General features: G+C 73.5%; 51 protein-coding genes and 1 tRNA gene (1 of these 52 running past the window's edge). 32 read left to right on the forward strand and 20 right to left on the reverse strand.

What is annotated here, in order from left to right:
- Nucleotides 1-853, reverse strand: an 853-nt coding sequence (locus Sru01_RS09835) for an SDR family NAD(P)-dependent oxidoreductase (RefSeq protein WP_203983665.1), incomplete at its 3' end; no start/stop codon positions are given.
- A gap of 116 nt (nucleotides 854-969) precedes the next feature.
- On the opposite strand from Sru01_RS09835, the gene Sru01_RS09840 reads away from it, so the two are divergent.
- The 4 genes from Sru01_RS09840 (at nucleotide 970) to Sru01_RS09855 (ending at nucleotide 5,940) form a co-directional block, all read left to right on the forward strand.
- Nucleotides 970-1,863, forward strand: coding sequence for a siderophore-interacting protein (locus tag Sru01_RS09840; protein ID WP_203983668.1), 894 nt, complete (start codon nucleotides 970-972; stop codon nucleotides 1,861-1,863).
- Nucleotides 1,864-2,000: 137 nt separating this feature from the next.
- A complete protein-coding gene (locus Sru01_RS09845) occupies nucleotides 2,001-2,837 on the forward strand; it encodes an ABC transporter ATP-binding protein (protein ID WP_203983670.1) in 837 nt (278 codons plus the stop codon).
- A gap of 23 nt (nucleotides 2,838-2,860) precedes the next feature.
- Nucleotides 2,861-3,865, forward strand: coding sequence for an ABC transporter substrate-binding protein (locus Sru01_RS09850; RefSeq protein ID WP_203983672.1), 1,005 nt, complete (start codon nucleotides 2,861-2,863; stop codon nucleotides 3,863-3,865).
- Nucleotides 3,862-5,940: an iron ABC transporter permease gene (locus Sru01_RS09855; protein ID WP_203983674.1), complete on the forward strand. Its 2,079-nt coding sequence runs from the start codon at nucleotides 3,862-3,864 to the stop codon at nucleotides 5,938-5,940. Before Sru01_RS09850 ends, Sru01_RS09855 begins: the two co-directional genes overlap by 4 nt.
- Before the next feature lie 3 nt (nucleotides 5,941-5,943).
- Here the strand turns inward: Sru01_RS09855 and Sru01_RS09860 are convergent, their stop codons facing one another.
- Together Sru01_RS09860 and Sru01_RS09865 are read right to left on the reverse strand one after the other, a co-directional pair.
- A complete protein-coding gene (locus Sru01_RS09860) occupies nucleotides 5,944-6,606 on the reverse strand; it encodes a response regulator (protein ID WP_203983675.1) in 663 nt (220 codons plus the stop codon).
- Nucleotides 6,603-7,736, reverse strand: a complete 1,134-nt coding sequence (locus Sru01_RS09865) for a sensor histidine kinase (protein ID WP_239137209.1) — start codon at nucleotides 7,734-7,736, stop codon at nucleotides 6,603-6,605. The genes Sru01_RS09860 and Sru01_RS09865 overlap by 4 nt, the downstream gene beginning before the upstream one ends.
- A 178-nt stretch (nucleotides 7,737-7,914) precedes the next feature.
- On the opposite strand from Sru01_RS09865, the gene Sru01_RS09870 reads away from it, so the two are divergent.
- A complete protein-coding gene (locus Sru01_RS09870) occupies nucleotides 7,915-8,358 on the forward strand; it encodes a hypothetical protein (RefSeq protein ID WP_203983677.1) in 444 nt (147 codons plus the stop codon).
- Nucleotides 8,355-9,875, forward strand: coding sequence for a multicopper oxidase family protein (locus tag Sru01_RS09875; RefSeq protein ID WP_239137211.1), 1,521 nt, complete (start codon nucleotides 8,355-8,357; stop codon nucleotides 9,873-9,875). Before Sru01_RS09870 ends, Sru01_RS09875 begins: the two co-directional genes overlap by 4 nt.
- A gap of 72 nt (nucleotides 9,876-9,947) precedes the next feature.
- On the opposite strand, the gene Sru01_RS09880 is transcribed toward Sru01_RS09875, so the two are convergent.
- Complete coding sequence (locus Sru01_RS09880) at nucleotides 9,948-10,616, reverse strand: lytic polysaccharide monooxygenase auxiliary activity family 9 protein (RefSeq protein WP_203983678.1); 669 nt, start codon at nucleotides 10,614-10,616, stop codon at nucleotides 9,948-9,950.
- A 112-nt stretch (nucleotides 10,617-10,728) separates the two neighbouring features.
- On the opposite strand from Sru01_RS09880, the gene Sru01_RS09885 reads away from it, so the two are divergent.
- On the forward strand, nucleotides 10,729-10,980 hold the full coding sequence (locus Sru01_RS09885) for a type II toxin-antitoxin system VapC family toxin (RefSeq protein ID WP_203983679.1): 252 nt from the start codon (nucleotides 10,729-10,731) through the stop codon (nucleotides 10,978-10,980).
- Between the two features lie 56 nt (nucleotides 10,981-11,036).
- Here the strand turns inward: Sru01_RS09885 and Sru01_RS09890 are convergent, their stop codons facing one another.
- Nucleotides 11,037-11,717, reverse strand: a complete 681-nt coding sequence (locus Sru01_RS09890; protein WP_203983680.1) for a lytic polysaccharide monooxygenase auxiliary activity family 9 protein — start codon at nucleotides 11,715-11,717, stop codon at nucleotides 11,037-11,039.
- A gap of 221 nt (nucleotides 11,718-11,938) precedes the next feature.
- On the opposite strand from Sru01_RS09890, the gene Sru01_RS09895 reads away from it, so the two are divergent.
- Nucleotides 11,939-12,673 carry a DUF899 domain-containing protein gene (locus Sru01_RS09895; RefSeq protein ID WP_203983682.1) on the forward strand — a complete coding sequence of 245 codons (735 nt, stop codon included), beginning with the start codon at nucleotides 11,939-11,941 and terminating at the stop codon, nucleotides 12,671-12,673.
- A gap of 235 nt (nucleotides 12,674-12,908) precedes the next feature.
- The gene (locus tag Sru01_RS36165) at nucleotides 12,909-13,766 is read left to right on the forward strand and encodes a hypothetical protein (RefSeq protein WP_203983684.1); all 858 of its coding nucleotides are present in this window, start codon (nucleotides 12,909-12,911) and stop codon (nucleotides 13,764-13,766) included.
- Between the two features lie 42 nt (nucleotides 13,767-13,808).
- Here the strand turns inward: Sru01_RS36165 and Sru01_RS09905 are convergent, their stop codons facing one another.
- Both Sru01_RS09905 and Sru01_RS09910 read right to left on the reverse strand, forming a co-directional pair.
- Complete coding sequence (locus Sru01_RS09905) at nucleotides 13,809-15,296, reverse strand: MFS transporter (RefSeq protein ID WP_203983686.1); 1,488 nt, start codon at nucleotides 15,294-15,296, stop codon at nucleotides 13,809-13,811.
- 65 nt (nucleotides 15,297-15,361) lie between these two features.
- The gene (locus Sru01_RS09910) at nucleotides 15,362-15,850 is read right to left on the reverse strand and encodes a MarR family winged helix-turn-helix transcriptional regulator (RefSeq protein WP_203983688.1); all 489 of its coding nucleotides are present in this window, start codon (nucleotides 15,848-15,850) and stop codon (nucleotides 15,362-15,364) included.
- A 160-nt stretch (nucleotides 15,851-16,010) separates the two neighbouring features.
- Here Sru01_RS09910 and Sru01_RS09915 point away from each other — a divergent pair, with 160 nt between their 5' ends.
- Both Sru01_RS09915 and Sru01_RS09920 read left to right on the forward strand, forming a co-directional pair.
- A complete protein-coding gene (locus tag Sru01_RS09915) occupies nucleotides 16,011-20,150 on the forward strand; it encodes a SpoIIE family protein phosphatase (RefSeq protein WP_203983690.1) in 4,140 nt (1,379 codons plus the stop codon).
- Complete coding sequence (locus Sru01_RS09920; RefSeq protein WP_203983691.1) at nucleotides 20,147-20,488, forward strand: STAS domain-containing protein; 342 nt, start codon at nucleotides 20,147-20,149, stop codon at nucleotides 20,486-20,488. Before Sru01_RS09915 ends, Sru01_RS09920 begins: the two co-directional genes overlap by 4 nt.
- Here the strand turns inward: Sru01_RS09920 and rnhB are convergent.
- Together rnhB and Sru01_RS09930 are read right to left on the reverse strand one after the other, a co-directional pair.
- Entirely contained in the window at nucleotides 20,475-21,206 is a 732-nt protein-coding gene (rnhB, locus tag Sru01_RS09925) for a ribonuclease HII (protein ID WP_203983692.1), read from the reverse strand. The genes Sru01_RS09920 and rnhB overlap by 14 nt on opposite strands.
- A 157-nt stretch (nucleotides 21,207-21,363) precedes the next feature.
- Nucleotides 21,364-23,940, reverse strand: coding sequence for a family 78 glycoside hydrolase catalytic domain (locus Sru01_RS09930; protein ID WP_203983693.1), 2,577 nt, complete (start codon nucleotides 23,938-23,940; stop codon nucleotides 21,364-21,366).
- A gap of 310 nt (nucleotides 23,941-24,250) precedes the next feature.
- Between Sru01_RS09930 and Sru01_RS09935 the strand changes: the two genes are divergently transcribed.
- The 4 genes from Sru01_RS09935 to Sru01_RS09950 are packed head-to-tail and all read left to right on the forward strand — an operon-like array spanning nucleotide 24,251 to nucleotide 28,435.
- Complete coding sequence (locus Sru01_RS09935; protein ID WP_203983694.1) at nucleotides 24,251-25,195, forward strand: nucleoside hydrolase; 945 nt, start codon at nucleotides 24,251-24,253, stop codon at nucleotides 25,193-25,195.
- Nucleotides 25,196-25,233: 38 nt separating this feature from the next.
- A complete protein-coding gene (locus tag Sru01_RS09940) occupies nucleotides 25,234-26,565 on the forward strand; it encodes an ABC transporter substrate-binding protein (protein WP_203983695.1) in 1,332 nt (443 codons plus the stop codon).
- Between the two features lie 40 nt (nucleotides 26,566-26,605).
- Nucleotides 26,606-27,550 (forward strand): carbohydrate ABC transporter permease, encoded by a 945-nt coding sequence (locus tag Sru01_RS09945; RefSeq protein ID WP_239137213.1) that lies wholly within the window; start codon nucleotides 26,606-26,608, stop codon nucleotides 27,548-27,550.
- Nucleotides 27,551-27,559: 9 nt separating this feature from the next.
- Entirely contained in the window at nucleotides 27,560-28,435 is an 876-nt protein-coding gene (locus Sru01_RS09950) for a carbohydrate ABC transporter permease (protein ID WP_203983696.1), read from the forward strand.
- Between the two features lie 46 nt (nucleotides 28,436-28,481).
- Here Sru01_RS09950 and pruA read toward each other — a convergent pair whose 3' ends face one another.
- Entirely contained in the window at nucleotides 28,482-30,107 is a 1,626-nt protein-coding gene (gene pruA, locus Sru01_RS09955; protein ID WP_203983698.1) for an L-glutamate gamma-semialdehyde dehydrogenase, read from the reverse strand.
- Between the two features lie 8 nt (nucleotides 30,108-30,115).
- Nucleotides 30,116-31,033: a proline dehydrogenase family protein gene (locus Sru01_RS09960; protein ID WP_203983700.1), complete on the reverse strand. Its 918-nt coding sequence runs from the start codon at nucleotides 31,031-31,033 to the stop codon at nucleotides 30,116-30,118.
- A gap of 76 nt (nucleotides 31,034-31,109) precedes the next feature.
- Here Sru01_RS09960 and Sru01_RS09965 point away from each other — a divergent pair, with 76 nt between their 5' ends.
- A complete protein-coding gene (locus tag Sru01_RS09965; RefSeq protein WP_203983702.1) occupies nucleotides 31,110-32,198 on the forward strand; it encodes a PucR family transcriptional regulator in 1,089 nt (362 codons plus the stop codon).
- Nucleotides 32,199-32,239: 41 nt separating this feature from the next.
- Here the strand turns inward: Sru01_RS09965 and Sru01_RS09970 are convergent, their stop codons facing one another.
- The 3 genes from Sru01_RS09970 to Sru01_RS09980 all read right to left on the reverse strand — a co-directional run bounded on the left by Sru01_RS09970 (nucleotide 32,240) and on the right by Sru01_RS09980 (nucleotide 36,710).
- Nucleotides 32,240-33,331, reverse strand: coding sequence for a glycoside hydrolase family 16 protein (locus Sru01_RS09970; RefSeq protein ID WP_203983704.1), 1,092 nt, complete (start codon nucleotides 33,329-33,331; stop codon nucleotides 32,240-32,242).
- Nucleotides 33,332-33,479: 148 nt separating this feature from the next.
- Entirely contained in the window at nucleotides 33,480-34,658 is a 1,179-nt protein-coding gene (locus tag Sru01_RS09975) for a glycosyltransferase (RefSeq protein ID WP_203983706.1), read from the reverse strand.
- Nucleotides 34,659-34,814: 156 nt separating this feature from the next.
- On the reverse strand, nucleotides 34,815-36,710 hold the full coding sequence (locus tag Sru01_RS09980; protein ID WP_203983708.1) for a SpoIIE family protein phosphatase: 1,896 nt from the start codon (nucleotides 36,708-36,710) through the stop codon (nucleotides 34,815-34,817).
- Between the two features lie 140 nt (nucleotides 36,711-36,850).
- On the opposite strand from Sru01_RS09980, the gene Sru01_RS09985 reads away from it, so the two are divergent.
- Complete coding sequence (locus Sru01_RS09985) at nucleotides 36,851-37,564, forward strand: ANTAR domain-containing response regulator (RefSeq protein ID WP_239137215.1); 714 nt, start codon at nucleotides 36,851-36,853, stop codon at nucleotides 37,562-37,564.
- Nucleotides 37,565-37,770: 206 nt separating this feature from the next.
- On the opposite strand, the gene Sru01_RS09990 is transcribed toward Sru01_RS09985, so the two are convergent.
- A complete protein-coding gene (locus tag Sru01_RS09990; protein ID WP_239137217.1) occupies nucleotides 37,771-38,139 on the reverse strand; it encodes an STAS domain-containing protein in 369 nt (122 codons plus the stop codon).
- Between the two features lie 224 nt (nucleotides 38,140-38,363).
- On the opposite strand from Sru01_RS09990, the gene Sru01_RS09995 reads away from it, so the two are divergent.
- Together Sru01_RS09995 and Sru01_RS10000 are read left to right on the forward strand one after the other, a co-directional pair.
- Entirely contained in the window at nucleotides 38,364-39,143 is a 780-nt protein-coding gene (locus tag Sru01_RS09995) for a SigB/SigF/SigG family RNA polymerase sigma factor (protein ID WP_203983712.1), read from the forward strand.
- A gap of 158 nt (nucleotides 39,144-39,301) precedes the next feature.
- The gene (locus Sru01_RS10000; protein ID WP_239137219.1) at nucleotides 39,302-39,751 is read left to right on the forward strand and encodes an ATP-binding protein; all 450 of its coding nucleotides are present in this window, start codon (nucleotides 39,302-39,304) and stop codon (nucleotides 39,749-39,751) included.
- A gap of 197 nt (nucleotides 39,752-39,948) precedes the next feature.
- Here Sru01_RS10000 and Sru01_RS10005 read toward each other — a convergent pair whose 3' ends face one another.
- The 4 genes from Sru01_RS10005 to Sru01_RS10020 all read right to left on the reverse strand — a co-directional run bounded on the left by Sru01_RS10005 (nucleotide 39,949) and on the right by Sru01_RS10020 (nucleotide 42,530).
- Nucleotides 39,949-40,134 (reverse strand): hypothetical protein, encoded by a 186-nt coding sequence (locus Sru01_RS10005; protein WP_203983714.1) that lies wholly within the window; start codon nucleotides 40,132-40,134, stop codon nucleotides 39,949-39,951.
- Between the two features lie 3 nt (nucleotides 40,135-40,137).
- Nucleotides 40,138-41,199: a chromosomal replication initiator protein DnaA gene (locus Sru01_RS10010; protein ID WP_203983716.1), complete on the reverse strand. Its 1,062-nt coding sequence runs from the start codon at nucleotides 41,197-41,199 to the stop codon at nucleotides 40,138-40,140.
- Nucleotides 41,200-41,205: 6 nt separating this feature from the next.
- Nucleotides 41,206-41,955 carry a hypothetical protein gene (locus tag Sru01_RS10015; protein ID WP_239137221.1) on the reverse strand — a complete coding sequence of 250 codons (750 nt, stop codon included), beginning with the start codon at nucleotides 41,953-41,955 and terminating at the stop codon, nucleotides 41,206-41,208.
- A 137-nt stretch (nucleotides 41,956-42,092) separates the two neighbouring features.
- Nucleotides 42,093-42,530 (reverse strand): hypothetical protein, encoded by a 438-nt coding sequence (locus tag Sru01_RS10020; protein ID WP_203983718.1) that lies wholly within the window; start codon nucleotides 42,528-42,530, stop codon nucleotides 42,093-42,095.
- 157 nt (nucleotides 42,531-42,687) lie between these two features.
- Here Sru01_RS10020 and Sru01_RS10025 point away from each other — a divergent pair.
- From Sru01_RS10025 to Sru01_RS10070, 10 genes are all read left to right on the forward strand, one after another.
- A tRNA-Pro gene (locus Sru01_RS10025) sits at nucleotides 42,688-42,764 on the forward strand.
- 1,015 nt (nucleotides 42,765-43,779) lie between these two features.
- Nucleotides 43,780-44,592 (forward strand): Lrp/AsnC family transcriptional regulator, encoded by an 813-nt coding sequence (locus Sru01_RS10030; protein WP_445009379.1) that lies wholly within the window; start codon nucleotides 43,780-43,782, stop codon nucleotides 44,590-44,592.
- A gap of 305 nt (nucleotides 44,593-44,897) precedes the next feature.
- The gene (locus Sru01_RS10035; RefSeq protein WP_203983722.1) at nucleotides 44,898-45,302 is read left to right on the forward strand and encodes a DUF6917 domain-containing protein; all 405 of its coding nucleotides are present in this window, start codon (nucleotides 44,898-44,900) and stop codon (nucleotides 45,300-45,302) included.
- A 93-nt stretch (nucleotides 45,303-45,395) separates the two neighbouring features.
- A complete protein-coding gene (locus Sru01_RS10040; protein WP_203983724.1) occupies nucleotides 45,396-46,637 on the forward strand; it encodes a threonine synthase in 1,242 nt (413 codons plus the stop codon).
- A complete protein-coding gene (locus tag Sru01_RS10045) occupies nucleotides 46,634-48,313 on the forward strand; it encodes a thiamine pyrophosphate-binding protein (RefSeq protein WP_203983725.1) in 1,680 nt (559 codons plus the stop codon). Before Sru01_RS10040 ends, Sru01_RS10045 begins: the two co-directional genes overlap by 4 nt.
- The gene (locus Sru01_RS10050) at nucleotides 48,310-49,572 is read left to right on the forward strand and encodes an ATP-grasp domain-containing protein (protein WP_203983726.1); all 1,263 of its coding nucleotides are present in this window, start codon (nucleotides 48,310-48,312) and stop codon (nucleotides 49,570-49,572) included. Before Sru01_RS10045 ends, Sru01_RS10050 begins: the two co-directional genes overlap by 4 nt.
- A gap of 60 nt (nucleotides 49,573-49,632) precedes the next feature.
- Nucleotides 49,633-50,838: an MFS transporter gene (locus Sru01_RS10055; RefSeq protein WP_203983727.1), complete on the forward strand. Its 1,206-nt coding sequence runs from the start codon at nucleotides 49,633-49,635 to the stop codon at nucleotides 50,836-50,838.
- 45 nt (nucleotides 50,839-50,883) lie between these two features.
- Nucleotides 50,884-51,639 carry a fumarylacetoacetate hydrolase family protein gene (locus tag Sru01_RS10060; RefSeq protein ID WP_203983728.1) on the forward strand — a complete coding sequence of 252 codons (756 nt, stop codon included), beginning with the start codon at nucleotides 50,884-50,886 and terminating at the stop codon, nucleotides 51,637-51,639.
- 23 nt (nucleotides 51,640-51,662) lie between these two features.
- Nucleotides 51,663-52,334 (forward strand): HAD family hydrolase, encoded by a 672-nt coding sequence (locus tag Sru01_RS10065; RefSeq protein ID WP_203983729.1) that lies wholly within the window; start codon nucleotides 51,663-51,665, stop codon nucleotides 52,332-52,334.
- Between the two features lies 1 nt (nucleotide 52,335).
- Nucleotides 52,336-53,532, forward strand: a complete 1,197-nt coding sequence (locus Sru01_RS10070) for an ATP-grasp domain-containing protein (RefSeq protein ID WP_203983730.1) — start codon at nucleotides 52,336-52,338, stop codon at nucleotides 53,530-53,532.
- 205 nt (nucleotides 53,533-53,737) lie between these two features.
- On the opposite strand, the gene Sru01_RS10075 is transcribed toward Sru01_RS10070, so the two are convergent.
- Nucleotides 53,738-54,976, reverse strand: a complete 1,239-nt coding sequence (locus Sru01_RS10075) for an MFS transporter (RefSeq protein ID WP_203983732.1) — start codon at nucleotides 54,974-54,976, stop codon at nucleotides 53,738-53,740.
- A 228-nt stretch (nucleotides 54,977-55,204) separates the two neighbouring features.
- Here Sru01_RS10075 and Sru01_RS10080 point away from each other — a divergent pair, with 228 nt between their 5' ends.
- From Sru01_RS10080 to Sru01_RS10090, 3 genes are all read left to right on the forward strand, one after another.
- The gene (locus tag Sru01_RS10080; RefSeq protein ID WP_203983734.1) at nucleotides 55,205-55,879 is read left to right on the forward strand and encodes a FadR/GntR family transcriptional regulator; all 675 of its coding nucleotides are present in this window, start codon (nucleotides 55,205-55,207) and stop codon (nucleotides 55,877-55,879) included.
- A gap of 70 nt (nucleotides 55,880-55,949) precedes the next feature.
- Nucleotides 55,950-56,333 (forward strand): FCD domain-containing protein, encoded by a 384-nt coding sequence (locus Sru01_RS10085; RefSeq protein ID WP_203983735.1) that lies wholly within the window; start codon nucleotides 55,950-55,952, stop codon nucleotides 56,331-56,333.
- Nucleotides 56,334-56,408: 75 nt separating this feature from the next.
- Nucleotides 56,409-56,447: the 5' end (the start) of a hypothetical protein gene (locus Sru01_RS10090; RefSeq protein WP_203983736.1), read on the forward strand. The gene runs 201 nt beyond the window's last position; the window shows 39 of its 240 coding nt (coding positions 1-39); its start codon is at nucleotides 56,409-56,411; its stop codon lies off the right edge, out of view.

Raw genomic sequence — 56,447 nt, forward strand, 5'->3', positions numbered from 1 at the left:
CGTACTCGGCGGGCCCGGCGATCTCGCAGTCCTCGCAGTAGACGCCGCCCAGGCCGGTGAGGGCGGGCGAGGTGGCCGCCCAGACCTGCGTCGCCGCCCCCTGCTCGGGCGTCTTGAACGTGGGGTTCAGCGGGTTGCCGTCCTCGTCGATCCACCCGAAGGCGACCATCTCCTCCTTGGCGAGGTGGCGCTGCAGCGGGGTGAGGATGCCGCCGGGGTGCAGCGCGAACGCCCGCACGCCCCGCTCGCGGGCCAGCGCGTCCAGCTGGACCGCGAACAGCACGTTGGCGGTCTTGGACTGGCTGTAGGCCGCGAACTTGTCGTACCCGCGGGTGAACTGCACGTCGTCCCAGCGGATGCCGGACCCGTGGTGGCCGCCGGAGGAGACCGACACCACCCGGGCACCGCCGGGCTCCAGCGCGGGCCACAGCAGGTTGGTGAGCGCGTAGTGGCCCAGGTGGTTGGTGGCGAACTGCGCCTCCCAGCCCGGCCCGACGCGCGTCTCGGGGCAGGCCATGATCCCGGCGTTGCCGATGAGGATGTCGAGCCGGCGGCCGGAGGCCAGGAAGCGCTCGGCGAACGCCCGGACGCTGTCCAGGTCGCCGAGGTCCAGTTCGTCCACCTCCACGCCGTCCAGGCCGCCGACCGCCTCCTTGGCGGCGGCGGGCCGCCGGGCCGGGACCACGACACGGGCACCCGCGCCGGCCAGCGCGCGGGTCGTCTCGAGGCCGAGACCCGAGTAACCGCCGGTGACCAGGGCCAGCCGGCCGGACAGGTCGATGCCGTGCAGGACCTCGGCGGCGGTGCTGCGCGGGCCGAACCCGGAACCGATCGCTCGTTGCGGAGTCGTCATGCCGCCGACGCTACGCGCTGGAGCGCGCTCCAGGTCAACCGGCCGGTCCGGGGTGGGGGTAGGGGGGTAAGGTCATCCTAATATAGGTTAGGCTTCCCTAAATCAAAGGAGGCAACGTGACCGAACCCTTCCGGGCCTTCCAGGTCCGGGTGCGGCGCCTGGCGCGGCTCGCGCCCTCCTTCGTCCGGGTGACCTTCACCGGGGACGACCTGGACCGCTTCGCCGACAACGGGCTCGACCAGCGCATCAAGGTCGTGCTGCCCGCGCCGCGCGGCGGCGTCGCGGCGTTCCCGTCCGGGCCCGGATGGCATGCCCGCTGGCGGGCGCAGCCGGACGCCGAGCGCAACCCGATGCGCACCTACACCGTTCGCGCCGTGCGCCCCGCCGCGCGCGAGGTGGACGTCGACTTCGTGGTGCACGGCGACGGCGGGCCGGCCGCCCGCTGGGTGGCCACGGTGGCGCCGGGCGGCGCCGCCGTGCTGCTCGGCCCGGACGCGGCGCATCCCGGCCCGCACGGCGGGGTGGAGTTCCGGCCGCCGGCCGGCTGCGGCACCGTGCTGCTCGCCGGGGACGAGACCGCGGTGCCGGCGATCGTCTCGATCCTGGACCGGCTGCCCGCCGGCCTGTCCGGGGAGGCGCTGATGGAGGTGCCGTGCCGCGAGGACGTGCTGCCGGTCACCGTGCCGGACGCCATGAACGTCTGCTGGCTGCCCCGGGACGGCGCGGCGCGAGGGAGCCTGCTGGTGCCGCAGGTGCGGGCCGCCGCGGGCCGGCTGCTGCCCCGGCGGGCGCCGGCGCCGGTCCCGGACGAGGACGACCGCGCGGCCGGCGAGCTGTGGGAGGTGCCCGAGGAGGCGGCCCCCGCCGGGCAGGCGTACGCGTGGCTGGCCGGCGAGGCGTCACTGATCAGGACGCTGCGCCGGTACCTGGTCGCCGAACGGGGTATGGACCGGCGCGCCGTCGCCTTCATGGGGTACTGGCGGCAGGGTCGCGCGGAGGGCGCGGCCTGACCGAGGGCCGCGATCCGATCGTCCGCCCGCGCCGGTGAGGCGGGCGTGCGGGGGTCTGACCTGGGGCCGGGGTTGGCACTTTGTTTAGGTTAGGCTAACCTAACTTTTATCGAGTCGGCCGAGCCCCGGAGCAGCACATGCCCGCAACCCCCGAGACGCCCGCCGGCCAGGCCGCCGACGCCCTCACCGGCACCGGCCTGCGCCTGGCCTATGGCGGCGCCACCGTGGTGCGCGACGCCGGCATCGCCGTGGCCCCCGCCCAGGTCACCGCCCTGGTCGGCCCGAACGGCAGCGGGAAGTCCACGCTGCTGCGGGCGCTGGCCCGGCTGCACCGGCCGGAGGCGGGCGCCGTCCGGCTCGGCGACGGCACGCTCGCCGCCGACCTGTCGGCCCGCGACTTCGCCCGCCGGGTGACGCTGCTCGCGCAGAGCCTCCCCACCCCCGGCGGGGTGCGGGTCCGCGACATCGTCGGCTACGGCCGGCACCCGCACCGGGGCAGGCTGCGCACCGGCGACCCCGGTGGCGAGCGGGCCGTCGAGCGGGCCATGGAGCTCACCGGGGTCACCGCGATGGCCGGCCGGGCGGTGGACGAGCTGTCCGGCGGCGAACGGCAGCGGGTGTGGCTGGCCACCTGCCTGGCCCAGGACACCGGCGTCCTGCTGCTGGACGAGCCCACCACCTTCCTCGACCTGCGCTACCAGGTCGAGCTGCTGGAACTGGTGCGCGATCTGGCCGACCTGCACGGCGTCGCCGTCGGCGTCGTGCTGCACGACCTGGACCAGGCGGCCGAGATCGCCGATCGGGTCGTCCTGCTGCACGAGGGCCGGGTGCGCGCCGCCGGCCCGCCCGCCGAGGTCCTCACCGAGGCACTGCTGACCGAGGCGTACGGCATCCGCGTCGAGGTCACCACCGACCCCCTCACCGGGACGGTGCGCACCCGGCCGGTCGGCCGCCATCTACTCGCCCGGATGTGAACGAGCAAGTGAAAGGAACACCCATGCGTCCCCTGACGGCGGCCCTCGCCGCCGCCCTCGCCGCGCTCACCGCCCTCACCGGCTGCGGCACCACCGAACCGGCCGCCCCCGCCGCCGCCACCTCGGCCGCCACCCCGACCGACACGGCCACCGCGGCCGGGCCGGTCACCCTCACCGACGGCCTCGGGCGCCAGGTGAAGCTGGACCGGCCGGCCACCCGGGTGGTCGGCCTGGAATGGGGCGAGGCCGAGATGCTGGTGACCCTCGGCGTGATGCCGGTGGGCGTGGCCGACGTCAAGGGCTACGGCACCTGGGTGACCGCCGCCAGGCTCGACGGCTCGGTCAAGGACGTCGGCACCCGCGCCGAGCCCAGCGTCGACTCCATCGCCGCGCTCCAGCCGGACCTGGTCGTCATGGAAGGCGAGCGGGACGCCGCCCTGATCAAGCAGCTGGAGAAGGTCGCCCCGGTGCTGGTGACCAAGGGCAGCGACGCCGCCGGCAACCTCGACCGGATGCGCGGCGACTTCAACATGATCGCCACCGCCGTGGGCCGGACCGCCGTCGCCGGCAAGGTGCTCGCCGACTTCGACGCCGCGCTGGCCGCCGGCCGGCAGAAGATCGACGCGGCCGGCGCCGGCGGCCGCACGTTCGCGATGGCCGACGGATGGAAGCAGGGCAGCACGATCTCGATCCGCCTGTTCGGCAAGGGCGCGCTGGTGTCCGACGTCGCCGAGCGGCTCGGCCTGTCCAACGCCTGGAAGGGCAAGGTCGACGGCGACTGGGGCCTGGGCAACACCGACGTCGAGGGCCTCACCGCGCTCAAGGACAAGGACGTGCGCTTCTTCTACAACGCCTCCGACGGCGAGGACGTCTTCGCCGGCGGGCTCGCCGGCAACGCCATCTGGAAGTCGCTGCCCTTCGTCAAGGCCGGCCAGGTGACCAGGCTGCCCGACGGCATCTGGACCTTCGGCGGGCCGCTGTCGTGCCTGCAGTACGCCGACGCCATGGTGAAGGCCTACGCCGGTTGAGCACGCCGGTCCTGGCCCCTGCGGCACCGGCCGCCCCCGCGCGGCGGCTCGGCACCGCGGGGGCCTTCGCCCTGGCCGTGGCCGCCGTCGCGGTGCTGGCCGCCGTCCATCTGACCCAGGGCACCTCCGGCGTCGGCGCGACGGACATCATCGGGGTGCTCGCCGGCGGGGACGACCAGCAGGCCGCGCGGGTGCTGCTGGCCTCCCGGCTGCCCCGGCTGCTGGCCGCGGTCGCCGTCGGCGTCGCGCTCGGCGCGGCCGGCGCGCTCCTGCAGTCGGTCGCCCGCAACCCGCTCGCCTCGCCGGACACTCTCGGGGTCACCTGGGGCGCCTACTTCGCCGTCGTGGCCGCCACCGCGTTCGGGATCACCGTCCCGCTGCTGCCCGCCGGCGGGCTCGCCTTCCTCGGCGGGCTCGGCGCCGCCGCGCTGGCGCTCGGACTGTCGGCCGGTGGCCGGGCCGGCACCACCCGGCTCATCCTGGCCGGGTCGGCCATCTCGCTGGCCCTGCACTCGCTGGCCATGCTGCTGATGATCCTGTTCGAGCAGCGGACCGCCGGGCTGTACGGCTGGGGCAGCGGCTCGCTGGTGCAGGGCGACCTGGCGGCGGTCACCCGCCTCGGCCCGGTCATCGCGCTGTGCCTGGCCGGCGGCCTGCTGCTCGGCCCCCGGCTGGACATCGCCGCCCTCGGCGACGACACCGCGCACGTCCTCGGCGTCCGGGTGCGGCGGTTGCGCCTGGCCGCGACCGTGCTCGCCGTGCTGCTGTCGGCCGCCGCGGTCACCATCGCCGGGCCGATCGGCTTCGTCGGCCTGTGCGCCCCGGTGATCGTCCGCCTGCTCGGCCGGTGGCTGCCCGGCCTCACCCGGCATCGCGCCCTGCTGCCGATGTCCGCGCTGGCCGGTGCCGTGGTGCTGCTGGCCGCAGACATCGCGCTGCGCGCCGTCCTCGGCGGGCAGGCCGGAGTGGACGTCCCGCCCGGCGTGGTCACCATGATGGCCGGCGCCGCCGTGCTGGTCTGGCTGGCCCGCCGGCACCGCGACGCCGGCCCGGCCCGGCCGCCCGCGGTCCGGGTGACCGGCGGGTCACGTGCCCGGTACCTGACCCTGGCCGCCGGCTGCGCCGCGCTGCTGGCCGGCGCCCTGGTGCTCGGCATGCTCGGCGGCGACACCTGGCTGCTCACCGGCGACCTGGCCAACTGGGTACGCGGCCGCACCGGGCGGGCGCTCACCTACGTCCTGGACCAGCGCTACCCGCGGGTGGCGGCCGCGGCGCTCGGCGGCGCCGCGCTGGCGGTGGCCGGCACCGTCACCCAGGCGGTGTGCCGCAACCCGCTGGCCGAGCCCGGCATCCTCGGGGTGACCGCCGGGGCCGGCGCCGGCGCCGTCGGCATGCTGACCCTGGTGCCCGCCGCCGGCGTCGGCGCCATGTCCGGTGCCGCCGCAGCGGGCGCCGTGCTCGCCTCCGCCGCCGTCTACCTGCTGTCCTGGCGCGGCGGGCTGAGCTCCGACCGGCTGGTGCTGGTCGGCGTGGGCGTGCAGGCGTTCTTCGCCGCCGTCACCGTCCTGGTCATCGTCTCCTCCGACCCGTGGAACACCGCCAAGGCGCTGACCTGGCTGTCCGGCTCCACCTACGGCCGGGTCCCGGCCCAGCTGCTCCCGCTCGCCGTGCTGCTGCCGGCCGCGCTCGCGCTGGCCGCGCTGCTGCGCCGCGACCTGGACCTGCTGGCCCTGGACGAGGACACGCCGCGGGTGCTCGGCGTGCCGCTGGAACCGGTCCGGCTGGCCGCGCTCGGCACGGCGGTGCTGCTCGCCGCGGCCGCGGTGTCCGCCGTCGGGGTGGTGGGGTTCGTCGGCCTGGTGGCCCCGCACGCCGCCCGCGCGCTGACCGGCGGGAGCCACGCCCGGCTGCTGCCGGTGGCGGCGCTGCTCGGCGCGTTGCTGGTCAGCCTGGCCGACACCCTCGGCCGCACGGTCATCGCCCCGGCCCAGGTGCCCGCGGGCCTGGTCACCGCGCTGCTCGGCACCCCCTACTTCGTCTGGCTGCTGTGGCGCTCGTCCGCCGCCCGCCGGTAGGGATCACCGGCCGCCCGGGATCACCAGCCCCGACTCGTAGGCGCGCACCACGAGCTGGGCCCGATCCCGGGCGCCGAGCTTGCCCATCACCCGGCTGACGTGGGTCTTGGCGGTGGCCCGGCTGATCACCAGCTGCCCGGCGATCTCGTCGTTGGACAGGCCGGCCGCCACCAGCCGCAGCACCTCGACCTCGCGCGCGGTGAGCCGCTCCAGGCCGGCCCCGCCCGGCGGCCGGGGCGGGGTGGCGACGTACTCCTCGATCAGCCGCCGGGTCACCGCCGGCGACAGCAGCGCGTCCCCGGCGGCCGCGACCCGCACCGACCGCAGCAGCTCGACCGGCTCGATGTCCTTGAGCAGGAAGCCCGCCGCGCCGGCGCGCAGCGCGGCGAAGACGTACTCGTCCAGGGCGTAGTTGGTGAGGATCACCACCCGGACGCCGCCGAGCGCCGGGTCGGCGCCGATCCGCCGGGTGGCGTCGATCCCGTCGACCAGCGGCATCCGCACGTCCAGCAGCGCCACCCGCGGCCGCAGCCGGCCGCACAGCTCCACCGCCTCGCCGCCGTTGCCCGCCTCGCCGACGACCTCGATGTCGTCCTCGCAGTCCAGCAGGGCCCGGAAGCCGGCCCGGATCAGCGGCTGGTCGTCGGCCAGCACCACCCGGATCATGACTCCGCCCGGGGCAGCTCGGCCCGCACCTCGAACCCGCCCGCCGGGCCGGGCCCGGCCAGCAGCGTCCCGCCCGCGGACACCGCGCGCTCGCGCATCCCGATCAGGCCCATGCCGCGCTCGCTGCCGGGCGCCGCGCCACGCCCGTCGTCGGCCACCCGCAGCACCAGCGTCCGCGGGCGGTACTCGGTCGTCACGGTGACCGCGCCCGCTCCCGCGTGCCGCATCACGTTGGTGAGGGCCTCCTGAGCGATCCGGTAGGCCGCCCGATCCGCTGCCGGCGGCAACGGCCCCGGCTCGCCGACCACGGCCATCCGCACCGGCAGCCCGGCCGCCTCGGCCCGGGCCACCAGCCGGGGCAGCCGGGCCAGCCCGGCCTCGGCCTCACCGGCGTCCGCCTGCCGCAGCACGCCGAGGGTGGCGCGCAGCTCGCGCATCGCCTCGTGCCCGGAGTCCTTGATCGCGGCCAGCGCCGCGCGGGCCTGCTCGGGCCGCCGGTCCAGCAGGTGCGTCGCGACCGCCGCCTGCACGTTGATCACCGAGATGGCGTGGGTCAGGGTGTCGTGCAGCTCCTGGGCGATCCACAGCCGCTCCTCGCCCGCCCGGCGCAGCGCCGCCTCCTCCCGGGTGCGCTCGGCCTCGGCCGCCCGGCGCTCCACCTCCCGCAGGTAGGCGCGGCGGCCGCGGACACTCTCGCCGGCCACCACCATCGCCACCAGCCAGCCGCTGAGCAGGCTCAGCCCGCCCGGCTCGGGGTCGGCGGGCGACAGCGCGACCACCACGCTAAGGCCGCCGGCCAGCGCGACGGCGAGCGTGACCGCCAGCCGGCGCCGGCCGAGCGCGGCCGCCGTGTAGATCGTCACCATGACGGGACCGAGGGCGAAGATGCCCGGGTAGCCGGCGGCGTAGTACAGGACGGCGCTGCCCGCGGTCACCGGCCCGGCCACCGCCGGAGCGGCGCGCCGGGCGGCGAGGAAGAGCGCCGAGACCACCAGCAGCACGACACCGGACCCGTCCAGCGGGCGTTCCGGCATGCCGGAGGCCGACAGCCGGCCGTAGGTGGCGCCCACCGCGAACACGGCCGTTCCCACCGCGAGCAGGACGTCCGCCCGCCGGTCACTCACCTTCACCCGCAAACCGTAGGCCATCGGGCGCGGCCGTCCCCAGCCCTCCGGGTCGTGGATCCGGCCTGCGCCCCCGGTCGTACATCGCGGCGCCGCGCGCCCGCGGGTACTCCACCGGATGTACGCGGCGGAGCCGACCGGGGGGCGACGATCTCCGGCCGCCCGGCACGGGAGCCTGCCGGGCATGAACGTTCCCTCTCCCGGCGCGCCGTTCCCGGCGCCCGGCTGGATCGCCTGGCCGCTGCGCGCCACGGCCACCCTGCACCTGGCCGGCGTGCTCGGGCAGGCGGCGCTGGCCGGGCTGTTCGTCACCGGCGACGCCGACCTGCTGGACTGGCACCGCGGCAACGGCGGCTTCACCCACGCCCTGCTGTACCTGCAGCTCGCCGCCGCGGTCCTGCTGTGGCGGCCCGTTCGCGGGCCGGGCCTGGCCGCCGCGGCGAGCGTCCTGCTGGTCGCCGCCGAGACGCTGCAGATCTTCTTCGGGCAGGAGCGGATCCTGGCCGGGCACTTCCCGCTCGGCATGGCCGACTTCGGCGCCTCGGCGCTGCTGGCCGCCTACACCTGGCTGCGGGTCCGCCCGACGGCGCGGACCGGGGGTGCGCGGTGGACCCGGCGCGGCGCGTGACGGTGTCGCGGCGCGGCCTGCTGCGGCTGGCCGGCGCCGCCGGACTGGCCGCCGCGGCCGGGTGCGGGGAGACCGCGGGGGAGACCCTGAGCAGCGAGCTACGGCCGCCGGCCCCGTTCACCGTGCCGCTGCCGGTGCCGCCCGTCGCGGTCCCGGTGCGGCCCGGCCGCTACGAGCTGGCGCAGCGCGCCGCCCGGGTGGAGATCATCCCGGGCACGACGACCGAGATCTGGGGCTTCGGCGGCACCTTCCCCGGACCCACCCTGCGGCTGCGGCGCGGCGAGCGCGCCGTCGTGCGGGTGCGCAACGAACTGCCGGTGCCCACCTCGACCCACCTGCACGGCGGGGTGGTGCCGCCGGAGTCCGACGGGTACCCCACCGACCTGGTGGCACCGGCCGGCCACCGCCCGCCGGCCGCGCCGGGGGGACACCACGGGGCGGATGGCACCGCGGTGACCTGGCACGACGGGGCCAAGGACTACGTCTACCCGGTGCGGCAGCGGGCGGCCACCCTGTGGTACCACGACCACCGGATGGACTTCACCGGCCCGCAGGTCTGGCGCGGCCTGGCCGGCTTCGCCCTGATCGGGGACGTCGAGGAGGACGAGCTGCCGCTGCCCGCGGGCGAGCGGGACGTGCCGCTGATGATCTGCGACCGCGCCTTCGCCGCCGACGGCTCCTTCCGATACCCCGCGCTGGACCCCGCCCTGCGGGAGACCCCCGGGGTGCGCGGGGACTTCATGGAGGGCGTCCAGGGCGACGTGATCCTGGTCAACGGGGCACCGTGGCCGGTGCTGGAGGTGGCGGCGGCCCGCTACCGGCTGCGGCTGCTCAACGCCTCCAACGCCCGGCGCTACCGGCTGGCGCTCACCGGCGGTGCCCGGTTTGTCCAGATCGGTAGTGATCTGGGGCTGCTCGGCGCGCCCGCCGTACGGGACACCATCACCTTGGCCCCGGCCGAGCGGGCCGACGTGGTCGTGGACTTCTCCGGCCACCGGCCCGGCGCGGTGGTGACGATGGTCAACCGGTTCGGCGCCGGCCCGACCCGGGACGTGATGCGCTTCCAGGTCACCCGCCGGGTGCGGGACGACAGCGCGGTGCCCGCCCGGCTGCCCGCCCTGGAACCCGCGGTCCCGGGCGACGCGGCGGCGCGCCGCAGGTTCGACTTCCGCCGCACCGGCCAGGGCGGCGCGGCCGCCTGGACGATCAACGGGCGCCGGTTCCGGCCGGGGGAGCCGCTGGCCCGGCCCCGGCTGGGCACCGCCGAGGTGTGGCGGCTGGTCAGCGACTTCCACCATCCGGTCCACGTGCACCTGGCCCGCCTGCGGGTGCTGGCCCGCGGCGGCCGGGCGCCGGGCCCGGCGGACGCGGGCTGGAAGGACACCGTGGACGTGCGGCCGTACGAGGTGGTCGACGTTCTCGCCCGCTTCGAGGGGTACCGGGGGCGGTACATGATGCACTGCCACAACCTCGAACACGAGGACATGGCGATGATGGCGGATTTCGAAGTGGTCTGACCGGGTCGCGCGGAGCGGGCCCCGCCGGGAATGCACCCGGCAGGGCCCGAGCCGATTCAACGGTTCAGCAGATCAGGTGAAATTGACGTCGCTGCAGAAGAAGAACGTCTGGTCAAAGTGCGAGGCCTGCCAGATCGTGTAGAACACCGCACGGCCGCTGCGCCCGGAGAGGTTCACCGGGATGTTGTAGTACTCGGCCGGCGCGTACCTGGCGGTCTTGGTCACCAGCTGCAGGTCGCCCCAGGTGAGCTTCTGGGTCAGCGGATTGAAGCCCTGCTTGGTGACGTACACCAGGATGTAGTCCGCGCCGTGCCGCGCCTGGTCCTGCAGTTTGATGGTGAGGCCGGCGCGGACGTTGGTCGCCTTCCAGTCTCCGGGGTTGTCCATGGCGCGGTACCGGCCGGCCTCGGTGCGTCCGGCGCTGCACAGCTGACCATCGGGAATGACGGCCTGGAAGTTGCCCGCCGCGCCCTCCCGGTACAGGCCGTTCCAGTTCCACATGGCGTTGACGTCGGTCTGCCAGGCCTGCCAGCACATCGGGTCCTGCTGGGCCATGGCCGGGTTCTGGAAGTCGCTGCCCCAGCGCAGCCAGCACCCGTAGTTGCGGGAGGCGGGGTCGACCACCGAGCCGTGCGCGGACGCGGCGGTGGCCAGCGGGACGATCGCGAGCAACGCGAGGGCGAGCGCCGCCAGGGCCCGGGGTATGAGCCTGCGGCGAGTGCGGGAAAAGGGTCGCTTCATCGGGGGTCTCCTGATTCTCGGTGGTGGTGTACCGATTCCGGGAGCGCATCCGAAGTTTATCCCTGACCGGTGGCCGTCCGAAAGATTTACCGCTTAAGGTGAAACTTTCATAATGCCACAACTCGTTTCCGCCCGCCCCTGTCGCAGCCCTTTCGTGCGCTACGCCCAACTCAAGATCGTTCGGCATTCGATGGCACCGCTGCAGCGCCGGGTCCTGGAACTCCGGGACGATCTCACGGCTTATGACGGCATGTATGTGGCGCTCGCCGAGGCGCTGCGGCTTCCGCTGCTGACCGATGACGCCAAGTTCGCCGGTTCGGTGGGTCACCGGGCGGAGATCCACCGTTATCCACCACCCCGGTGAGGCCGGGATGAGGGAGGGCTCCGCCGGGGGCAGGCCGGCGGAGCCCTCCGGGTGCGTCAGACGAAGTTGACGTCACTGCAGATGAAGTAGGTCTGGTCCATGTGCGAGGCCTGCCAGATCGTGTAGATCAGGGCGCGGCCGCTGCGGCCCGGGATGTTGACCGGGATGCTGTAGTTCTGGCTCTGGCCGTACCGGCCGGTGCGGGTCACCAGCTGCAGGTCGTTCCAGCCGAGCGCCCGGGTGCTGGGGTCGACGCCGGGCTTGGAGACGTAGACCAGGAAGTAGTCGGCGCCGTGGCTGGCCTGGTCGTACAACTTGATGGTGATGTTGGCGCCGACGTTGGTGGTCTTCCAGGCGCCCACGGTGTCCATCGCGTTATAGCGGCCGCCCTCGGTGTGGCCGCCGCTGCACAGCTGTCCGTTGGGCACGACGGCCTGGAAGTTGCCGGCCGAGCCGTTGCGGTAGAGCCCGTTCCAGTTCCACATGGCCTGGGGTTCGGCCTGCCAGGCCTGCGCGCACATCGGGTCGGTCTGCGCCATGTTGGGGTTGAGGTGGTCGCTACCCCAGCGCTGCCAGCAGCCGTAGTTGCGGGAGGCCGGGTCGATCACCGAACCGTGCGCGGACGCGGTGGTGGCCAGCGAGAGGACCGAGAGCAGCGCGAGGACGAGCACGGCCAGCGGCCGCGACACCGGACCGATGCGGCGGGCGCGACCGGCACGGTGGGGGGAGTGTGACATCTGGCGATCTCCTGTGTTTCGGCGGAGGGGAACCGAGCTTTGGGAGCGCCCCCCAAAGCTAACCCTGACTGAGTGCTGTTGGAAAGTCTGACGAGTGAAGTTGAAAGTTTCAGCATTCGCCTTCCGGTCGCCGTGCACAGCGCAACCGGCCGGTGGCGGACGGTGCGGCTTTCCGGGACACTCGCACTGATCACCGGAAACCCGCGGCGGAAGGACGGCACATGACTCACCCGGTCGTGTCCCGCGAGGAATGGCTGGCCGCGCGCCGGCTGCTGCTCGAACAGGAGAAGGAGGCGACGCGCTTACTCGACGAGGTGCGCGCGCGGCGCCGGGCGCTGCCCATGGTGGCGGTCGAGAAGGACTACCGCTTCACCGGGCCGGACGGCCCGGCCGGGCTGGCCGACCTGTTCGAGGGACGGCGCCAGCTCATCGTGTACCACTTCATGTTCGCCCCCGACTGGGAGGAGGGCTGCACCAGCTGCTCGCTGCTGGTCGACAACATCGGCCACCTGGCGCACCTGCACGGCGCGGACACCACGCTGGCGCTGGTGTCCCGGGCACCGGCCGAGAAGATCGCGGCGTTCCGGGCCCGGATGGGCTGGCAGGTTCCCTGGTACTCCTCGCACGGCGATGACTTCAACTACGACTTCCACGCCAGCAACGACGAGCAGGTCGCGCCGGTCGAGTACAACTACTACGACAAGGCCGCCCTGGAACGGCGCGGGCTGCACTTCTTCACCAAGGGCGAGGGGCACGCGGCCAGCGTCTTCGTCCGCGACGGGGACGGCCCGGACGCGCGGGTGCTGCACAGCTACTCCTGCTACGGCCGCGGCCCGGAGCTGCTGGTCGGCACGTTCAACTACCTGGACCTGACCCCGTCCGGCCGGCAACGGCACATCAGCGAGTTCCCGCACCACGACCGGTACGGTGCGGCCTCCGGCGGTACCTGTCACTGAGCCGTCCGGGCGGTCGTTCCACGTCCTCGAATCGGAAATCTCAGCGTTTTTTAAGACGGCGCGCGTTGGCGGGCTGACCTGGCCGAAAGCGGAGGTGCCCAAGGTCGCGGCCGTTCGGCGGGGTGGCATGGCCCGGGGTCGAAGGGGCAGGCTGTCTCGCCGGGGGCCTGCGCGGTAAGGCTTCCCGTCAAGGAGACGCGACGACACGCTGGACCCGCTGAGGACATGGGAGGACATGGTGACATCGACCAACCGTGACACGCCGGACGCACCCCGGAGCGAGGGGAGGGTGCCGCGCCGGGGCATCCCGCGGCCGCTGTTCGTCGCCGCCACCGCGGTGCTGCTCACCTCCGGCGGCATCGGGGTGGCGGCGGCCTCGGCGGGCTCGCCGGTGACCCCGCCGCCGGTGGAGACGCCGACGCCCACCGCGTCCGGCGAGCCGACGCCCCCGCCCACCGGCGTTCCCACCCCGCCCGCCACCGACATCCCCACTCCGACTCCGCCGACCACGCCGAGCCCGACGCCGCCGCCGGTCAGCACGGCGCGGCCCACCGCGCATCCGCTGCAGTTCTCCGGGGCGCTGCACGGCGAGGCGACCGCGGGGACCAAGGACCCATGCGTCTTCGTCACGGTGCTCGCCCAGACCGGCGAGGCGACCGTGGTGTCGGAGGACTCGCTCACCGTGCGCAGCGCCGACGGCTTCGAGCAGACCTACGCGCTGTCCGACGCCACCCGGGTCGTCGCCGGCAAGCGCGGCAACGGCGACGTGCGGCAGGGCGACCAGGTCTCGCTCACCGCCACCTACCAGCCGGCCGGGCTGACCGCCGCCTACGTCTACGACCTGTCCCGCCAGCCGAAGTCCCGCGGCCACGTCCGGTGGTACCTGGGGCACGCCGTGCCGCCCGGCCCCGCCGCGTGGCGGACCCCGCAGCCCTGCCCGACCCCGTCACCGACCCCGACCGAGAGCCCCACCGAGCAGCCGACGGAGACGCCGCCGGTGCCCACCCCGACCGGTACCGAGGTCCCGACGCCCGAGCCCACCGACTCGGCCACCCCCGTCCCGACCGAGACCGCGCCGGCTCCCGGCTCGTAGCCGGGCGTTCGGGCCGGCCCGCCTCGCACTCCGCCCGCCGTCTCAGCCGACCGGTGCGTCCGGCCGCGGGACGGCCGCGGATGCGGGGGCCGGCGCCGCGGCGCGGTGCGGCAGCGTGCCGGCCACCAGGAGCGCGGCGGTGAGCAGGCCGGCGCCGACGAGGAAGGCCAGCCGGTAGCCGGCGGTGAGGGCCGCGTCCGGGGCGGCGCCGGCGTCGAGCAGGCCACCGGTGCGCGCGGCGGCCAGCGTGGACAGCACCGCGACGCCCAGGGCCATGCCGATCTGCTGGGTGGTGTTGAACAGCCCTGACACCAGACCGGCGTCATGCTCGCCGGCACCGGACATGCCGAGCGTGGTCAGCGCGGGCAGCGCGAGCCCGAAGCCGGCGGCCAGCAGCATCACCGGCAGCAGGTCGGTCGGGTAGCGGGCGCCGACGGGCAGCCGGGCGAGCAGCAGGAGCATGGCGATCAGCAGGATGAGGCCGGTGACCAGCACGGCGCGCTCGCCGAACCGCGCGTTCAGCCGGGCCGACAGGCCGAGCGACACCACCCCTATGCCGGCCGCCGCCGGGAGCATGGCCAGCCCGGTGCCCGCCGCGCCGTACCCCAGCACCTTCTGCAGGTACAGCGCGAGGAGGACCTGGAAGGCGAACAGCGCGGCGACCATCAGCGCCTGGACGACGTTGGCCCCGGTGACGGCTCGGGACCGCAGGACGCGCGGCGGCATCAGCGGGTGGCGCGCGGTGGCCTGGCGGACCGCGAACCCGGCCAGCAGGGCGACGGCCAGCACGCCGCGGGCGATGGTGGCCGCGGACGGGTGTTCCTGCTCGCCGGCCGTGATGACGGTGGAGATGCCCAGCATCAGGCCGGCGGTGACCAGTAGCGCGCCGGCCACGTCGGCGCCGGCCCGCAGGCCGAGGCCGCGGTCGGCGGGCAGCGCGCGGACCGCGACGGCGAGCGAGACGGCGCCGATGGGCAGGTTGATAAGGAAGATCCAGTGCCAGTTCAGCGCCTCGGTGAGCACGCCGCCGAGCACCTGGCCGATCGAGGCGCCGGCCGCGCCGGTGAAGGCGAAGACGGCCAGGGCGCGGGACCGTTCCCGGGGTTCGGTGAACATGGTCACCAGGATGCCGAGGCCGACCGCGGAGGCCATCGCGCTGCCGGCCCCCTGCAGGAACCGCGCGGCGACCAGCAGCGCGGGAGTGGTGGCCGCGCCGGCCAGCACCGAGGCCGCGGTGAACACGGCGGTGCCGGCCAGGAACATCCGTTTGCGGCCGATCAGGTCGCCGAGCCGCCCGGCGAGCAGCAGCAGGCTGCCGTAGGCGACCAGGTAGGCGTTGACGACCCAGCTGAGGCCGGCCGGGGAGAAGCGGAGGTCGTCCTGGATGGCGGGCATGGCCACCGTGACGATGCTGCCGTCCAGAATGATCATCAGGGTGCCGGCGGCGATGACGCCGAGGGCGAGCCGCCGGGAACGCGCGCCCGGCGGGGCGGCGGCGGACGGGGTGGAGGTCTGGGGCCGTGCGGACATGGTGTCTCCTCATCAAGCGATGAAGAGACCGTAGCAGATGGTTTTGTTGTAGACGATATGCGGGATCACTTCTCCGGCCGCCGGGCACGGCGCACCGGGCGCCCGCTCTCCACCGGCGTGGCCAGGTGCCCGGTGACCAGGCGGTCCATCACGCGCAGGAACACCTCCCGCTCCTGCTCGGTCAGCGCGGCCAGCACCTGCTCGTGCACCCGGTCCACGATCCGCCGGCTGCGCTCGGCGACCCGCGCCCCCTCCGGGGTGACCGCGATGATCCGGGCCCGCCGGTCGGTGGCCGAGGGGCGGCGCTCGGCCAGCCCCGCCTTCTCCAGCGCGTCCACGGTGACCACCATCGTGGTCTTGTCCATGTCGCCGATCTCGGCCAGCTGGATCTGGGTGCGCTCCTCCTCCAGCGCGTGCACCAGAACGCAGTGCATCCGCGTCGTCAGCCCCACCTCGGCCAGCGCCGCCGCCATCCGGGTGCGCAGGACGTGACCGGTGTGGTCCAGCAGGTAGGACAGATCTGGCGTGGTGCCCGCCGATGCCATCGCCGTCATGCCACCAGCCTATGGGCCGTGTACTAGCGTGTGCCACCTGCGGTGGGTGACCGCGCGGTGTGCTTCGACCGCGATGGGGCAGTGGTGCCGATCGAACCGGTGCGCGCCCAGGTGCGCCCTGGTGGGAGTGGGGTCGCGGGGGCGAGGGGAGAGTCGAGCGATGAGCCAGGCGGACGGTCCGGGGTCGATGGAACTGCTGTTCCCGGGGCCGAGCGAGATGGCGCGCCGGATGCGCGCCCATCCATGGGCCGACACCCCGATGGGCGATCCGCGGACCTGGCCGACCAGCCTGCGCACCGCGTGCCGCATCTGCCTGACCTCCCGGTTCCCGATGATCGTCTGGTGGGGGCCCGAGCTTCGCTTCATGTACAACGACGCCTACCTGCCGCTGCTCGGCTCCAAGCATCCCGCCCTGGCCAAGCCCGGCCCGGAGATCTGGCCGGAGATCTGGCCCACCGTCGGGCCGATGCTGGACTCGGTGATGGCCTCCGGGGAGGCCACCTGGTCCGAAGACCTCCTGCTGCCGATGAACCGGCACGGCTACCTGGAGGAGACCTACTGGACCTATTCCTACAGCCCGCTGCACGACGACGACGGCACGGTGCGCGGGGTTTTCACCGCGGTCAGCGACACGACGCAGCGGGTGATCGGCGAACGCCGGCTGGCCGTGCTGCAGGATCTCGGCGCCCAGGCGGGCCGGGCGCGCAGCGCGGCCGAGGCGTGCCGGCTGGCCTGCCGGGTGCTGGAGCGGGCCGGGGCCGACGTGCCGTACGCCGCCATCTACCTGCGCCGCCCCGAGGACGACGAGCCGGTGCTCGCCGCGGTCGCCCCCGAAGGGGCAGAGCCGGCCCCGCTGCCGGACGCCCCCGGCGGCTGGCCGGTGGCCGAGGTGCTGCGCGCCGAGCGGCCGGTGACGCTGACCGACGTGGCCGGCCGGTTCGCCGGGCTGCCCACCGGCGGCTGGCGGAACGGGCCGACCCAGGCGATGGTCCTCCCGCTGGCCGGGGAGATCGGGTCGCGGGCCATCGGGACGATCGTGCTGGCCGCGGCCGCCGGGCGGGCGCTGGACGAGCCGTACGAGTCGTTCCTCGCCCTTGTCGCCCGGCAGACCGCCGCCCTGGTCAACGCGGCCATGGCCTACCAATTGCAGCAGCGCCGGGTGGAGGAGCTGGCCGAGCTCGACCGGGCCAAGACCGCGTTCTTCTCCAACATCAGCCACGAGTTCCGCACCCCGCTCACCCTGATCATGGGCCCGGTGGGCGAGCTGCGGACCGCCCTGGCCGACGCCGACCCCCAGGTGCGCGAGGATCTGGAGGTGGTGCACCGCAACGGCCTGCGGCTGGGCAAGCTGGTCAACACCCTGCTGGACTTCTCCCGGATCGAGGCCGGGCGGATGCAGGCCCGGTACGAGCCGGTGGACCTGGCCGCCGTCACCGCCGAGCTGGCCAGCGTCTTCCGCTCGGCGATCGACCGGGCCGGGCTGGAGTTCGAGGTGGACTGCCCGCCGCTGCCCGAGCCGGTGCACATCGACCGCGGCATGTGGGAGAAGGTGGTGCTGAACCTGCTCAGCAACGCGCTGAAGTTCACCTTCGACGGTTCGGTGCGCGTCACGCTGCGCGCCGACGGCGGGCAGGCGGTGCTCACCATCGCCGACACCGGCATCGGCATCGCCGCCGCGGAGCTGCCGCGGCTGTTCGAGCGCTTCCACCGCATCGAGAGCGCGCGCTCGCGCTCCAACGAGGGCAGCGGCATCGGGCTGGCGCTGGTGCGCGAGCTGATCACGCTGCACGGCGGCACCATCGACGCCGTGAGCGAGCCCGATCGCGGCACCGTCTTCACCGTCCGGCTGCCCTTCGGCACCGGTCACCTGCCGGCCGAGGCCGTGGTGCGATCCGGCTCGGGCGAGACGTCGCCGGCCGGCACCGAGCCGTTCGTGGAGGAGGCGCTGCGGTGGCTGCCCGCCGACCCGGCGGTCGAGGGGGCCGATGTCCCCGGCCCGGGCCCGGGGTTCGCCGGCCCGTGGCCGGTGGACGGAGGCACGCCGGCCCGGGTGCTGGTCGCCGACGACAACGCCGACATGCGTGACTACCTGGCCCGGCTGCTGCGCCCCGCCTACCAGGTGTCGGTGGTCGGCGACGGCCGGACGGCGCTGGAGGCCGCCCGGGCCGAGCCGCCGGACCTGGTGGTCAGCGACGTGATGATGCCACGCCTGGACGGCCTGCAGCTGGTCGCCGCGCTGCGCGCCGAGCCGCGCACCGCCGGCGTGCCGGTGCTGCTGCTGTCGGCCCGCGCCGGCCAGGAGGCGTCCATCGAGGGCCTGGAGGCCGGCGCGGACGACTACCTGGTCAAGCCGTTCTCCGCCGCCGAGCTGCTGGCCCGGGTGCGGGCGAACGTGGAGCTGGCCCGGATGCGCGGCCACCACGCCCGGTGGCGGGACGCGCTGATCGACTCGCTGCAGGAGGCGTTCTTCGTCTGCGAGGAGGACGGCACCGTCATCGAGGTCAACGCGGCCTTCGCCGAGATCCTCGGCTACGGCGCCGACGGCCTGCCGTACACGCCGGTGTACCCCTGGTGGCCGGCCGAGACCGACGACCCCGAGGCCCACCGGATGGTCGGCGACACCTTCACCCGGCTGGTCGAGGTGGGCCGGGGCACCGCCACGGTGCCGCTGACCCACCGCGCGGGGCACCGCGTCTGGGTCGCCGTCAGCTTCAACGACGTCACCGACCCCGAGAACGGCCGGCGCCTGGTCGTCGGCACCCTCCGCGACGTCACCGCCGAGCACTACGCCGTGCAGCGGGAGAGCGCGCTGGCCGCGCTCAGCGTCCGGCTCTCCCAGGCGGGCAGCCGGACCGAGGCGCTGCACGAGGCGCTGGCCGCGCTGCGCGAGGTCTGGCGTGCCCGGCAGGTGCTGGCGGCCCGGTGGTCCGGGGACGGCCGGCCGGCGCTCGCCACCACCGGCCCGGACACCGGCTGGGAGGACCTGCCGGCCGGCCTGCGCGACTCGGTCGCCGGGCTGCGCGACAAGCCTCCGCTGCGGCCGGTGGTGACCGGGCCGGGCGGTGCCGGCATCACTCTGGAGCACCCGGACGGCCTGCTGGGCGTCTGGATCGACCTCGGGCAGAACCGGCCGTTCACCGCCGAGGACCAGACGTTGCTCGCGCTGCTGGCCGGCCACCTCGGCCAGGGCCTGCACCGGGCCCACCAGATCGACCGCCAGCGCGAGACCGCCGTCGCCCTGCAGCGCGCCATCCTGGGGCCGGTCGACCTGCCGGACGGGTTCGCGGCGCGCTACGAGCCCGCCAGCCGGCCACTGGAGGTGGGCGGCGACTGGTACGACATCGTGCCGCTGCCCGGCGACCGGATCGGGATCGTGGTCGGCGACTGCGTGGGCCGGGGCCTGCCGGCCGCCGCCGCCATGGGCCAGCTGCGCAGCGCCTGCCGGGCGCTGCTGCTCCAGGAGGCCGGGCCGGCCCAGGTGCTGACCGCGCTGGACCGGTTCGCCGCGCTGGTGCCGGGCGCCCGGTACACCACGGTCTTCTGCGGGGTGCTGGACACCGCCACCGGCCGGCTCGCCTACGCGAGCGCCGGCCATCCACCCGGGATCGTCGCGGAGGCCGACGGCGGGTTGCGGCTGCTGACCGAGGGCCGCTCGACCCCGCTGGCCGTCCAGCCCGGCCGGCCCCGGCCCGAGTCGTCCTACGACATGCCGGCCCGCGCCACCCTGCTGCTCTACACCGACGGCCTGGTCGAGCGGCGCCGCCGCTCGCTGATGGCCGGCATCGGCGAGGCGGGCGCCGCCGTCCAGCACGGCCGCGGCACCCCGCTGGAGGACCTGGCGGGCGAGCTGATGAGCCGGCTGGCGCCGCCCGGCGGGTACGACGACGACGTGGCCCTGCTCCTGTACCGCCAGCCGCCGCCGCTGGAGGTCGCCTTCCCGGCCGAGTCCGGGCAGCTCGCCGGGGTCCGCTCGGCGCTGCGCGACTGGCTGGCCCGGTGCGGGGCCACCCCGTGGACGATCCAGAACGTCCTGGTCGCCGCCGGGGAGGCGTGCGCGAACGCCATCGAGCACGGCCACCGCGACGACCGCGGCGGGCCGGTCCGGCTGCGCGCGGTCGTCACCGGTGGCGGGCTACGACTGACCGTGACCGACACCGGCCGCTGGAAGACCCCGCGGCCGGAGGCCAACCCCCATCGAGGCCGGGGCGTCATGCTCATGCGCGCCCTGGCCGGCGAGGTGACCATCGAACCCGGCGCCGCCGGCACCATCGTCGACATGCGCATAAGGATCCCGCGATGACCACCCCCCTCACCCTTGCCCACACGCGGCGCACCGACGGCACCCCGGCCCTGATCGTCGGCGGCGAGATCGACATGAGCAACGCGGGCGAGTTCGCGGCGGCGCTGTCCGGGACGGGGGACGGCACCGTCCTGGTCGTCGACCTGACCGACGTGGGCTACATCGACAGCGCCGGGCTGACCGTCCTGTTCGACAACACCGGGCACATCGAGGTGGTCGCCAACCCGCTGATCGCCCCGGTGCTGGCCATCTCCGGCCTCGGCGACCTGATCACCGTGCACGGACTGGACGCCGGGCCGGACGGCGGCCCGGCGGCCGGCGGGCTCACAACAGGGTGAGCTGGCCGGTGCCGGCGAGCGGATCGCGGTGGCGGCGCAGGTGCCGCCAGCGAGGCAGGTCGTCCAGGTAGGACCAGGACAGCCGGTGGTGCGGGGTGGGCCCGGTGGCGGCCAGCGCCGCCTGGTGCGCCGGCGAGGGGTATCCGGCGTTGTCGGCGAACCCGTAGGCCGGGCGGTCCGCCCCGAGGGCGGTCATCAGCGCGTCGCGGTGCACCTTGGCCAGCACCGACGCGGCGGCCACGCTGACCGAGCGCTGGTCGGCCTTGACCTCGCAGCGCACCCGCCAGGGCCGGCCCAGGTAGTCGTGCGCGCCGTCCAGCAGCACGACGTCCGGCCGCACCGGCAGCGCGGCCAGCGCCCGCCGGGTGGCCCGGCGCAGCGCCTCGGTCATCCCGACCTCGTCGATCTCCTCCGGCGCGGACGCGCCGATCGCGTGGCCGGCCAGCCAGCCGGGCAGCAGCCCGGCGAACGCCGCCCGGTAGGCGGGGGAGAGCAGCTTGGAATCGGTCAGCGCCACCGGCCGGCCGCCCCGCCCGGCCACTACGGGCGGGGGAGTCAGATGCGTCACCGCGGCGCACACCACGACCGGCCCGGCCCACGCGCCGCGGCCCACCTCGTCCACCCCGGCGATGGTCACCGCCCCGCCGGCCCGCAGCTCTTCCTCGATCGCGTATCCGGCGGTCCTGGGCGCGGCGGCGGTCTCCCGCGGCTTCGGCATGCCGCCATCATGGCACCGCCCACCACCCGGCGCACTCCGATCCCGTAACGGGCGCCGCCCCATGACGGCTCCGTGTCCATTTCGTCGGCGGCCCCAACAAGACGTTCAGTGTGAACGCCCGGCCGGCCGGGCCTCCGGCTGACGGCGCCGCCGGGGCTCACCGGTGCGGCAGCCTCCAGCGGTGGTGTCCGGAGCCGACGCTGACGCGCGGCGACTCCGGCAACTCGACGGTGGCGGTGGTGCCCGGTGGCACCTCCACCTCGACCGTCATGGTGACGCCGTCGCGGCGCCAGGAGACCGCGGCGCGGCCGTAGGGGGTCTCGTGCGACGTGGCGGCGTGCGTGAGGCCGCCGCCGGGGCGGGGACGCACCAGCAGGCGCCGGTACCCCGGCTCGGCGGGCGCCAGGCCGGCGACCGTCCGGTGCAGCCAGTCGGCGACCGCGCCGAGGGCGTAGTGGTTGAACGAGGTCGTCTTGCTGGTGTTGACCCTCCCGCCGGGCAGCACCCCGTCCCAGCGTTCCCAAATGGTGGTGGCGCCGGCGGTGACCGGGTACAGCCACGACGGGCAGCGCCGCTGGGTCAGCAGCGCGTAAGCGGTGTCCAGGTGGCCGGTATCGGTGAGCGCGTCACAGATCACCGGGGTGCCGACGAACCCGGTGGCGATGCGATGGCCGTTCTCGCCGACCAACTCGGCGAGCCTGCGCCCGGCCCGGTCGCGCCGCTCGTCACCGGAGATCAGGCCGAAGCGCAGCGCCAGCGCGTAGGAGGTCTGGGCGTCGTCGGACAGCAGGCCGGACGGCCGCATCCAGCGTCGCCGGAACGCCGCGGCGACGGCGCGGGCCAGGGCGTCGTAGCGCGCGTGGTCCTCGTGCCGCCCGAGCACGGCGGCGATCCGCGCCAGGACCGCCGCCGAGCGCGCGTGGTAGGCGGTGGCGACCAGGTGCGGGTCGGCCTTGGCGGCGGCCGGATCGTCCGGCGGCGCCGACGGGTCCAGCCAGTCGCCGAGCTGGCCGTCGCTCGTCCACAGGTGGTCCTCGCCGGCCAGTGCGGCGACCCGGTCGACCCACGCCCTGGCACCGGCGTACTGATCGCGCAGCACGCCCGCGTCGCCGAACCGCCGGTACAGCTCCCACGGCACCAGCACGGCGGCGTCCCCCCACGCCGCGGCCGGCCGGGGCGTGCTCCACCCGCGCACCGGCACCAGCGGGGTGAACAACGGCACCGTCCCGTCCGGGAACTGCTCGGCCGAAAGGTCGCGCAGCCAGGAGCGCAGCATGCCGGCGCAGTCGTACAGGTAGGCGGCGGCCGGCAGGAAGATCTGCAGGTCACCGGTCCATCCCAGCCGCTCGTCCCGTTGCGGGCAGTCGGTCGGCACGTCGACGAAATTGCCGCGCATGCTCCACACCACGTTCTCGTGCAGGCGCTCGACGAGCGGGTCGGAGCAGTGGAACGCGCCGATGCGCCGCATGTCGGTGTGGTACACCCGCGCGGCCATCCCGGTGACGTCCGCGTCTCCGTCGATCTCGGCGTACCGGAAGCCGTGGTAGGTGAACCGGGGCTCCCACACCTGCTCGCCGCCGTCCCCCAGCACGTACTCGTCGGTGGCCTTGGCGGTGCGCAGCGGGTGGACGCACAACTCGCCGTCCTGCAGGACCTCGGCATGCCGCAGCCGGACGCGCGAACCGGCGGGGCCGGTGACGGTGACGCGCAGCCGGCCGGCGAGGTTCTGCCCGAAGTCGACGATGGTCCGGCCGGAGGGTGCGAGGAGGTCGGCGACCGGGGACAGCTCCTGGGTGCAGCGCACGGGCGGGCCGGTCGGGGCCACCAGCGTGGCCAGGTCGCGGGGGACCGTGCGCACCGGCCGCCAGGCCGCGTCGTCGAAGCCGGGCTCCGACCAGCCGGCCGGTTCCAGCCGCGCGTCGTGGTGCTCCCCGTCGTAGATCTCCGCCGACCGGACCGGTCCGGGGGCGGCCCGCCAGCCGGTGCCGGTGACCACCCGGGTGGTGCCGCCGCCGTCGTGGACGATCTCCAGCTGCGCGAGCAGCGCGATGGTGTCGCCGTAGATGTTCCGGGTGCCGCCGCCGAACCCGAGCCGGCCGCGGTACCAGCCGTCGGCCAGCCATCCGCCGAGCGCGTTGCGTCCCCGCCGCAGCGTGCGGGTGACGTCGAAGGTCTGGTAGCGCAGCCGGTGGGGGTAGCTGGTCCAGCCGGGCGTGAACGTGTGATCGGCCACCCGCCTGCCGTTGAGCTCCAGCTCGTACAGGCCGAGCGCGCTGGCGTACAGCCTCGCCGAGACGACCCGGCGATCGATCGCGAACTCGTGCCGCAGCAGCGGCGCGGAGTCCGCCGGCCGCTCCGGCGTGATGAACGCGGCCGACCAGTCACCGGCGGCGAGCAGGCCCGCCTCCAGCTGCAGCGGGGCACTCCAGGGGGTGGGCACGCCGTCGTCCGCGCCCCAGACGCGGACGCGTACCAACCGGCGCGCGCGGGACGCCAGCGGCTCGGCCGGCCATGGCACCAGCACGCTCTCGGCGGAGCGGACCCGGCCGGTCGTCATGGTCACCGCGGTGGCCGGATCGGCGACCTCGATCTGGTAGGAGTCCTGCCGCCAGTGCGGCAGGTCGGTGGCGATCCGCCAGGACAGGCGGGGGCGTGCCTCGCCGATCCCGAGGGCGTGGTCGTGGTGCTCGGCGCGGACCCGGTCCACCACGATGGCCTGTCGGCTGTGCCGCACGTGTGGTCCCTCCTTCGGGCGGGCGGCTCGAAGGGGGCCGGCCGACGGTAAGGGCGCATAACTAGTCACAAATGACGGTACATAGCCAGCTTTGGGCCATCGGCGTGCGCTGTCAAGCAGTCCGCCGGCCGCGGGGGGCCGGCATTAAATCGTTCTTGACAGTGTCCCGCCCGCTGATTACCTTCCGTGAATACCCATAAGTCAGCGCATATTCATTCACAGGAGGTTCGATGCGCCGCCTCGCGCAGCTCCCGGAACATCCGGGCCGGCCGCCCGTCCGCGCCCGAGGGACACACGTGTGATGAGGACCTTGAGCCGTCGCCGCCGCGTCATCGTCAACACCGACGCCAAGAACGAGGCGGACGACCAGTACGCCATCGTGCACGCCCTGCTGTCGCCCAGCCTGGACGTCCGGGGCATCATACCGGCGCACTTCGGGCAGCGGCCGGGCCGGAGCCTGCAGAGCATGCAGGACAGCCGGGCCGAGGTGGACCTGCTGCTTAAGTACCTCGACATGCAGGGCCGGGTACGGGTCGAGAACGGCGCGCCGTTCCCGATGCCGACCCTGTACATCCCCGTCCCGTCGCCCGGCGCCGAGCTGATCATCGAAGAGGCGATGCGGGATGACGCCGAAGGACCGCTGTACGTGGCCTTCTTCGGCCCGCTCACCGACATGGCCAGCGCGCTGCTGATGGAACCCCGGATCGCCGAGCGGGACGTCGTCGTGGTGTGGATCGGCGGCGCCGGTTACGACGACCCCGACCTGCCCGCCAAGCCGGAGTCGGTCGCGCCGGCCCGGCCGGAGTTCAACCTGTCCAATGACATCGTCGCCGCCAACGTCGTGTTCCGCTCCTCGCTGACCGTCTGGCAGGTGCCCAGGCCGACCTACGTGATGACGGCCGTCGGCTACGCCGAACTCGACGAGAAGGTCGCGCCGTGCGGCCCGCTGGGACGGTACCTGGTCGACCAGCTGGTCGACTGGAACGAGCGGTTCACCAACGTCCCGATGGAGTACCGCGCGCTCGGCGACTCGCCCGCCGTCGCGGTCATCATCAACCCGCAGGCCGGCCGGTACGTCGAACGACCGGCGATGGGCTTCAACTACGACGGCGGCTACGACGCCACGGCCCGATACCGGCCGATCCGGGTGTACGAGACCATCGACTCCCGCTTCATGCTCGAGGACTTCTTCGCCAAGCTGCGGCAGTTCGCCCGCAGCATGCCCGGCCCGGCCGAGGACACCGAACGGCCGTGAGCCGCGGTCTGCCTTTGCGGATCCGAAAGGACACCACGATGACCGATCACCCCGCCCGGGCGGGCCGCGCGGCACCGAGCCGCCGGGATCTGATGAGGATGGCCGGCCTGTCCGCGCTCGGCCTCGGGCCGGCCGGCTGCGGCCGCGGATTCGGCGGCGGGGGAGGCGGCGGCGGAGACGGCGTCCAGCTCACCATGGTCTGGTGGGGCGACGTCGAGCGGGCGAAGAAGACGCAGGCGGCTCTGGCGATCTTCCAGAAGCAGAATCCCGGCGTCACGGTGAAGACCGAGTTCCAGGACAGCGGCCCCTACAAGGACAAGCTGGCCACCCGCTTCGCCGCCGGCGACCCGCCGGACCTGATGGCGATGCGGACCGACAGCCTGCGCGAGTACGCCGACCGTGGCGCGTTGCTGGATCTGACGCAGCACAAGGACGCGGTGGACGTGAGCGCGCTCAGCGAGGGCGCCAGGTCGCTGGCCGCCGTCGACGGCAAGTCCTACGGCATTCCGGCCGGGTTGAACTCCGTCGCCTTCGTCGTCAACAAGGCGGTGACCGACAAGTACGGTGTGAAGATCCCCGACGGCGACACCTGGAGCTGGGAGGATCTCGCCGCGTTCGGCCGGGCGGTCACCAAGGCCAGCGGCAAGAAGGTCTACGGCGTCAACTTCGAGACCTTCAACGTGGGGTACCTGGACGTCTTCATCCGGCAGCGGGGCGAGGACTTCTACACCGCGCAGGGGGCCCTCGGCGTCACCGAGGGGAGCATCACCGCCTGGTTCGAGATGATCCAGAGGATGCGCGCGGACGGCGGGTTCCCGCCGGCCGGGTTCATCGAAGACGTCGGCACCTCACCCGAGCAGTCGTACCAGGCCAAGGGCCTGATCGCCGCCACGATCATCCCGACCAACACCTTCCTGGTCAACAACAAGGCGTGCGGCGGGAACCTGGTGATGCTGCGGATGCCCGGCGAGACCCAGGGCGAGCGGCGGGGGCAGTCCATCGGCTGCCCGCACCTGTGGTCGATCGCCGCGGCCTCCAAGCACCCGAACGAGGCGCTCAAGCTGCTGAACTTCCTCATCAACGACACCGAGGGCGCCAAGACGACCGGCACCACCCGCGGCGTGCCGTCCAACTCCCAGGTGGCCGACGCGATCAAGCCGAGGCTGGAGCGCGACGACCAGGTCGCCACCGACTTCCTGATCGACCTGCAGAAGGAGAAGCTGCCGCCGTCCTACCTGCACCCGCCCGGCTCCACCAAGATCGTGGCCAACCTGAAGACCGTCGCGGCCGAGGTCGAGTACAAGCGGCGGACCCCCGCGCAGGCCGCTCAGGCGATCATCGCCGACGGCCGCAAGGCGCTGGGCGAATGACCGCGGCGCCCCCGGCCCGGGACGGACGACGGCCGGCGTCATGACAGGCACCACGGCCGGGCCGGCGCTGGTCGCCGGCCCGGCGGCGCAGACCCCGCCGCCGGCCCCGCCCGCGAAGAGACGGCAGGACCGGGCCGGCTACCTGTTCCTGCTGCCGTGGTTCGTCGGCATGCTGTTCACCGTCATCCCGTTCTTCGCCTCGCTGTACCTGGCGTTCACCGACTACAACCTGCTCACCCCGCCCAGGTGGACCGGGCTCGCCAACTTCCGGGAGATGCTCGGCGATCCGCTGCTGCACCAGGCGCTGAAGGTCACCTTCATCTACACGTTCGTGTCGGTGCCGCTGTCGCTGGCCGCGGCGCTGGGCGTCGCCATGCTGCTCAGCCGCGGAGTGCGCGGCCTGCCGGTCTACCGGGCGGTGTTCTACCTGCCGTCCCTGCTCGGCGGCAGCGTCGCGATCGTGCTGCTGTGGAAGTACATCTTCGGGCTGGACGGCATCGTCAACGGGCTGCTCGGCTGGTTCGGCATCGAGGGGCCGGCCTGGACGGCCGATCCGGACCACGCCCTCACCACGCTGATCGTGCTGCACATCTGGACGTTCGGCTCGCCGATGGTGATCTTCCTGGCCGGGCTGCGGCAGATCCCGGTCATGTACTACGAGGCCGCCGCCATCGACGGGGCGTCGCGGTGGCGGCGGTTCCGCTCGATCACCCTGCCGCTGCTGAGCCCCATCATCTTCTTCAACCTCATCCAGTCGCTGATCTCGTCGTTCCAGACCTTCACCCAGGGCTTCGTGATGAGCAACGGCACCGGCGGCCCGGCCAACTCCACGCTGTTCTACAACCTGTACCTCTACCAGAAGGGGTTCTCCCAGTTCGACATGGGTTACGCCTCGGCCATGGCGTGGATGCTGCTGGTCATCATCGCGGCGTTCACCGCGCTCAACTTCCTGGCCGCCAAGTACTGGGTCCACTACGACAACTGAGGTCGCACCATGCCGGCTCCCCCCTACGAGCAGGACAACTTCATCGAGCGGATCGGCGGTACCCGCCGCACGCGCTTCACCAAGCACGTACTGCTGTGCCTTACCGGCGCGGTCATGCTCTACCCGCTGGCCTGGCTGGTCTCCAGCTCGGTCAAACCCGCGCTGCTGATCTTCAAGGACCTGTCGCTCTGGCCGGCCGAGTGGGACCTCGGCAACTACTCCGACGGGTGGAACGCGCTGGGGCAGCCGTTCAGCGTCTATCTGGTCAACTCGCTGATCATCGTCGTGCTCGGCATCGTCGGCAACCTGGTGTCCTGCTCGCTGGCCGCCTACGGCTTCGCCCGGCTGCGCTTCACCGGCCGCAAGCTGTTCTTCACCCTCATGCTGGGCACCATGATGCTGCCCGGCCACGTGCTGCTGGTGCCGCAGTACATCGTGTTCGCCAAGCTGGGCTGGCTCAACACCTACTACCCCCTGCTGGTGCCGCACTTCCTGGCCACCAACGCGTTCTACATCTTCCTGATGGTGCAGTTCATGCGCGCCCTGCCGCAGGAACTCGACGACGCCGCCCGGATCGACGGGTGCGGGCCGTTCCGCACCTTCTGGAAAGTAATCATGCCGCTGTGCCTGCCGGCGTTCGCCACCACGGCGATCTTCACCTTCATCTCGGTGTGGAACGAGTTCTTCGGCCCGCTGCTCTACCTCACCGACGACGAGCTGTACACGGTGCCGCTGGCGCTGCGCCAGTTCATCGACTCCGAAGGACAGGCGCACTGGGGTGAGATGTTCGCCATGTCCTTCCTGTCGCTGGCGCCGGTCATCGGCTTTTTCATCGCCGGCCAGAAATACCTGGTCAAGGGCATCGCCACCACCGGCCTGAAATAGGCCGGCCCCGGGACGGGTACGCGTCCCGGGGCCGATCGGCGGGCCGTCAGCCCATGTGGGGGTAGCGGTGGTCGGTGGGCGGGACGAAGGTCTCCTTGATGGCCCGCGGGCTGACCCAGCGGATCAGGTTGAACAGCGAGCCCGCCTTGTCATTGGTGCCCGACGCGCGGGCACCGCCGAACGGCTGCTGGCCGACCACCGCGCCGGTCGGCTTGTCGTTGACGTAGAAATTGCCCGCCGCGAAGCGCAGCCGCTCGGCGGCCGCGTTGATCGCGTACCGGTCCTGGGCGATCACCGCGCCGGTGAGGGCGTACCGGGAGGCGCCCTCCATCTGGTCCAGCACCCGGTCGTAGTCGCCGTCGTCGTAGACGTGCACCGCCAGGATGGGCCCGAAGTACTCGGTGACGAAGGCGTCGTCGGCCGGGTCGCTGCCCTCCAGGATGGTCGGCCTGACGAAGTAGCCGGTGGAGTCGTCGAACGAGCCGGTGAGCACCCGGATGGAGTCGGTGGCCCGGGCCCGCTCGATGGCCTCCCGGTTCTTGGCGAACGCCCGGGCGTCGATCACCGCGCCCATGAACGTCGACAGGTCGGCGCCCACGTCACCCACGGTCAGCGACTCGGCCGTCGCCACCAGGTCGTCCCGGACGGCCGTCCAGACCGAGCGCGGGACGTAGGCGCGGGAGGCCGCCGAGCACTTCTGCCCCTGGTACTCGAACGCGCCGCGGATCAGCGCGGTGGTCAGCACCGCGGGGTCGGCGGAGGGGTGGGCGAGCACGAAGTCCTTGCCGCCGGTCTCGCCGACCAGCCGCGGGTAGCCGCGGTAGCCGCCGATGTTGCGCCCGACCGTCCCCCACAGGTGCTGGAAGGTGGCGGTGGAACCGGTGAAGTGGATGCCGGCCAGCTCAGGGTGGGCGAGCGCCACCTCAGAGACGGCCGCGCCGTTGCCGGTCACCATGTTGATCACCCCGGGCGGCAGCCCGGCCTCCTCCAGCAGCCGCATGGTGAAGTGCGCGGCGAACTGCTGGGTGGGCGAGGGCTTCCAGACCACGACGTTGCCCATCAGCGCCGCCGAGGTCGGCAGGTTCCCGGCGATGGCCGTGAAGTTGAACGGCGTGATCGCCAGCACGAACCCCTCCAGGGGCCGGTACTCCATCCGGTTCCACACGCCCGCCGAGGAGATCGGCTGCTCGGCCAGCAGCCGGCGGGCGAAGGACACGTTGAACCGCAGGAAGTCGATCAGCTCGCAGGCGGCGTCGATCTCGGCCTGCTGGGCCGACTTCGACTGGCCGAGCACGGTGGCGGCGTTCAGCGTGGCCCGGTACGGCCCGGCCAGCAGGTCGGCGGCCCGCAGGAAGATCGCGGCACGCTCGTCGAACGGCAGCGCCCGCCAGGCCGGCGCGGCGGCCAGCGCGGCGTCCACCGCGGCCCGCACGTCCCCGGCCGAGGCCTCGGCGGTGCGGCCGAGCACCCGGGCGTGGTCGTGCGGCTGCACGACGTCGATCGGCGCGCCGGCGGCCATCCGCCGCTCGCCGCCGACCGTCATCGTCAGGTCGATCGCCGAGCCGGCGAGCTCCTTGATCCGGGCCTCCAGCGCGGCGCGCTCGGCGCTGCCCGGGGCGTATCCGCGCACCGGCTCGTTGGCCGGGACCGGGACGTTGCTGACGGCATCCATGGAAGGCCTCACTTGGTACGGAGAGAACGCAGGAAGAACGCGACGTTGGCCGGGCGCTCGGCGAGCCGGCGCATGAAGTAGCCGTACCAGTCGTCGCCGTAGGGGACGTAGACGCGGACGGTGGAGCCGGCCCGGGCCAGCGACTCCTGCCGCTCGGTGCGGACGCCGTACAGCATCTGGTATTCGAAGGCGTCGCGGCCCCGGCCGGCCCGGGCGGCCAGCACCTCGGCGATGGAGATCATCCGGTCGTCGTGCGTGGCCACCATCGGGTAGCCCTCGCCCGCCATCAGGATGCGCAGGCACCGGACGTACGCCTGGTCCACCTGCCGCTTCTTCTGGTGCGCGACCGAGGCCGGTTCGGCGTAGGCGCCCTTGACCAGCCGGACCCGCGAGCCGGGGCCCGCCAGGTCGCGCAGGTCGCCCTCGCTGCGGAACAGGTACGCCTGCACCGCGACGCCGGTCGCGGGGAAGTCGGCGCGCAGCTCCCGCAGCACCGACAGGGTGGAGTCGACCGTGGTGTGGTCCTCCATGTCCAGGGTGACGGTGGTGCCGGCGTCGCGCGCGGCGGCGCAGATCTGCCGGGCGTGGTCCAAGGCCATGGCCTCGTCCAGCCGCTGCCCGACCGCCGACAGCTTCACCGAGACCTCGGCCCGGCCGCCGAGGCCGAGCGGGCGCAGCGCGTCCAGCATGGCCGCGTACGCCTTGACGGTGCCGGCCGCCGCCACCGCGTCCCCGGTCTCCTCGCCCAGATGATCCAAGGTGACCGACAGCCGCGCGTCGGTGAGGCGCCGGACCGCGGTGACCGCGTCACCGGTCTCCTCGCCGGCGACGAACCGGTCGACCACGCTCCGGGTCGGGGGGAAGCCGGCGACGGCCCGGCGGGCCAGCGGGCTGCGCGACACCGCCAGAAGTAGGGAACCCAGCATGCTCACCACCATAAATCCGCAGTTCAGTGGCCTCCATGGACATCCGCCACGCCCGACGACTACCCGGCTCATACAGATGTATGACAATGGACGGGTGGAGCTGCAGGACATCGTCGACGAGATCGCCCGCGTGCTGGACGCCCCGGCCACCCTGGAGGACCGCGGCCTCCAGCTGCTCGCCTACGCGGCGCAGCGCGGCGACATCGACGCGGTGCGCCGCGAGTCGATCCTGCGCCGCCGCGCCTCCGACGAGGTGCGCGCCTACTTCGAGGGCTACGGCATCGCCGCCGCCGCCGGCCCGGTGCGCATCCCGGCCGACCGGCGCCTCGGCGTGCTCGCCCGGGTCTGCGTGCCGCTGCGGCACCGCGAGATCACCTACGGCTACCTGTGGCTGCTCGACTCCGGCGCGCTCGGCGACCGGCGGCTGGCCGAGGCGGCGCCGCTGGTCGAGCGGGCCGCCGCCGCGCTGGCCCGCGAGGCGCGCGCCCGCCGCGATCTCGGCGGGCGGCTGCGCGAGCTGCTGTCGGCCGACCCTGAGGCGCGCGCCGCGGCGGGCGTGGAGGTGGACGGGCCGGTCGCCGCGATCGCCGTGCAGTCCGCCGCCGGCCGGTCCGCGCCGCTGTGGACCCTGCCGCGCGGGGTGCTCGCCGACGCCGGCGACCCGGTGACCGCGGTGCTCGCCCCCGCCGGGCAGGCGCGCGCCATGGCCGAGCGGGTCCGCGCGATGTACGGAACCGCCGCCGGCGTCGGCGGGCCCCGTGACGACCCGGGGGAGGCCTGGCTGAGCTGGCGGGAGGCCCGGCTGGCGCTGCGGGTGGCCCAGCGGGTGCCCCGGCACGCCCCGGTCGCCGCCTGGGCCGACCTCGGCGTGCACCGGCTGCTGGCCCGGCTGCCCGCCGCCGAGCTGGCCGGCGTGGCGGCCGAGGCGGCGGCGCTGCCCGACGAGCTGGCCCGCACGGTGGCCGCCTACCTCGACCACGGCGGCCGGGCCGGCGAGACCGCCGACCTGCTCGGCGTGCACCGGCAGACCCTCTACTACCGGCTGGCCAAGGCCGGGCGGGTCACCGGCCTGGACCTGGCCGACGGCGAGGACCGGCTGGTGCTGCACCTCGGCCTGAAGGCGGCCGAACTGCTGGCCGCCCCGCCGGCCCGGCGCGCCCGGTAGATCCGCCACGTACCGCCCGGCCGGGCCGGCGCCCCGCTCGGTCAGGGCGCCCGGTAGATCCGCACCTCGTCGACGTACATCGACACCGTCGGCGGGGTGGTGGCGTCCCGGCACGGCGCCCACCGGTCGCACACCACGTCGTTCTGCAGGGTCAGGTGCATCGGTCCGCGCGGGACGTTCGGCCCGGTGTACTCCCAGGTACGCCGGCCGTCCAGCCAGAACGTCAGCCGGCCGGGCAGCCAGTCCACCGCGGCGGTGTGCCAGCGGGTGAAATCGGTCGCCACCTGGCTCTGCGCCTGCGGCGCGTCATCCCGGTGCACGTAGATGCCGGCCGCGCGCCGGGACGGGTCGATCACCTCGGCGAAGTCGACCTCGGCGTACTCGCGGTCGTCGCTGGACCACAGCAGCGCCACCAGTGAGTACCCCCGGCCGGGCTCGCCGCGGAAGCGGACCTCCCAGCGGCCGTAGGTCTGCGACAGGGTGCTCGCCACCCCGCCGGACAGGTCCTTGCCGCCGTAGATGCCGCCGGTCATCCGCAGCGCGCCGCCGCGCACCGAGGTGGCCGCGGCGGTGCGCGGGTTCACCCGGGCCTGCGGGGAGTGGTACACCTCCCACCTGCGCGGATCCAGCCGGTCGAAGGTCTCGGTCAGCACCGGGGCGCCCCAGCGAGGATCGGCCGGCGCCCGGATGCCGGCGGCCGGCCCCGGGGACGCGGGGGCGGGGCTCGCCGGCCGGAGACGGCCGCCGGGCGGCCGCGGCGGGCCGGACCGAGCCGCCGGCGGGCCCGCACCGGGCGGCGGGGGCGGCATCTCCGGCCAGGCGTGCCGGGGCGGCGACACCGCGGCCGGCCCGCCCGGTGCCACCGCGCCGCCGGGACCGCCGGGGGCACCCGAGCCGTCCCGGACGCGGGGGGCGGCGGCGGGGGGCGGCGGCGGGGCGTCGGGCCGGCCCCGCGGGCCGGGCGAGGGCGTGCGGTGGCCGGGCGGTGGCGGGGGCTCGTCGGGGCCGGCGGCGAAGGCGGCGGCCGGCGGGCGGGCGGCGCCGGACGGGGGAGGCCCGCCCCGGTCACCCGGGCCGGGACAGAGGCCGAGCACCGCCGCGACCGCGATCAGGTACGCCTCACGAATCGGCATGCGCCCATGAAAGCAAGCGACCCGGGCTGATCACCGGGTTATAACGAGCCGGCACCGGGCCCGGCCCGGCCGGTTGCGGACATCCGGCGCCGGAAAAGCGCGGGCCCGCACCGCCTGCGCGGTGCGGGCCCGGCCCGGTGGGGGAGGCTCAGGCGGCCTCGGCCTCCTCGGTCTCCTCGACGTCGATCGGCTGCCCGCGGCCGGTCACGGTCTCGTACACCCGGACCAGCTCGCGGCCGACGCGCTCCATCGAGTAGCGGGACCCGGCGCGGTCGGCGCCGGCGAAGCCGAGCGCGGTCCGCCGGGTCAGGTCGCCGAGCAGGCCGCGGATCCGGCGGGCGAGCGTCGCGATGTCGGCCGGGCGGACCAGCAGGCCGGTCACGCCCTCCACGACCGAGTCCAGGTGGGCGCCGGTCGCCGAGGCGATGACCGGCACCCCGCAGGCCATGGCCTCCAGGGCGACCTTGCCGTTGGGGACGGCCGAGGGGAGCGACAGCACGATGTCGGCGCTGCGCATCAGCTTGGGGATGTTGTTGTGCGGGACGTGCCCGAGCAGGGTGACCCGGTCCTCGACGCCGACCTCCTTGGCCAGCAGCCGCAGGTCCTCCAGGTGCTGCTCGGCACCGGGGGCGCCGGCGACCGGCCCGCCGGCGATCAGCAGCTCGGCGCCGGGGATGCCCTCCAGCGCGCGGATCGCCTCGTGCGCGCCGCCGCCCGGGGTGATGTGGCCGACGTGCAGCAGCCGGGGACGGCTGCCGCGGGAGTTCGCCGGGCCCTGGCGGCGGAAGCGCTCGACGTCCACGCCGTGCGGGATGACGGCGATGCTCTTGCGCGGCACGCCCAGCCGGATCAGCTCGGCACCCTCCTGCCCGCAGCTGGCGATCACCGCGTCGGCCCGGCGGCCGATCGCCCGCTCCAGGCGGGTACGGGCGGTGTGGCGCTCGCCGCCCGGCCGGATCCGGGTGGAACCCAGGGTCTGGAAGCTCTGCACGATCGGCACGCCGAGCCCCTCGGCGGCGGCCACCGCGACCAGGCCGCTCGCCCAGGAGTAGGCGTGCACGACATCGGGGCGGTTCTTGGCCCAGCGCAGGCGCAGCTCCTCGGTGAACGCGGCCAGGTGCGGCATCAGCGCCGTCTCGGGCAACGCCTCGGCCGGGCCGGCCGGGACGTACTCGATCGTGGCGCCGGGGCACATCTTGGCGCGCGGCTTGCGGTCGGCGGCGTCCATCCGCGTGTAGACCGTCACCCGGTGGGCAGAGCCCAGTTCACGAACGATGGCGGGGAGGTCAGAGGGAAGATCGTGCACGGAGACGACGGCGATGTTCACAGCACACCTCAGGGGAGTCGGGCCGCGTAAAGGGCCCACAGACGTATCTGGGTGTGCCTGCGTCTTAGGCACGAGATCTGACACTCAGTTTGTACCGGCCGGGCGGAAAACGCAAACCCCTCCCCGCAAAAAATCTCGGGAAACCGGACTCATCTCTCAGCGAGTGCGGCGGAGCGCCAGGATCGTGGCCTCGTCCAGCAGCTCGTCGCCGCAGAACGCGTGATGATCGTCCTCCACCGCCTTGACCACCGAGGCGGCCGGCTGCCCGGCGCAGCGCGCGAGCACCTCGGTGAGCCGGCTCTCGCCGTACGCCAGCTCCGCCTGTCCCGAGCGGCCCCGCGAGCCGGCCAGCCCGTCGGAGTACAGCACCAGGGTCTCGCCCACGCCCACGATGACCTCCTCCACCGGCACCTCCGCCCCCGGCTCGATGCCCAGGGGCATGCCGCCGCCGGAGGTGAAGCGGACGCCGCCGTCCGCCCGGATCACCGCGGGCGGGTGGTTGCCCGCCGAGGCCAGCCGCACCCGGCCGCCACGCCGCCCGGGGGTGAGGAACCCCACCGTCACCAGGACGAACATGCCGGTGTCCTGGACGACCAGCGCGTCGTTGAGCCGGGCCACCACCGTGCCCGGGTCGGACTCCCACACGCTCAGCGTCCGCAGCCCGCCGCGCACCATCGCGGTGACCGACGCGGCCTCCTCGCCCTGGCCGACGACCCCGCCGACCGCGAACCCCCAGCCGTCCTTGGCCCGGAAGACGTCGTAGAACTCACCACCGATCGCCCGCGGGCCGGCCCCGGTGTGGTACGCCGCCGCCGAGTCGTAGCCCGGCACGTCCGGCAGCGTGCGCGGCAGCACCCCGGTCTGCAGCGTGTCGGCCGCCTGCGCCCGGCTCTGAAAGACCCGCTGGGCCCGCAGCGCCAGCCCGATGCCGCCGGCGGCGTCCTCCATGAACGCCAGGTCGGCCAGGCCGAACGGCGGCCGCTCGCGCAGCCGCAGCAGCGTGATGACCCCCTGGGTCTCCTCGCCCGCCCCGATCGGCACGCTGAGCAGCGAGCCGGCCTGCACCGCCCGCAGCACCGGCGAGCCGTCCGGCAGCACGCCGAGCAGCGACTCGTCCTCCACCATCTCGTGCACCACGCCGGCGCCGCGCCCGAGCACGTGGGAGAACAGCGGGGCCGCGGCGGGATCCATCCGCTCCAGCGTGCGCACCAGCCGGCTCACCGGCTGATTGGCCGGGCCGATCACCAGGGACCGCTGCGGCCCGCCGGGGCGCACCACGTCGGCGAACACCCAGTCGGCGGTGGCGGACGCCAGCAGCCGGCCCGCCCGGATCAGCGCGACCGGCTCGCTCAAGCTCTCCTCGTCCAGCAGCAGCCGGGTCAGCCGCGACATGAGGTCCTGGCGGCGCGCGGTCGCCATGACCAGCGACTCGTCCGGTACCTCCTGCGACTCGGGCTCGCGCTCGGCCTCCGGCAGGCGCGCCTCCACCGGCAGCGCCACCGCCGCGATCATCTCCTGCGGCTCGCCGGGCATCCGCAGCGGGGTCAGCACCAGCTGGACGTTGTGCGCCCGGCCCTGATGGGCCAGCCGGGTCGGGAACGCGGCCGTCTCCCCGTTGTGCAGCACCGCCGTCAGGTGCGAGCGGAACGCGGCCCGCCGCGAGACGTCCACCAGCAGCGGGAAGGCGCGGCCGGTCAGGTAGCCGTCCGGGCTGCCGAGCAGCCGGGCGGCCTCGGCGTTCACCCGGCGCACCGTGCCGCCGGTGTCCAGGATCACCACCGGCACCGGCATCGTCCGGTAGATCGCGCGCAGCAGCTTCAGCTCCCGGTTGGCGCCGCCGTCCCGCCCGCCGGACCGGCGGCGCGAGCCGCCCAGCTCGCCGACCGCCGAGCGCAGCAGATCACGCGCGGTGTCCAGCTCCACCAGGGCCGCGTCCAGCGTGGGCCCCGGGTCGGACGGGTAGGCGGCGCGCGCGTCGCGCAGCGACGCGATGCGCGCGGTCAGCCCGTCCAGGGCCTGCTCGAGTGCGGGAACGTCGGTCGGGTCGGTCACGTGGCGTCCTTCGTCGGGTGGGAGCGTCGCCTCCTCGCTAGACGGTACGTCACCGCCGGGCGACCCAGCGATGAGTACCTCCGCCTTGGAATTAACCTGGGATCTACGGGCAGCGAGACGGTTGTATGGAGACGATGCGGATGTTCGGCCCCACCCTCGCACGGGACCTCGCGGCACTCGGCCGCGTGCACGAGGGCACCTCGATGGAGAGCGTGCTGCGCGGCATCACCACCGCGGTCGCGGTCGGCGTGCCCGGCTGCGCCGGCGGCACGGCGGAGCTGCGCCGCGAGGAGCGACTCATGGTCGCCGCCTCGCACAGCGACCTGATCACCCTGGTCGACCGGGAACAGGCCCTCGGGGAGGGCCCGTCGGCCGAGGCGGTCGCCACCCGGCGCAACGTGCTGGTCGGTGACGTGCTGCTCGACGGCCGCTGGCCCCGGTACGCCGCCGAGGCCGTCCGGCACGGCGTGCGGTCCGCCCTGGTGCTGCCGATCACCGTCGACGGCGCCACCCTGGTGCTCGGGCTGTACGCGGTCCGGGCCGGGGCGCTGGCCGGCGGCTCGGCCGAGCCGCTGGCCGCGCTGCTCACCGAGCAGCTCACCGTGGCCCTGGCCAACATCTCCGACTACGACGACGTGCTCACCGACGCGGCCCAGCTGCAGGAGGCACTGGCCGGCCGGGCCGTCATCGACCAGGCCAAGGGCATCATCATGCACGCCAGCGGCTGCTCGGCCGAGGCCGCCTTCGACGAGTTGCGCCGGCTGTCCCAGCACCACCAGGTGAAGGTGGCGGATCTGGCCCGGCTGCTGGTCAGCGAGCACCAGAGCAAGCACGGCGGGGCCGCGCCGTCCTGAGGCGCGCGCCCGGCCGGCCGGCGGGGGAGGTTCGGATGCGGATCATCATGCCGACAGGACTCTAGCGTCCCGCACCGACAGTCGGTTCCGAGCTCGCCGCCGGCGGGCCGGCGAAGATCTCGCCACCCCGGCCCGCCCGGGTGGTTGGCGGCCTGGACCTGGAACTCCGGCGCCGCCCGGGCCCCGATGTCCGCCTGTGCCGGTGCTCAGGACGCGAAGGCCGCCAGCGCCTCGTCCAGCGTGTCGTACAGCGGCAGGCGCTGCGCCAGCCCGGTGACCCACATGACCTTGGAGTTGGAGTAGTTCACCCCCACCAGCGCGAAGTGGCCCTGTTCGGCCATCGTGCGCTGCCAGTGGTGCACGATCAGGCCGAGGGCCCGCGAGTCCATGAAGGTGACGCCGGCCAGGTCGAGCACCAGATCCGGGCCGTGCTCGTCGGCGACGTCGGCCAGCCGGTCGGTGAACTGGTCGCGGGTGGTCGCGTCCAGGATGCCGCTGACGCGCACGACGGGCACTCCGTCGGTCACCGCCGACGTCAAGGTCAGGGCCGAGTCGGCCCTATCCGGAACAGTCACCACGCGCCTCCTCGCCGCTTCCCTGGCGCATGGCGCCAACCCCTGAGGGGGTTCAATCGCAACCTTACTGTTGCCTGGGGGGTAGCAATACTCTTGATTTCTGGGGAATACTGGAGCCGAGGTCCAGCAGAGGGCCTCGTCTCGACAGTAGTACGCGAGGCGACGTCTGCTCTGCATGGGCTCCGGCGGTCCGCCTCGCTCGCAAGACATACGAGGGAGCAGCAATGGCTGCCGAGGACCGCATCACCCCCCAGACCGACGTCGTCGCCGAGGACCTCCTGCGCGAGCTCGCCGAGCCCGGCACCGGCGAGACCCGTCGCGAGCGGCTCCGCGAGATGATCGTCGAGATGCACCTCCCGATGGCCCGGGAGATCGCCCGCCGCTACCGCCACCGCGGCGAGCCCATGGAGGACCTGCTGCAGGCCGCCTACGTGGGCCTGATGAAGGCGATCAACGGGTTCGACGCGGAGCTGGGGCACAGCTTCAGAGGCTATGCCATGGTGACCATGACCGGCGAAGTGAAGCGCCACTTCCGGGACCGCACCTGGGCGGTTCGGGTGCCGCGCCTCTACCAGGAGCGCCGGTCGGAGCTGAACCGCCTGGTCGCCGACTTCACCCAGGAGCTCGGCCGGTTCCCCACCGTCGCCGAGCTGGCCGCCAAGATGGGCATCTCCGAGGAGGACATGCTCCTCACCATGGACGCCTCCGCCGCCTACAGCACCCTGTCGCTGGACGCGCCGATGGGCGCCGACGACGACGCCGCCGCGCTCGGCGACGTCATCCCCGACGAGGACGACGAGCTGGGCACCCTGGTCGACCGCGAGGCGGTCAAGCCGCTGATCGACCGGCTGCCCGAGCGCGAGCGCAACATCCTGCTCCTGCGCTTCTACGGGAACATGACCCAGGCCGAGATCGCCGCCGAGTTCGGCATCTCGCAGATGCACGTCTCCCGTATCCTGCGCAAGGTGCTCGACCAGCTCCGCTCCCAGCTCATCGCCGCGTGATTAAAGCTCATATCCTGGGGCACTGAATCGCGGAGCATAAGGCGCGTGAGGGGAGCACTTCCCTGGCGCATCGGAGCTTCGGGGTATCTTCGTCGGTGAACGGCGTCCGGGACGGACGGTGCCCTTCGCAGCTGATCGCTTCTGGAGGCGGTTATCGGGTGAACGAGGACGAGCTCCCTCCCCGCTTCCGGGCGGACGGGGACGGCCAGTGGCCGTCCCCGTCCGGCGCGGTCGTCCGGGAGATGAGCTTCTGCGTCGGTGACCTCCCCGACCTGCGGGACTTCGCCGCCCTCCACGCCCGGCGGGCCGGCATGGCCGAGGAGTGCATCGGCGATTTCCTCGTCGCGGTGAACGAGGTGGCCACCAACGCCGTCACCCACGGGACCGCCAAGGCCCGGCTGCGCATCTGGTGCGAGCGCGACGATCTGGTGATCGACGTGCATGACGACGGCCACTGGACCTTCGACGACACCCCCGGCATGATCGCCCCGCACGACTACTCCACCAGCGGCATGGGCCTGTGGGTCGCCCGCAGGCTGGCCCGCGATCTCCGGCTCCGCACCGGTCCCGGCGGGACCGACGTGGTGATGCGCTTCCGCGTCCCTTGAAACGCCCGGAGCGGCCGGTCGGCCGCCTACCGGCGCGTCGGCGCGTCATGATCCGCCATCCCGGACGCCCCTGGCGCCGCGCTCCGGACCGAACACCCCGCCCGTGACCGTGATCGAACGTGAGAGGGGCGCCGTCCCGTCGGACGGCGCCCCTCTCACGTTCGCCTGCCCGCCCGCGGTCCGCGGGCGGGCGCCGGTCAGCGGCGGTTGCGGCCGCGCCAGTGGCCGCTACCGACACTGGAGGTGCCGATACCGGCCTGGTGCAGTGCCAGCAGGCACAGCCCCAGCGCGATCAGCGCGGTGGTGGAGATCCCGATGCTGGTACCGATCAGGCTGAACAGGAAGGCGATCCCGAAAACGATCGCCGCGACAATGGCGAGCATTCGCTACCTCGTTTGGTGTCGGGCCGGGGAGGGGACCTGCCCGGCGGGGGAGTAGGTAAGACCCGCCAGCTCCTGCAGCATCGAGCGATAGTCGCGCAATGCCAGCCGGAGCTGCTCGGTGTCGTTGTCGTCGGCCTTGTTCCAGCGGTCGGCGAGCGCCTGCCGGCGGGCGGTCAGCGCCGCGACGGCCTCCTCGACCAGCCGGTCCGCCTGCTGTACGGCGTCCCGCGGATCGTCGACGAAGCCGGCCTGCACCTCGCGCCACCGCTGCTGCAGCTCGCGGGCCCGGTCATCCGCCGCCCCGCCCGCCGCGTCCGGTGCCGCGGCGGTGGCGCCGGGCACCGGGGCCGCCGCGACGCCGCCGGCTCCGGCGTCCGTCAGGCCGGTCCCGTCCCGGCCCGCGACGTCCCGGTCGGAGTCGTACCGGTCCGCGCCGGGCACGTCCGTGTCGTGCCGGTCGGTGTGATCCCGGTCCAGATCGTGGTGATCGAGATCGGTCACCGACGGGGCCGTGCCGTCGTATCCGGCCGGGAGGCGGCCGGCGTCCGTCCGGCCGGGCTCGTGCGCGCCCGCGGGTTCGTCGCCGGCTCCTCGCGGGTGCCTGGCCGTGTCATCGGTGTCATCGGTGTCATCGGTGTCACCGGTTTCACCGGTGTGGTCCGGGTCGGCCAGGCCGCCAGTGCCGTCAGAACGGTGCGCACCGGGCGCATCGTCCGTCACGGCGGCGCCTTCGGGGCGGGTCGGCTGGTCGGCGTCGTCGGGATAGGGGGCCGCGTCCGGGGAGCCGTGCCGGCCGAAGTCCGACGTGGCCTCCTCGGGCCGGCCGTCGTCGGCCCGGCTCGCCGGACCGGAGGCGACCAGCCGGTCACCGGAGGCACCGGACCGACGGTCCAGATGATCATTCTGGCCCGGCGTGCCAGGGCCGGCGACGCCGTCCGGGCGGACTCCGGGCCCGTGGGCCGGACCCGCCGGCCCGTCCAGCACGTCGGCATGAGATTCGGCGGGACGGTCCGTCCCGTGCCGGCCGTCGGCGTCTTCGTCGATGTCTCGGCGGTACGGTTCCATCTGGGGTCAGCCTCCCTGGGTGTGGCGGTGCGCGGCGGTCTCGTCGGTGCGCGCCTCGCGGGCCGCCGGTTCGTGGCCGGCCACCCCGTCCTGGTGGCGGTCCCGCTCGTCCAGTCCGTCCCGGTCGGTGGCGTTCCGCCGGTCCAGGTCGTGCCGGTCGCCGGCGTCCAGGTCGGGCGGGCCGTCGAGGTCCCGGTGGTCACCGGCCGGCGCGCGGCCCGGCGTGACGCTCTCCTCCAGCAGCTCCTCGAACAGCGCCCGGTAGTGCACCATGGCCTGCCGCAGCTCTTCGGTGGATGCCTCCTGGCGGGCGGCGCGGCTGCTGATCTCGTGCGCGCTGCGGTAGTGGTCCATCGTCGGCCCGTGCGCGACCGACAGGTCGGAGACCTGCTGCTCGAACCCCTCGGTCGGGTAACCGCGATCGGCCATGACGGCGGTCACCAGGTGATCGGCCTCGGTCACCGCGAACCCCGGGGCGTCGACGAACCGCTCCTGCACCTCGGTCCACTTCTTGGCGTAGGCCGTGCGGCTCTCCGGAGCCAGCGGCCTGATGTCCAGCTTGGCGTGGCGCTGCTCGCGCTCGATCAGCTCCTGCTCCGCCTCGCGGCGGTTCTCCCGCTCGCTGATCGTGCGGTCGTACTCCGGGCCGAAGCGCTCCTGCAGCCGCCGCCGGCGCTGCTGCCGGGTCAGCAGATAGCCGACGACCAGGATCGCCACCACCGCGGCTACAACGACGGCCACCCAGGTGATGGTCATGTCTGCCTCCGGTTATGTGTGTCTTTGTGACTCCCCGACTGCCCGAGGAAAGGCCTGCAAAACCGGCGGAAGCCATGGGCGATCGTCAAGATATGGGCAAGTTCTTCGTGGCCGATGCATAAGGGCTCCGCCCCGCCTCAGCCGATCTCGGAGGGCTCCTCGCCCGGCTCGGCCAGCGCGCCGGCCAGCACCGCCGCGATGTGCGAGGCGCCGGCGACCGGCCGCTCGACGAATCCGGCCGCCGGGTCGTAGTCAATGTCCAGGCCGCCGTCCACCAGCCGGCGCGCCCACCGCACCGCCGTGTTGGCCTTGGCCGGCGGTACCGCGCCGCCCTGTGCCATGGCCGACAGGTTCCGCAGGTTGGTCGCCGGCCCCGACTGGGTGTGCGCGCGGTCCACCTTCCAGGGCAGCGCCCGGCGGTGGTCCATCATGGGCTTGGCCAGCCCGGCGTTCCGCTTGGCCTGCAGCACGCCCGACTCGGTCACCCCGAAGTGGGCGGCGAGCTCCGCGTTGGACCACCCGGCCGCGGCCAGCCGCGCCAGTTCCGCCCGGTCCACCTTGGCCCTACGCCCCATCCGCCGCTCCCCTGACTCACGCCGTGATTCCTACCGTCCCATGATCAGGCCTTCCTCCCATGGGCACCACCCGGCCGTGCGGCCGTCCCGCCGCTTTCCCGTACGCAGGAGCTCTGGATCTGCGCTAAGGTTGTTCCTGCCCGCCTGAGGTGGGCACCGGGACGTAGCGCAGCTTGGTAGCGCACTTGACTGGGGGTCAAGGGGTCGCAGGTTCAAATCCTGTCGTCCCGACCAGGCAACACCTGGTTGGCAAGGGTGTCACGAGATCACGTGACACCCTTTCTCTTTTCTGCGTGACCAGCCGGGTGACCGAGCGCGGGAGGCCCGGGCCTTCGCCTGGACGCTGCCCCCGGATATGGGCAGGATCCTCCTTCCGGCGCCCGGCCTTGGTTACCACTGGTGGCGCTGTGTCCCCCGAGGCCGGCGATGTCCAGCAGCGGGTCCTCGCCCCCGGGACGCGGCCGGGCGGCCTCTGGCCGGCCCCGAATCCATCGGGAGCGAACCCCCTGGATCCGGCAGCCGTCGAGAGCGAGGAAACGGCACGTCCATTAATGCGGTTAAATTCGGGTCGCGACCGGCTCGCACCTGAACTGCTGAGTAACTTGCCCGTTATGTGAAGAAACTAGGTGCGGAAGACCTGGTCGAGCACGTCCTGATGGGGGGGAGATCACCCGCTTCAGGTATTTCATCCCCGAAGCGCTTTTCGTCCGTGATACTCCTTCTGTCGGATGTCGGCCCGGTTGACAGCCACCCGTGCACCCTTTTAAGGTAACGGCAGTCTGAGGGGCGGAGAGTAACGAACGCCGCTGGAAGCGTTACCTCGGTTCCTTGACCAAATGATCGGATTGGGGGGAGTTCGGGCACGTCGCGCGAGGGATCGGCAGTGATCGCCGTTGCGCCAGAATTTCGTATGGTCCTTTACCTGGCTTTCGGGTGAGGGATTTTTTTTGGGTGGCCGAACCGTCGTGGTCGGCCACTCAGCTGCGCCTAGATTCAGCACAGGCCGGTTGCATCGTCCAACGATCGAGCCATCTCTTCTGGGGAAGAAATGATCGTCGCTCTGTTGCCCGATGTCGAACCCGAAGAGGTTCGTGAGCAAGGCCCGCCGTCCGAGGAACCGGTCTGGATTCCGCTCGACCTGGTCCGGCCCTCGGAATCGCCGCGTTCCGGTGGAATCAACCGGGAACACGTGGCACTACTGGCGGAAGCGGAGGCGGAACTGCCGCCGATCCTCGTACACAGATCCTCGTTGCGCGTCGTCGACGGGATGCATCGCCTGTGCGCGGCGCGGCTGCGCGGCGCACAGACCGTGGCGGTCCGCTTCTTCGACGGTGACGACGACGACGCCTTCGTGGCGGCCGTCCGGTCGAACATCGCCCACGGTCTGCCGCTGTCGCTGGCCGACCGCACGGCCGCGGCGACGCGCATCATCAGGACGCGTCCGGACTGGTCGGACCGCATGATCGCTTCGGTGACCGGGCTCGCGCCGAAGACCGTCGGCGCGGTCCGGCGTTCGACCGGGGACGATGCGCAGTCGAACAGGCGGGTCGGCAGGGACGGGCGGGTACGTCCGGTCAACAACGCCGAGGGCAGACGCCTGGCGGGCGCGCTGCTGACGGAGAACCCGGACGCGCCGCTGCGGGAGATCGCCAGGGCCGCCGGAGTCGCTCCGTCCACCGTGCTGGACGTCCGGCAGCGCCTCGAACGCGGCGCCGACCCGGTACCGCCCCGCCTGCGCGACACCGAGTCGAGCGGGAGACGGACGGCGCGGAAGGCGCCGCCGCCCGCGCCGCGTGCCGGTGGGGGCGCCCCCCTGGACAAGGACTCGGTGCTGCGGAGTCTCCGGCGAGACCCCTCCCTGAGGTTCAGCGAGTTCGGCCGCGCGCTGCTGCGGCAACTCGACCTCGACCTCGCCGGCTCGGCCGGGTCGGGACGCGCCGCGGCCGCCGTGCCATCCCACTGTGTGGCCCGGGTGGCCACGCTGGCCAGGGAGAACGCCCGGTTCTGGGAGGAGTTCGCGCAGTCGCTGGACCAGCGCGCCCGCGCCATCGACCCCGCTTAGGGGCGCGACCGAATCCCACGACCGGAGTCTCCCACCGGCCGGCCTTCGACACCCGGGGACAGGTCCTTCCAGGGCCGCCGGGCCGTCTCGTGCCCGCCGCCGGCCGCGCACGGCCGGCGGCGGGTTCGCGGCCGCGCCGCCGGCGGCAGCGAAAAGCAGTGTTCGAGTATTTCCCGCGCCGCCCGAATTCCCTCTCCGGGCGAATTGTGTAAAGTATTCCCGGTGCTCCGGGAAGCCGTTTCCCGGGCACCGGCCCTGGCCTCGACTATTGGGTGCGAGAGGTGAACTTGTCTGTACCGGCGAAGATGTTCACCCAGCGTTCGGAAGTATTCGGGCGGTGGGTAGCCGTGATGGAACATCGGCGCGACGACCGCAAGATGGTCCCGGCGGCGTGGAAAACCCGTTGCATACGTTCCGGCGACGTCCATGAATTCATCCTCTGCCGGCCGGGCGCCGACCGGGCGGCGGAGATGAACGACGTCTCCTACCTCGGCTTCGCCGAGATCGTACGTGGTGGCGTGGTCGTGATCGGCGACGAAGTGCAGGTGTCGGGCCGGGTCGTCGGCACCGTCCACGGCTTCGACGAGACCCATTTCCCGAACCACTACAACATCCTGATCGCCGCCGGAGAACTGGTCACCGGTGCCGAGATCGGCCTGGAGCTCGGCGAAGGAGTCACCTTCCGCCCGGCACCGGGCGCGTCCGCCTGACCGGTCGGCCACCGCGATCGACGACACCTCGGGCATCTGCCGCCGGCAGATGCACGACTACCGCGTGATGGGGGTTTTCGCATCTTGTCCGCAGTGACGATCAACTACGAGAGCCTTATTCGCAAGAACCGCTCCGGCGCCTTATCCCCGGAAAAGTTCATCAAATTCGCCTGCATCGTATGCGAGCGGGAAATCGATGATCCCCGGCGCAACCGGTGCCCAGACTGCAACGGCGCGGTCGACGCCATCTACGATCTGGACAACTTCGTCGCGCCCGAGACGCTCACCACGCCGAACACCCTGCTCCGCTACTTCTCGCTGCTGCCGCTGAAGGAACGCGAGTCGGTGCACTGGCTCGGCGAGGGCAACACCCCCTGCTTCGAGGTGCCCGCACTCGCCGCCGAGCTGGGGGTCGGCCGGTTGTTCTTCAAGGACGAGTCGGCCAACCCGACGCGCTCCACCAAGGACCGCATCGCCTCGGTCGGCCTGTCCCACTTCACCGAGCTCGGGGTGACCCGGCTCGTGCTGTCGTCGACGGGCAACAGCTCCACCGCCTACGCCCGCGGCGCGCAACTCGTCGACGGGTTCCAGATCCACATCTTCGTCGGCCGCGACTTCGTGCACCGGCTCAACTACACCGACCACCCGGCGGTCCACACGCACGTCGTGGACGGCCCGTTCGTGGCGGCCGGCGGGGTCGCCCAGCGGTACGCCAGGGAGAACGGCATCGCCTGGGAGGGCGGCTTCTTCAACCTGTCCAGGCGGGAGGGACTCAAGCTCGCCTACCTGGAGGCGTTCGACGCGATGCCCGTCGAGCCGACGCACGTGTTCCAGGCGATCAGCAGCGGGATGGGCCTGCTCGGCGCCTACAAGGGCGCGCTGGAATATCGCGAGCTGGGCCGGCTGTCCCGGCTGCCGTCGTTCGTCGCGGTGCAGCAGGAGTCCTGCGGGCCGATGGCGCACGCGTTCACCGAGGGCGCCGAGACCATCGGGGAACGGCACATCGTCAAAAACCCCAGGGGCCTGGCGTACGCCATCTTGCGCGGCGACCCGACCCCCACCTACCCCTACGTCCGCGACCTGGTCCTGCAGAGCAGGGGCGGCATCGAGGCGGCGTCCGATCTGCGCATCCGCGAGGCCCACCGCATGCTGGCCGAGGTGGCCGGAGTGCGGGCCTGCTATGCCAGCGCGACCGCGTTCGCGGGCGCGGTCAAGATGGCGCGGGAGGGCCGGCTGGGCGAGGACTCGGTCCTGCTGGTCAACCTCACCGGCACCGACCGGCCGTCGCTGCCGGTGCCGACCCGGCTGACCGAGTGGTCGGAGAACGTGGCGTGACGAACTTGATGGAGCCGGGACCGGCCGCCGCCGCGGACGTCCGGACCACCACGACCGTGGCCGACGTCGTGTTCACCGGCCTGGCGCAGGCCGGGGTGAGGACGGTCGTCGGGTTCCCCGGCGAGACCTCGCTGCCGCTGTACGTCGCGGCGCAGCGCCAGGACGCGGTCCGGCACGTCATGGCCCGCTGCCCGCGCTGCGCCGGCTACATGGCCGAAGCGTACGCGAGGGTGTCCGGCGAGGTCGGCGTGTGCGACGCGCCGGGCGGCATCGGCTCGCCGTTCACCACGCCCGCGCTGCTGGAGGCCTACAACAGCTCGACCCCGCTGGTGTTCGTCGCCAGCGGGGTCGCCCGGGACAAGCGGGGCCGTTGGACCACCGGCGAGTGCGCCCAGCAGGAACTGTTCGGCGCGGTGGCCAAGAGCACCGTCCGGCTGGAGCTCCCCGACGGTGCGGCCGCTCGGGTGGCGAGCGCCGTGCACGCCGCGGCGTCCCCGCGCGGCGGCCCGGTGTTCGTCGAGGTGCCTTCGGACGTCCTCACCCTGCCCGCCGGCGGCGGGCCGTCCGGCGCGGCCGCGCCCGCGCGCGGGCGGTTGCGCGCGGCACCGGCCGCCGACGTCGTCGCCGGGGTGGCCAAGCTACTGCGGGACGCCGGCCGGGCGGTCGTCGTCGCGGGCGGCGGCGTGCACGCCGGGGACGCGACCGGCGCGCTGCGCGAGCTGATCGCGCGGACCGGCCTGCCGGTCGCGACCACCCTCAACGGCAAGGCGGCGGTGGACGAGCGGCTGCCCAGTGCCCTCGGCGTCACCGGGGCCAAGGGCGGCCTGGCCGCCAACCGGTACATCCACCAGGCCGACGTGATCGTCGCCATCGGCACCAAGCTCGGTGACAAGTCCACCGACAAGTACCGCTGGCCTCACGCGGGACAGGTGCTCGTGCACGTCGACTCCGACGCCGGTGAGCTCGACCGGTTCGGGCACCCGAGCCTGCCCGTGCTCGCCGACGCGGGCGAGTTCTGCCGGGCGCTGACCGGGGAACTGTCCGGCTTCCGCTACCAGGGACCGGTATTCCGGCCGGAACCGCCGTTCTGGTCGTCCGGGCTGACCGACCACCTTTGCCGCAGGCTCACCGCCGGCCTCGGCGACGCCGACGTGGTGGTGGCCGACGCCAGCGTGTCCAGCGGCTGGGCGGGCGCGGCGGTGCGGATGCGCGGGGCCCGGCAGCGGCTGCTGACGCCCCGCGGCAGCGGCAGCATCAGCTACGCGCTGCCCGCCGCGCTCGGCGCGAAGCTCGCCCGCCCGCACGCCCGGGTCTTCGGCATCGGCGGCGACGGCGGCCTGTCGATCGCCATGCACGAGATGGAGACCGCGGTCCGCCTTGACCTGCCGGTCACCTACTTCCTCCTGAACAACGAGCGGCTCGGCCTGATCGACCGGCACGCCGTGGACCTGCTCGGCGGCCGTCCGGTGAGCGCGGAGTTCACCTCGATCGACTGGCAGGCGATCGCCTCCGCGTTCGGCTGGCGCTCGGCGCGGGTGCGCGACGCCGGCGAGCTCGACGCCGTCTGGGACACCGTGTGCGACGGCGCCCGCCCGACCCTGGTCGAGTGCGTCGTGCCCGCCGACGAGAGCGCCCCCGACCTGGTTCTGACCCTGCGAGGAGAAGAGGACGCATGAGCATTCTGGTACTGCACACGCAGAACGCGAGCCGGCGCCGGCACTTCGCCCGCGTCCAGGAGTACGCCAGGCGGCACGGCGAGCGCCTGCTGCTGATCGTCAAGAACCCCACCTGGGAGACCGACTTCGTCGACCGGGTGTGGCCGGCGGACACCTCCAGCATCTCCGACACCGTCGATGCCGCCCGGCGGCTCGCCGCCGAAGAGGAGGAGCCGATCCGCGCGGTCGTGGCGTTCGTGGAGCACAGCGTGCCCGCCGCCGCGGCCGTCGCCGAGGAGCTGGGCCTGCCCTTCGTCAGCCCCCGTACCGCGCAGATCGCCCGGGACAAGTACGCGATGCGCCGGGCGTTCGAGGTGGCCGGGCTGCCGCAGCCGGGCTTCGGTCTGGCCAGGACCCTGGACGAGGCCCGCGAGGCGGCCGGGCGCATCGGCTTCCCGCTGGTGATGAAGCCGCTGATCGGCGGCGGCAGCATGTACGTGCGCCGGGTGAACGACCTCGACGAGCTCACCGAGCACTTCGAGCCGATCCGCCGCGGCTCGTGGGACGGTTTCGACTACGACCCGCTGTACGCCTCCGCCATGGCCGAGTACCGGGGCGCGCTGCTGCTGGAGGGCTACCTGCCGGGCGCGGAGATCAGCGTCGAGTCGATGGTCGTCGACGGCGTGACCAAGGTCGTCGCGATCCACGACAAGCCGCTGCCGATGAACGGCCCGTTCTTCGAAGAGGTCTACTACGTCACGCCGACCTCGCTGCCGGCCGAGGTCGTCGCGCGGGTGCACGAGATCACCGCCAGAGCGCACGAGGCGCTGGGCATCACGATGGGCGCCACCCACACCGAGTTCCGCGTCCAGGAGGGCGAGGAGCCGAAGATCCTGGAGACCGCGGCCCGGCTCGGGGGCGGCCCCATCTACCAGTCGCTGCTGCTCAGCACGGGTATCGACATGGTCGAGGCGCTGTGCGACGTCGCCTTCGGCCGGGCGCCGGACCTGACCCCGCGGCGGCCGGTGACCCCCACCGGGTTCTCCCTGTTCTTCGCCGAGAAGGCAGGGCGGATCAAGGCGATCCACGGCGTCGGCGAGGCGCTGGCCGACCCGGACGTCCAGGAGCTGCTGCTCTACCGCGAGGTCGGCGACGGGGTGAACGTCCCGCCGCACGTGTGGCAGGCGCATGGCCACGCAATCTTCACCGCCCGGACGCAGGCCGAACTCGGCGACGTCTTCGACCGGCTCGCCAAGACCATCCGCTTCGAAGTCGAATGACCCGACGGCCCGGGCGGGACGGACGTGCCCGCCCGGGCCCCTCACCTGTGGGGACCCTTCATGCTCGAACGCTCGACCAGGAAGTTCATCGCCGTCACCCGGGTCGTCACCAGCCTGGGTTACTACCTGACCATCCCGTTGCTCGGCGTCATCGCGCTGAGGGCGGGTTCGATGTCCGCGGTCGAGGTCGGCGCGCTGGTATCCGCGCACGCGCTGTTCCGCCGTGGGCTGGCGCTGCCCACGGGCGTGCTGTGCGACCGGTGGGGCGGCGAGCGGGTGCTGGTGGCGGGTCTGGTGGCCGAGGCGGTGGGGTATGTCCTGCTCGCCTCGTCGATCACCTTCCCGGTCTGGCTCGCGGCACTGGTGATCGACGGCGCGGGCGGCGCCGCGTACAACTCCGCCGGCCGGGTGGTGCTGGCGAAAGCGTCGAAGGAGGGCGGCAGCGCCGCGAGCTTCGCGGGCTTTTATGTGGCGACGAACGTCGGTGCACTGCTCGGGCCGCTGCTCGCCGCGGCCCTGAGCGCGCACGGCTCGCCGCGCGCCGCCCTGCTGCTGTCCGCGCTGGCCTACGCGTGCGCCGCGGCCGGAGCGCTGTGGCGGTTCCGCACGGTGGACCGGAGCAGGCCGGTCACGGCGGCGGGCGGCAGTGTGTGGCGTTCACTGGTCGGCCCGCTGGGCGATCGGCTCTTCGTGGTGTACTGCGCGATGACGGTGCCGCTGTGGTTCGGCATCTCGCTGCTGGTGTCCGCGCTGCCGCTCGAGGCGGACCTCCGCGGCCTCGGCTACGTCGACGTCGGCGTGATCAACTCGCTGAACGCGCTGGTGGTCGTCGCCCTCGGCACCAAGGTCGGCAAGATCACTGATGGCTGGGACCTGCCGCGGCGCATGCGTTTCCTCGGCGCGGGCGGGTTGGCGATGGCGGCCGGCTGCCTGGTCTGCCTGCCGGCCGGCACGCCCTGGCTGTACGCCGGCATGGTGGTGATCACGCTCGGCGAGCTCGCACTGATCGCCGCGACCGACATCGTCGCCGTGCACCTGGCGCCCGAGGGCTCGACCGGGGTGTATCTCGGCTACGTCACCACCGCGTGGGCGGTCGGCGGGGTGCTGGCCGGGGTGCTGGCGGGCGCGCTGCTCGACGGCTCAGGCCCCGGCCGGGTCGTCTTCTGGGCGGTGAGCACCGCGCTGCTGCTGGGCGCGGCCGTGTGGTTCACCGTCGCCGGCCGCGCGGTCACCGCCCGCGCGGCGGCGGGCGCCGCCCGTACCTGAACGCGAACCTGGGGGCGGCCCCTACGAGTGGGAGGAGATGGGATCATGCGTTTCGGCAGGGTGGTGCACGCCGGCGGCACGAGCTACGTCGAGGTGCGCGAGCAGACCGCGATCGAGCTCGAGTGCGCGCCGTTCGGCGGCGTCCGGCCTACCGGGCGGGCCTGGCCGCTCGACTCGGTGCGGCCACTCGCCCCGGTCGAACCGACCAAGATCATTGGAGTCGGCCGGAATTACCACACCGGGGCCGAGCCCGCCGTGGCGGATCCCGGCGAGCCGCTGGTGTTCGGCAAGCCGCCCTCGAGCGTGATCGGACCCGGCGCGCCGATCGTGCTGCCCGCCGGCGCGGGACAGGTCGACTTCGAGGGCGAGATCGCCGTGGTGATCGGCGTCCGGTGCCGCTCGGTACCGCGGGAGCGGGCCCTGGACGTCGTCTTCGGCTGCACGATCGCCAACGACGTCACCTCGCGCGAGCACCAGAGATCCGACGGGCAGTGGACGCGGGCCAAGGGCTACGACAGTTTCTGCCCGCTCGGCCCGTGGGTGCGCGCCGGATTCGACGCCTCGGACGTCGAGGTCCGCACCCTGCTGGACGGCGTGGTGCGGCAGAAGGAACGCAGCAGCTCGATGATCCACGACATTCCCACCCTGGTGGCCTGGTGCTCGGAGGTCATGACGCTGGAGCCGGGTGACGTCATCCTGTCCGGCACGCCCGCGGGCACCGGCCCACTCGCCCCGGGCCAGGAGGTCGTGGTGGAGGTCGACGGGCTCGGGGCGCTGGCGAACCCGGTCGTGGCCGGGTGACCGCGCCGCCCGCCGTAGGGGCGGTGAGTTTCGACATCGACGACACGCTCATCGACTACTCGGCCTCGGTGCCGCACAGCCTGCGCGAGCTGTTCGGCCCCGAGGCCGACCCCGGGCTGTGGCAGGCGCTGATCGACGCGCTGTACCCGCGTTACCTCGCCGGCGGGCTGACGCACGAGGCGTACCTGCGCACGCGCCTGGCGGCCATGCTCACCGCGCTGGGCCGCCCGGTGCCAGGCGCCGCCGGGCTCGATGAGCTGGAACGGCGGCGCAGGACGGCGGCGGAGTCGCGGCTGCGGCTCTATCCGGACGTGCCCGGCTGCCTGGCCGCCCTGCGCGAGGCGGGCCTGCCGCTGGCCCTGCTGTCCAACGCGGACGGCCCGCGGCAGCGGCGGCGGCTGGACGTCGTCGGCCTCACCGGCCTGTTCGACGCCATCGTGATCTCCGGCGAGTCCGGGGTGGCCAAGCCCGATCCGGCCGCGTTCGGCCTGGTGCGCGCCCGCCTGGGGGTCGACCACGTCGTGCACGTCGGGGACGACCCCGCGGCGGACGCGCGGGGCGCGCTCGGCGCGGGGTTCCTGCCGGTCCTCGTCGACCGGGCCGGGCGGACCCGGGCGGTCCCGCCGGGCGTCCTGCGGGTCGGGGATCTGCGGGCGGTGCCCGCACTGCTGGAGCACGTGGGAAGGGGAGTGTGAGATGCACATGCTGCTGGTCGGCGCGTGGCCGGAGCTGGCGAACCAGCTGGTCGGGCTGCCCGCGCGGGTTTCGCTGCTGCAGCAGCCCAAGTCGGTGGACGGGCGGGAGCAGGAGTGGGCGCACCGCTACGTCGAGGTCGAGTACGGCGAGGTCGACGCGGCCGTCGCGGTGGCGGAGCGGATCCACCACCAGGACCCGGTGGACGTCGTGGTGGGCTTCCGGGAGTTCGCGCTGCCCGCGGTCGCCGCGATCGCCCGGGCTCTGGACCTGCCCAGCGTGCCGGGACCGGTGGACACTCTCGGCCTGGACAAGGCGGAGGTGCGCGACCTGATCCGGGACGGCGCCGCCCGCGTCGTACGGCACCGGGTGTGCCGGACCGAGCAGGACGTGCACGGGTTCGCCGCGGAGGCCGGCTTCCCGCTGATCCTCAAGCCGGCCGGGGGCGCGGGCAGCATCGGCGTGCACGCGGTGCGGGACGCCGCCGGGCTGGCCGACGCGTGGCGGCACGCGAGCGCGGCGGCGGCCGGCGCGGCGGTGCTGGCCGAGGAACTGGTGACCGGTCCCGAGTACAGCGTGGAGACGCGATCGGCCGGCGGACGGCACGAGGTGGTCGCGGTGACCGAGAAGCTGACCACCGGGGCGCCGCACTTTGTCGAGGTCGGTCACCTGGTGCCCGCCCGGCTGCCCGCGCGCGTCGCCGAGACGCTCGGCGCCGAGGCGCTGCGTGCGGTCGCCGCGACCGGGCACCGCACCGGCCCGTGCCACGTCGAGCTGATCCTCACCGGTGAGGGCCCGGCGATCGTGGAGATCAACCGGCGGCCGGGCGGCGACCGCATCTGGGAGCTGGTCCGCCTCGCCACCGGGCGGGACATCATGGCCGAGTCTTTGTGGGACGCCGCCGGCGCCGAGCCGCCGATCGGCACGCGCTCGGCGGCCGCCGCGATCCGCTTCCTGACGCCCACGGGCCCGGCCACTGTCGCCGAGGTGCTGCCGCGGGACGCGGCGATCGGGGTGCCGGGCTTCCTGCGCGGCGTGATCTCCGTACCGGGACCGGGCGCCGAGGTCGAGCCCGCCTCCTCGTCGCTGGGCAGGTTCGGGTACGTCCTGGTGGCCGGGGCGGACGCCGAGTCGGCGGCGGCCGCCGCCGAGCAGGCCCGGGCACGTGTGGACGAGGAATTGTTCGTCCCCCGGCCCTAAGGCCGGCCGGCGGCGAGCCGGAATCCGCGCCGCCCGGCCCGGGCGACGCGCCAGGCCGGGCCGGGCGTTGAGCGGGTGACGAAGTGCGCGTCAGGCGACCACCAGTCGGCCGGGACCCCGATCACCGGCGGTCCGAGATCGGCGGCGCGAGCGTGCCCTCAGGTGAGGAGGCCGGCGTGATCCGTCAGCGGGACTTCGGTGGCGGTCAGGCGCCTGCCTTCTCGCTCAGCTCATCGCTGTCGGGGTCCACGGCCGCGCGGGCCGTGATGCGGCGTTCTTTGAGGATGAACGCCAGGGCGAAACCGGCGGTGACCAGCACGGCCAGGATGACGAACACCCACCGGACGCCGCCGTGGTCGGCGATCTCGCCCAGCAGCGGGCTGACGACGCCGCCCAGCGAGAGCGTCAGGCCGAGCGTGATGCCCGAGGCGACCCCGATGCGGCCTGGCAGGTAGGAGTGCGACAGCGTGATCTGCGCGGCGAAGGGGACGAACAGGCTCACCCCGAGTGCCGCGGTCGCGACGATCACGACCGCCGGAGTCGGGGCGAGGACGATCGCACCGGTGGACAGCGCGGCCAGTAGATAGCCGGTGCGCACGACCCGCAACCGTCCGAACCGGTCGGCCAGCCATCCACCGGCCAGCGTGCCCGCCGCCCCTGCCGCCGGGAAGACCGACAGCGCGATCGAGGCGAACTCCGGCGACGTGCCGAATCGTTGAATGGCGTACAGCGATACGAACGTCGACGTGCCGACGAATGTGATCGACCATGTCGCCAGCACCAGCGTGAGCCAGCCGAACGCCCGCCAGTCATCGCCGGCCTGGTGCTGGGTCGCGGTCGCACGCCCGATGGCCGCGGTGGCGCCGGTCGCGGAGAACAGGTGCCGCCACGACACCGCGGCGTACACGAGACCGAACACTACGGCGGGTATCACCAGCAGCGCGGTGCCGTTCAAACCGAACCGGCCAACGACGAGGATCACCGCCGACGGCGCGAGGGCGCCGCCGAGGTTCCCGCCGACGGAGAACAGGCTCATCGCCCCGCTGGTGCCACCACCGGCTCTGCGGGCTTCCATAGTCGCGGCGGGGTGGTACGCGGCCACGCCGATGCCGGAGACGGCGATCACGATCCACACCGCCGGATACGACTCCGACACCAGGCCGCTCAGCGCCACGCCGATGCCGGCGGTCAGCAGGCCGGCCAGACTCATCCAGGGCATCCCGAACCTGTCGCTGAGATGCCCGAAGATCGGCTGCGCGACGCTGGACAGCGCGGTGGCGGCGAGGGTGACCCCGGCGACGGCGGCGTAGGTGTAGCGCGCGTGCAGGACGAAGAACGGCAACAGGGCCGCCACGGCACCGGTGTAGAAGTCGTTCGCGCCATGGGTCGCGGTCAGCGCCCACAGGCCCGCCCTGCCGGGCGCGGGAGAGGTGGTCGTGCTCAACGGGATTCCTTTCGACGGGGATCGCGCGCGTAGCGCGCACCCGAGGGCTCGCGGCATGGACGGCATGGTGCAACCGGAAGGGGGCGGCACAGGGATGGGGAAGACCGGCGGGAAGAGCCGCTCCGCAACAGGGGCGCCGACGCGCCTAAGCCCTGTTGCGGCAGACAAGTAGCCGTCCGCACATGGGATAGACTGTACACGATTCCTCAGACAAGTAGAGAGGTAGCGATGGCGCAGATCAGACGGGCGCCGCTCGCGGACCAGGCGGCCGAGGCCCTCCTTGAGCGCATCCGCGCCGGCGAGTGGCCCCTGGGGGCGAAGCTGCCCGGCGAGACGACCCTCGGCCCGCAGCTGGGCGTCGGCCGCTCGACCGTGCGCGAGGCCATCCGGCAGCTCGCGGGCCGAGGAGTCCTGGAGTCACGGCAGGGCGCGGGTGTGTTCGTCACGGCGCTCGATGTCACCGAGGACTGGAACGCCGTCATGCGGCGCGCCGGGATCATCTCGGTGATCGAGGCGCGTATCGCGATCGAGGCCGAGGCCGCCGCCCACGCCGCCGCGCGACGTACGCCGCAGGCGCTGCGCGCGATCCGCCGCGCGCTGGCCGATCGCCAGGAGCGACGCGGCAGCACGGAGGACCACGTGGACGCCGACATGGCCTTCCACCGCGCCATCGTCGCCGCCGCCGGCAATCCCGTCCTCCTGGAACTCTTCGACACCTTCGTGCCGAGGCTGCGCCAGGCGATGATCGACATGCTCCGCATCGGCCGGAGCCTCTCCGTAGAGCGAGACCAGGCGGCGCACGCCGATCTGGCGGAGGCGATCGCCGCGCGCGACGCCGACGCCGCGCGCCGCCTCAGTCGCGCCCATCTGGAATCCCTTGAGAGCGCGCTGCGCCGGTCCTGACGCCGACCGGCCCGGGGTCGGCAGGACGCGTTCCCGAACGCCGCGATCCACCGGCCGGCGGAGGACGGGTTTGTGGAAGGCTCGGCCACGTCCTACGCTTGCCGCACGCCTGGCCGCGCCGGAGACGACGGCCGACGACCTGGCCGCGATGCGCGCGGCGAACGAGGCGTTCATCCAGGCGCTCGACGCGAACGACGCCGTCGCGGCGCTGGCGGCGGACGACCGGTTCCACGCCGTGGCGGTGCACCGCTGCGGCGACTCGGCCATCGAGGCGACGATCGGCCGCTTCACCCCCGTCGTCCGCCGGCTGGAGCACCAGCGCTTCGCCTCCCCCGCCGCGCGCCACTCCGTGGCCCGGCACCAGCAGATCATCGAAACCTGCGAGCAGCGCGACGGCCCGCTGGCGGCCCGCCGGGTGGACGAGGCCTGGTGCACCTTGCTGCGGGAGCTGTGACCGAGTTCTCGTGCTTCCGCCCGCCGGCGGTCAGGTCGGGGCGGTTCTCGACGGCCAGGGCGTCGGCTCCCGTAGGTGCCGATCAACTTGTCGGTCTTCTCGGCGCCGGTGAAG

This window comes from Sphaerisporangium rufum, from assembly GCF_016863395.1.
Taxonomy (GTDB): Bacteria; Actinomycetota; Actinomycetes; order Streptosporangiales; family Streptosporangiaceae; genus Sphaerisporangium; species Sphaerisporangium rufum.

Coding starts and splice junctions, on each gene's coding strand:
- Sru01_RS09960 (WP_203983700.1), bottom strand. CDS start 31,033: ATGCTGGGTTCCCTACTTCTGGCGGTGTCGCGCAGCCCGCTGGCCCGC.
- Sru01_RS10055 (WP_203983727.1), top strand. CDS start 49,633: ATGCTCGAACGCTCGACCAGGAAGTTCATCGCCGTCACCCGGGTCGTC.
- Sru01_RS10060 (WP_203983728.1), top strand. CDS start 50,884: ATGCGTTTCGGCAGGGTGGTGCACGCCGGCGGCACGAGCTACGTCGAG.
- Sru01_RS09915 (WP_203983690.1), top strand. CDS start 16,011: ATGAGCCAGGCGGACGGTCCGGGGTCGATGGAACTGCTGTTCCCGGGG.
- Sru01_RS10015 (WP_239137221.1), bottom strand. CDS start 41,955: ATGACCATCACCTGGGTGGCCGTCGTTGTAGCCGCGGTGGTGGCGATC.
- Sru01_RS09860 (WP_203983675.1), bottom strand. CDS start 6,606: ATGATCCGGGTGGTGCTGGCCGACGACCAGCCGCTGATCCGGGCCGGC.
- Sru01_RS09970 (WP_203983704.1), bottom strand. CDS start 33,331: ATGCCGATTCGTGAGGCGTACCTGATCGCGGTCGCGGCGGTGCTCGGC.
- rnhB (WP_203983692.1), bottom strand. CDS start 21,206: ATGCCGAAGCCGCGGGAGACCGCCGCCGCGCCCAGGACCGCCGGATAC.
- Sru01_RS10005 (WP_203983714.1), bottom strand. CDS start 40,134: ATGCTCGCCATTGTCGCGGCGATCGTTTTCGGGATCGCCTTCCTGTTC.
- Sru01_RS09910 (WP_203983688.1), bottom strand. CDS start 15,850: ATGACGGCGATGGCATCGGCGGGCACCACGCCAGATCTGTCCTACCTG.
- Sru01_RS10050 (WP_203983726.1), top strand. CDS start 48,310: ATGAGCATTCTGGTACTGCACACGCAGAACGCGAGCCGGCGCCGGCAC.
- Sru01_RS09985 (WP_239137215.1), top strand. CDS start 36,851: ATGTTCGGCCCCACCCTCGCACGGGACCTCGCGGCACTCGGCCGCGTG.
- Sru01_RS09905 (WP_203983686.1), bottom strand. CDS start 15,296: ATGTCCGCACGGCCCCAGACCTCCACCCCGTCCGCCGCCGCCCCGCCG.
- Sru01_RS10080 (WP_203983734.1), top strand. CDS start 55,205: ATGGCGCAGATCAGACGGGCGCCGCTCGCGGACCAGGCGGCCGAGGCC.
- pruA (WP_203983698.1), bottom strand. CDS start 30,107: ATGGATGCCGTCAGCAACGTCCCGGTCCCGGCCAACGAGCCGGTGCGC.
- Sru01_RS36165 (WP_203983684.1), top strand. CDS start 12,909: ATGGTGACATCGACCAACCGTGACACGCCGGACGCACCCCGGAGCGAG.
- Sru01_RS09845 (WP_203983670.1), top strand. CDS start 2,001: ATGCCCGCAACCCCCGAGACGCCCGCCGGCCAGGCCGCCGACGCCCTC.
- Sru01_RS09885 (WP_203983679.1), top strand. CDS start 10,729: ATGCCACAACTCGTTTCCGCCCGCCCCTGTCGCAGCCCTTTCGTGCGC.
- Sru01_RS09850 (WP_203983672.1), top strand. CDS start 2,861: ATGCGTCCCCTGACGGCGGCCCTCGCCGCCGCCCTCGCCGCGCTCACC.
- Sru01_RS09995 (WP_203983712.1), top strand. CDS start 38,364: ATGGCTGCCGAGGACCGCATCACCCCCCAGACCGACGTCGTCGCCGAG.
- Sru01_RS10020 (WP_203983718.1), bottom strand. CDS start 42,530: ATGGGGCGTAGGGCCAAGGTGGACCGGGCGGAACTGGCGCGGCTGGCC.
- Sru01_RS09890 (WP_203983680.1), bottom strand. CDS start 11,717: ATGTCACACTCCCCCCACCGTGCCGGTCGCGCCCGCCGCATCGGTCCG.
- Sru01_RS09965 (WP_203983702.1), top strand. CDS start 31,110: ATGTATGACAATGGACGGGTGGAGCTGCAGGACATCGTCGACGAGATC.
- Sru01_RS09880 (WP_203983678.1), bottom strand. CDS start 10,616: ATGAAGCGACCCTTTTCCCGCACTCGCCGCAGGCTCATACCCCGGGCC.
- Sru01_RS10035 (WP_203983722.1), top strand. CDS start 44,898: ATGTTCACCCAGCGTTCGGAAGTATTCGGGCGGTGGGTAGCCGTGATG.
- Sru01_RS10070 (WP_203983730.1), top strand. CDS start 52,336: ATGCACATGCTGCTGGTCGGCGCGTGGCCGGAGCTGGCGAACCAGCTG.
- Sru01_RS10010 (WP_203983716.1), bottom strand. CDS start 41,199: ATGGAACCGTACCGCCGAGACATCGACGAAGACGCCGACGGCCGGCAC.
- Sru01_RS09870 (WP_203983677.1), top strand. CDS start 7,915: ATGAACGTTCCCTCTCCCGGCGCGCCGTTCCCGGCGCCCGGCTGGATC.
- Sru01_RS09895 (WP_203983682.1), top strand. CDS start 11,939: ATGACTCACCCGGTCGTGTCCCGCGAGGAATGGCTGGCCGCGCGCCGG.
- Sru01_RS09945 (WP_239137213.1), top strand. CDS start 26,606: ATGACAGGCACCACGGCCGGGCCGGCGCTGGTCGCCGGCCCGGCGGCG.
- Sru01_RS09940 (WP_203983695.1), top strand. CDS start 25,234: ATGACCGATCACCCCGCCCGGGCGGGCCGCGCGGCACCGAGCCGCCGG.
- Sru01_RS09950 (WP_203983696.1), top strand. CDS start 27,560: ATGCCGGCTCCCCCCTACGAGCAGGACAACTTCATCGAGCGGATCGGC.
- Sru01_RS09920 (WP_203983691.1), top strand. CDS start 20,147: ATGACCACCCCCCTCACCCTTGCCCACACGCGGCGCACCGACGGCACC.